The organism is Streptomyces sp. NPDC001941 (genome assembly GCF_040296945.1).
Taxonomy (GTDB): domain Bacteria; phylum Actinomycetota; class Actinomycetes; order Streptomycetales; family Streptomycetaceae; genus Streptomyces.
In genome coordinates this window covers 1-56,488 of sequence record NZ_JBEOYE010000018.1, presented here as the reverse complement: position 1 = coordinate 56,488, position 56,488 = coordinate 1, and the positions used below count along the sequence as shown (strand labels likewise).

At 73.8% G+C, this 56,488-nt stretch carries 51 protein-coding genes (1 of these 51 cut by a window edge); 33 read left to right on the top strand and 18 right to left on the bottom strand.

Annotation, left to right across the window (positions count from 1 at the left end; genetic code table 11):
- The 4 genes from lipB to ABT160_RS15375 form a co-directional block, all read left to right on the top strand.
- A protein-coding gene (gene lipB / locus ABT160_RS15390; RefSeq protein ID WP_351647686.1) for a lipoyl(octanoyl) transferase LipB crosses the window boundary here: on the top strand, positions 1–287 show its end. Its footprint begins 511 nt before the window's first position; the window shows 287 of its 798 coding nt (coding positions 512–798); its start codon lies off the left edge, out of view; it ends in the stop codon at positions 285–287.
- A 139-nt stretch (positions 288–426) separates the two neighbouring features.
- A complete protein-coding gene (gene lipA / locus ABT160_RS15385) occupies positions 427–1,383 on the top strand; it encodes a lipoyl synthase (RefSeq protein WP_351647684.1) in 957 nt (318 codons plus the stop codon).
- 285 nt (positions 1,384–1,668) lie between these two features.
- Positions 1,669–1,872 (top strand): SCO2195 family GlnR-regulated protein, encoded by a 204-nt coding sequence (locus ABT160_RS15380; RefSeq protein WP_351647683.1) that lies wholly within the window; start codon positions 1,669–1,671, stop codon positions 1,870–1,872.
- Positions 1,873–1,891: 19 nt separating this feature from the next.
- Positions 1,892–2,608, top strand: coding sequence for a DUF4191 domain-containing protein (locus ABT160_RS15375; protein WP_351647681.1), 717 nt, complete (start codon positions 1,892–1,894; stop codon positions 2,606–2,608).
- 88 nt (positions 2,609–2,696) lie between these two features.
- Here ABT160_RS15375 and ABT160_RS15370 read toward each other — a convergent pair whose 3' ends face one another.
- Positions 2,697–3,164 (bottom strand): RDD family protein, encoded by a 468-nt coding sequence (locus ABT160_RS15370; RefSeq protein WP_351647680.1) that lies wholly within the window; start codon positions 3,162–3,164, stop codon positions 2,697–2,699.
- Positions 3,165–3,408: 244 nt separating this feature from the next.
- Between ABT160_RS15370 and glnA the strand changes: the two genes are divergently transcribed.
- The 4 genes from glnA (at position 3,409) to meaB (ending at position 10,042) form a co-directional block, all read left to right on the top strand.
- The gene (glnA, locus tag ABT160_RS15365) at positions 3,409–4,818 is read left to right on the top strand and encodes a type I glutamate--ammonia ligase (RefSeq protein WP_351647678.1); all 1,410 of its coding nucleotides are present in this window, start codon (positions 3,409–3,411) and stop codon (positions 4,816–4,818) included.
- Between the two features lie 177 nt (positions 4,819–4,995).
- Positions 4,996–6,831, top strand: a complete 1,836-nt coding sequence (locus tag ABT160_RS15360; RefSeq protein WP_351647676.1) for a methylmalonyl-CoA mutase family protein — start codon at positions 4,996–4,998, stop codon at positions 6,829–6,831.
- Entirely contained in the window at positions 6,831–9,026 is a 2,196-nt protein-coding gene (gene scpA, locus ABT160_RS15355; RefSeq protein ID WP_351647675.1) for a methylmalonyl-CoA mutase, read from the top strand. The genes ABT160_RS15360 and scpA overlap by 1 nt, the downstream gene beginning before the upstream one ends.
- A 5-nt stretch (positions 9,027–9,031) precedes the next feature.
- Entirely contained in the window at positions 9,032–10,042 is a 1,011-nt protein-coding gene (gene meaB / locus ABT160_RS15350) for a methylmalonyl Co-A mutase-associated GTPase MeaB (protein WP_351647674.1), read from the top strand.
- 35 nt (positions 10,043–10,077) lie between these two features.
- Here meaB and ABT160_RS15345 read toward each other — a convergent pair whose 3' ends face one another.
- The 5 genes from ABT160_RS15345 to ABT160_RS15325 all read right to left on the bottom strand — a co-directional run bounded on the left by ABT160_RS15345 (position 10,078) and on the right by ABT160_RS15325 (position 14,580).
- Positions 10,078–10,800: a GAF and ANTAR domain-containing protein gene (locus tag ABT160_RS15345; protein WP_351647672.1), complete on the bottom strand. Its 723-nt coding sequence runs from the start codon at positions 10,798–10,800 to the stop codon at positions 10,078–10,080.
- Between the two features lie 16 nt (positions 10,801–10,816).
- Positions 10,817–11,665 (bottom strand): ANTAR domain-containing protein, encoded by an 849-nt coding sequence (locus ABT160_RS15340; protein ID WP_351647671.1) that lies wholly within the window; start codon positions 11,663–11,665, stop codon positions 10,817–10,819.
- 37 nt (positions 11,666–11,702) lie between these two features.
- A complete protein-coding gene (locus ABT160_RS15335; RefSeq protein WP_351647670.1) occupies positions 11,703–13,577 on the bottom strand; it encodes a CheR family methyltransferase in 1,875 nt (624 codons plus the stop codon).
- Complete coding sequence (locus ABT160_RS15330; protein WP_351647668.1) at positions 13,570–14,205, bottom strand: chemotaxis protein CheB; 636 nt, start codon at positions 14,203–14,205, stop codon at positions 13,570–13,572. Before ABT160_RS15330 ends, ABT160_RS15335 begins: the two co-directional genes overlap by 8 nt.
- An 81-nt stretch (positions 14,206–14,286) precedes the next feature.
- Entirely contained in the window at positions 14,287–14,580 is a 294-nt protein-coding gene (locus ABT160_RS15325) for a hypothetical protein (RefSeq protein ID WP_351647667.1), read from the bottom strand.
- Positions 14,581–14,760: 180 nt separating this feature from the next.
- Here ABT160_RS15325 and ABT160_RS15320 point away from each other — a divergent pair, with 180 nt between their 5' ends.
- Both ABT160_RS15320 and ABT160_RS15315 read left to right on the top strand, forming a co-directional pair.
- Entirely contained in the window at positions 14,761–15,123 is a 363-nt protein-coding gene (locus ABT160_RS15320; RefSeq protein WP_351647665.1) for an arsenate reductase family protein, read from the top strand.
- Positions 15,124–15,269: 146 nt separating this feature from the next.
- The gene (locus tag ABT160_RS15315) at positions 15,270–15,743 is read left to right on the top strand and encodes a hypothetical protein (RefSeq protein ID WP_351647664.1); all 474 of its coding nucleotides are present in this window, start codon (positions 15,270–15,272) and stop codon (positions 15,741–15,743) included.
- A gap of 45 nt (positions 15,744–15,788) precedes the next feature.
- Here the strand turns inward: ABT160_RS15315 and ABT160_RS15310 are convergent, their stop codons facing one another.
- Positions 15,789–16,709: a Gfo/Idh/MocA family protein gene (locus ABT160_RS15310; protein ID WP_351647662.1), complete on the bottom strand. Its 921-nt coding sequence runs from the start codon at positions 16,707–16,709 to the stop codon at positions 15,789–15,791.
- A 235-nt stretch (positions 16,710–16,944) separates the two neighbouring features.
- Between ABT160_RS15310 and ABT160_RS15305 the strand changes: the two genes are divergently transcribed.
- The 7 genes from ABT160_RS15305 to ABT160_RS15275 all read left to right on the top strand — a co-directional run bounded on the left by ABT160_RS15305 (position 16,945) and on the right by ABT160_RS15275 (position 25,262).
- Positions 16,945–18,345: a hypothetical protein gene (locus ABT160_RS15305; RefSeq protein WP_351647660.1), complete on the top strand. Its 1,401-nt coding sequence runs from the start codon at positions 16,945–16,947 to the stop codon at positions 18,343–18,345.
- Entirely contained in the window at positions 18,342–19,517 is a 1,176-nt protein-coding gene (locus ABT160_RS15300) for an ARPP-2 domain-containing protein (protein WP_351647658.1), read from the top strand. Before ABT160_RS15305 ends, ABT160_RS15300 begins: the two co-directional genes overlap by 4 nt.
- A 121-nt stretch (positions 19,518–19,638) precedes the next feature.
- Complete coding sequence (gene glnII, locus ABT160_RS15295; protein WP_351647656.1) at positions 19,639–20,676, top strand: glutamine synthetase; 1,038 nt, start codon at positions 19,639–19,641, stop codon at positions 20,674–20,676.
- 380 nt (positions 20,677–21,056) lie between these two features.
- Positions 21,057–21,605, top strand: a complete 549-nt coding sequence (locus tag ABT160_RS15290; RefSeq protein ID WP_351647655.1) for a winged helix-turn-helix domain-containing protein — start codon at positions 21,057–21,059, stop codon at positions 21,603–21,605.
- 187 nt (positions 21,606–21,792) lie between these two features.
- Entirely contained in the window at positions 21,793–23,100 is a 1,308-nt protein-coding gene (locus tag ABT160_RS15285; protein WP_351647653.1) for a sensor histidine kinase, read from the top strand.
- Positions 23,085–23,744 (top strand): response regulator transcription factor, encoded by a 660-nt coding sequence (locus ABT160_RS15280; RefSeq protein ID WP_351647651.1) that lies wholly within the window; start codon positions 23,085–23,087, stop codon positions 23,742–23,744. The genes ABT160_RS15285 and ABT160_RS15280 overlap by 16 nt, the downstream gene beginning before the upstream one ends.
- A gap of 72 nt (positions 23,745–23,816) precedes the next feature.
- A complete protein-coding gene (locus tag ABT160_RS15275; protein ID WP_351647649.1) occupies positions 23,817–25,262 on the top strand; it encodes a DUF1996 domain-containing protein in 1,446 nt (481 codons plus the stop codon).
- A 34-nt stretch (positions 25,263–25,296) separates the two neighbouring features.
- Here ABT160_RS15275 and ABT160_RS15270 read toward each other — a convergent pair whose 3' ends face one another.
- Positions 25,297–25,731: a hypothetical protein gene (locus ABT160_RS15270; RefSeq protein WP_351647647.1), complete on the bottom strand. Its 435-nt coding sequence runs from the start codon at positions 25,729–25,731 to the stop codon at positions 25,297–25,299.
- Positions 25,732–25,992: 261 nt separating this feature from the next.
- Here ABT160_RS15270 and ABT160_RS15265 point away from each other — a divergent pair, with 261 nt between their 5' ends.
- The 4 genes from ABT160_RS15265 to ABT160_RS15250 all read left to right on the top strand — a co-directional run bounded on the left by ABT160_RS15265 (position 25,993) and on the right by ABT160_RS15250 (position 30,938).
- Entirely contained in the window at positions 25,993–26,793 is an 801-nt protein-coding gene (locus ABT160_RS15265; protein WP_351647645.1) for a tyrosine-protein phosphatase, read from the top strand.
- Between the two features lie 138 nt (positions 26,794–26,931).
- The gene (locus ABT160_RS15260; RefSeq protein WP_351647644.1) at positions 26,932–28,851 is read left to right on the top strand and encodes a hypothetical protein; all 1,920 of its coding nucleotides are present in this window, start codon (positions 26,932–26,934) and stop codon (positions 28,849–28,851) included.
- A 138-nt stretch (positions 28,852–28,989) separates the two neighbouring features.
- Positions 28,990–29,874: a metal-dependent hydrolase gene (locus ABT160_RS15255; RefSeq protein WP_351647643.1), complete on the top strand. Its 885-nt coding sequence runs from the start codon at positions 28,990–28,992 to the stop codon at positions 29,872–29,874.
- A gap of 2 nt (positions 29,875–29,876) precedes the next feature.
- Positions 29,877–30,938: a PDR/VanB family oxidoreductase gene (locus tag ABT160_RS15250; protein ID WP_351647641.1), complete on the top strand. Its 1,062-nt coding sequence runs from the start codon at positions 29,877–29,879 to the stop codon at positions 30,936–30,938.
- 25 nt (positions 30,939–30,963) lie between these two features.
- Here ABT160_RS15250 and ABT160_RS15245 read toward each other — a convergent pair whose 3' ends face one another.
- Positions 30,964–31,314: a hypothetical protein gene (locus ABT160_RS15245; protein ID WP_351647639.1), complete on the bottom strand. Its 351-nt coding sequence runs from the start codon at positions 31,312–31,314 to the stop codon at positions 30,964–30,966.
- Positions 31,315–31,367: 53 nt separating this feature from the next.
- On the opposite strand from ABT160_RS15245, the gene ABT160_RS15240 reads away from it, so the two are divergent.
- Entirely contained in the window at positions 31,368–32,087 is a 720-nt protein-coding gene (locus ABT160_RS15240) for a TetR/AcrR family transcriptional regulator (RefSeq protein ID WP_351647637.1), read from the top strand.
- On the opposite strand, the gene ABT160_RS15235 is transcribed toward ABT160_RS15240, so the two are convergent.
- Positions 32,072–33,703, bottom strand: coding sequence for a SpoIIE family protein phosphatase (locus ABT160_RS15235; RefSeq protein ID WP_351647635.1), 1,632 nt, complete (start codon positions 33,701–33,703; stop codon positions 32,072–32,074). The two genes, ABT160_RS15240 and ABT160_RS15235, sit on opposite strands and share 16 nt — an antisense overlap.
- Before the next feature lie 287 nt (positions 33,704–33,990).
- Here ABT160_RS15235 and ABT160_RS15230 point away from each other — a divergent pair, with 287 nt between their 5' ends.
- The 3 genes from ABT160_RS15230 to ABT160_RS15220 all read left to right on the top strand — a co-directional run bounded on the left by ABT160_RS15230 (position 33,991) and on the right by ABT160_RS15220 (position 37,669).
- The gene (locus tag ABT160_RS15230; RefSeq protein ID WP_351647633.1) at positions 33,991–35,583 is read left to right on the top strand and encodes a glycoside hydrolase family 13 protein; all 1,593 of its coding nucleotides are present in this window, start codon (positions 33,991–33,993) and stop codon (positions 35,581–35,583) included.
- Positions 35,584–35,608: 25 nt separating this feature from the next.
- A complete protein-coding gene (locus ABT160_RS15225; RefSeq protein ID WP_351647631.1) occupies positions 35,609–36,643 on the top strand; it encodes a LacI family DNA-binding transcriptional regulator in 1,035 nt (344 codons plus the stop codon).
- A 123-nt stretch (positions 36,644–36,766) separates the two neighbouring features.
- On the top strand, positions 36,767–37,669 hold the full coding sequence (locus tag ABT160_RS15220; RefSeq protein WP_351647629.1) for a phosphatase PAP2 family protein: 903 nt from the start codon (positions 36,767–36,769) through the stop codon (positions 37,667–37,669).
- 26 nt (positions 37,670–37,695) lie between these two features.
- Here ABT160_RS15220 and ABT160_RS15215 read toward each other — a convergent pair whose 3' ends face one another.
- Positions 37,696–40,680, bottom strand: a complete 2,985-nt coding sequence (locus tag ABT160_RS15215) for a bifunctional [glutamine synthetase] adenylyltransferase/[glutamine synthetase]-adenylyl-L-tyrosine phosphorylase (RefSeq protein ID WP_351647627.1) — start codon at positions 40,678–40,680, stop codon at positions 37,696–37,698.
- Positions 40,681–40,950: 270 nt separating this feature from the next.
- On the opposite strand from ABT160_RS15215, the gene ABT160_RS15210 reads away from it, so the two are divergent.
- Both ABT160_RS15210 and ABT160_RS15205 read left to right on the top strand, forming a co-directional pair.
- Complete coding sequence (locus ABT160_RS15210) at positions 40,951–43,053, top strand: PIG-L family deacetylase (RefSeq protein ID WP_351647626.1); 2,103 nt, start codon at positions 40,951–40,953, stop codon at positions 43,051–43,053.
- 86 nt (positions 43,054–43,139) lie between these two features.
- Entirely contained in the window at positions 43,140–43,571 is a 432-nt protein-coding gene (locus ABT160_RS15205; protein ID WP_351647624.1) for a VOC family protein, read from the top strand.
- 22 nt (positions 43,572–43,593) lie between these two features.
- Here ABT160_RS15205 and glnA2 read toward each other — a convergent pair whose 3' ends face one another.
- On the bottom strand, positions 43,594–44,955 hold the full coding sequence (gene glnA2, locus ABT160_RS15200; protein ID WP_351647622.1) for a gamma-glutamylpolyamine synthetase GlnA2: 1,362 nt from the start codon (positions 44,953–44,955) through the stop codon (positions 43,594–43,596).
- A 252-nt stretch (positions 44,956–45,207) separates the two neighbouring features.
- On the opposite strand from glnA2, the gene ABT160_RS15195 reads away from it, so the two are divergent.
- From ABT160_RS15195 to ABT160_RS15185, 3 genes are all read left to right on the top strand, one after another.
- Positions 45,208–45,573, top strand: a complete 366-nt coding sequence (locus ABT160_RS15195) for a hypothetical protein (protein ID WP_351647620.1) — start codon at positions 45,208–45,210, stop codon at positions 45,571–45,573.
- A 67-nt stretch (positions 45,574–45,640) separates the two neighbouring features.
- The gene (locus ABT160_RS15190; protein ID WP_351647618.1) at positions 45,641–46,294 is read left to right on the top strand and encodes a thioredoxin-like domain-containing protein; all 654 of its coding nucleotides are present in this window, start codon (positions 45,641–45,643) and stop codon (positions 46,292–46,294) included.
- A gap of 2 nt (positions 46,295–46,296) precedes the next feature.
- On the top strand, positions 46,297–46,923 hold the full coding sequence (locus tag ABT160_RS15185; protein ID WP_351647616.1) for a DUF305 domain-containing protein: 627 nt from the start codon (positions 46,297–46,299) through the stop codon (positions 46,921–46,923).
- Here ABT160_RS15185 and ABT160_RS15180 read toward each other — a convergent pair.
- The gene (locus ABT160_RS15180; protein WP_351647615.1) at positions 46,892–47,368 is read right to left on the bottom strand and encodes a DUF5990 family protein; all 477 of its coding nucleotides are present in this window, start codon (positions 47,366–47,368) and stop codon (positions 46,892–46,894) included. The genes ABT160_RS15185 and ABT160_RS15180 overlap by 32 nt on opposite strands.
- 80 nt (positions 47,369–47,448) lie before the next feature.
- Between ABT160_RS15180 and ABT160_RS15175 the strand changes: the two genes are divergently transcribed.
- Positions 47,449–47,865: a CBS domain-containing protein gene (locus tag ABT160_RS15175; protein WP_351647613.1), complete on the top strand. Its 417-nt coding sequence runs from the start codon at positions 47,449–47,451 to the stop codon at positions 47,863–47,865.
- Positions 47,866–48,053: 188 nt separating this feature from the next.
- Here the strand turns inward: ABT160_RS15175 and ABT160_RS15170 are convergent, their stop codons facing one another.
- From ABT160_RS15170 to gadC, 3 genes are read right to left on the bottom strand one after another with little or no spacing between them, the layout of a single operon-like run.
- Positions 48,054–48,917: an alpha/beta fold hydrolase gene (locus ABT160_RS15170; RefSeq protein ID WP_351647611.1), complete on the bottom strand. Its 864-nt coding sequence runs from the start codon at positions 48,915–48,917 to the stop codon at positions 48,054–48,056.
- A 53-nt stretch (positions 48,918–48,970) separates the two neighbouring features.
- Positions 48,971–49,648, bottom strand: coding sequence for a DUF998 domain-containing protein (locus tag ABT160_RS15165; RefSeq protein ID WP_351647609.1), 678 nt, complete (start codon positions 49,646–49,648; stop codon positions 48,971–48,973).
- Positions 49,649–49,695: 47 nt separating this feature from the next.
- The gene (gene gadC / locus ABT160_RS15160) at positions 49,696–51,138 is read right to left on the bottom strand and encodes a glutamate/gamma-aminobutyrate antiporter GadC (protein ID WP_351647607.1); all 1,443 of its coding nucleotides are present in this window, start codon (positions 51,136–51,138) and stop codon (positions 49,696–49,698) included.
- 281 nt (positions 51,139–51,419) lie between these two features.
- On the opposite strand from gadC, the gene ABT160_RS15155 reads away from it, so the two are divergent.
- Positions 51,420–52,283: a DUF4190 domain-containing protein gene (locus ABT160_RS15155; protein WP_351647605.1), complete on the top strand. Its 864-nt coding sequence runs from the start codon at positions 51,420–51,422 to the stop codon at positions 52,281–52,283.
- A 162-nt stretch (positions 52,284–52,445) separates the two neighbouring features.
- The gene (locus tag ABT160_RS15150; protein WP_351647603.1) at positions 52,446–54,203 is read left to right on the top strand and encodes an NAD+ synthase; all 1,758 of its coding nucleotides are present in this window, start codon (positions 52,446–52,448) and stop codon (positions 54,201–54,203) included.
- Positions 54,204–54,251: 48 nt separating this feature from the next.
- Here the strand turns inward: ABT160_RS15150 and ABT160_RS15145 are convergent, their stop codons facing one another.
- Together ABT160_RS15145 and ABT160_RS15140 are read right to left on the bottom strand one after the other, a co-directional pair.
- Positions 54,252–55,280, bottom strand: a complete 1,029-nt coding sequence (locus ABT160_RS15145) for an endonuclease/exonuclease/phosphatase family protein (RefSeq protein ID WP_351647601.1) — start codon at positions 55,278–55,280, stop codon at positions 54,252–54,254.
- 349 nt (positions 55,281–55,629) lie between these two features.
- Complete coding sequence (locus ABT160_RS15140; RefSeq protein WP_502984232.1) at positions 55,630–56,400, bottom strand: TetR/AcrR family transcriptional regulator; 771 nt, start codon at positions 56,398–56,400, stop codon at positions 55,630–55,632.
- Positions 56,401–56,488: the final 88 nt, after the last annotated feature.

Genomic DNA, 56,488 nt, shown 5'->3' with positions numbered 1-56,488 from the left:
CCAACGCGGGCCAGCGCCGCGAGGACCGCAAGCTGGCCGCGATCGGCATCCGGATCGCCAAGGGCGTGTCCATGCACGGCTTCGCGCTGAACGTGAACCCGGACAACACCTGGTTCGACCGGATCGTGCCGTGCGGCATCCGGGACGCGGGGGTCGCCTCGCTCGCCGGGGAGCTGGGCCGGGACGTGACGATCGCCGAGGTGCTGCCGGTCCTGGAGCGGCATCTGGGCGCCGTCCTGCGGGACGCGGACCCCCGGCCGCGCGAGATCGAGAAGGCGTCCGCCTAGGGAATGCGCGGCGGTGGCCGCCGGTTGGCCACTGGAGCCGGGCGGCCCCGTGGTCGTACGTCACAGAGCTTTGTCAGGCCATACGAATAACGGGCGTACCCTGGTGTGCGCCGAAGAATCGAAGCTACAGGGAGCCGATGTGTCCGCAGTCGCACCCGACGGACGCAAGATGCTGCGCCTGGAGGTCCGCAACAGCCAGACCCCCATCGAGCGCAAGCCCGAGTGGATCAAGACGCGGGCGAAGATGGGCCCCGAGTACAACCAGCTGCAGAGCCTCGTGAAGAGCGAGGGGCTGCACACGGTCTGCCAGGAGGCGGGCTGCCCCAACATCTTCGAGTGCTGGGAGGACCGCGAGGCGACCTTCCTCATCGGCGGTGACCAGTGCACCCGCCGCTGCGACTTCTGCCAGATCGACACCGGCAAGCCGCAGGCGCTCGACCGCGACGAGCCGCGCCGCGTGGGCGAGTCCGTGGTCACCATGGACCTGAACTACGCCACCATCACCGGCGTCGCCCGCGACGACCTGGAGGACGGCGGCGCCTGGCTGTACGCGGAGACGGTCCGCCAGATCCACCAGCAGACCGCCGGGCGCGAGGCCGGGCAGACCAAGGTCGAGCTGCTCGCCCCGGACTTCAACGCGGTGCCGGAGCTGCTCGAGGAGGTCTTCGCCTCCCGTCCCGAGGTCTTCGCGCACAACGTGGAGACGGTGCCGCGCATCTTCAAGCGCATCCGCCCCGGCTTCCGCTACGAGCGCTCGCTGGAGGTCATCACCAAGGCGCGCGACTACGGTCTGGTCACGAAGTCGAACCTGATCCTCGGCATGGGCGAGACCCGCGAGGAGGTCAGCGAGGCGCTGCGGCACCTGCACGACGCGGGCTGCGAGCTCATCACGATCACGCAGTACCTGCGCCCGTCCGTGCGCCACCACCCGGTGGAGCGCTGGGTGAAGCCGCAGGAGTTCGTGGAGCTGAAGGACGAGGCCGACGAGATCGGCTTCTCCGGCGTGATGTCGGGCCCGCTGGTCCGCTCCTCGTACCGCGCGGGGCGGCTCTTCCAGCAGGCGATGGAGAAGCGCGCCGCCGCCGCGGCCGTGTGAATCCGCGCACAAGAGATTACCGGCCGGTAATGGCCGGAAGGACGCGGCCCGTACGAGCCCCGCAGGTGGGGGCCCCGTACGGGCCGCGTCAGGATTCAGGCGCCCCTCGACCGGTTGGCGTCAAGGTTTCATCGGTGTTTGACCGGTCGGTCACGCCCTGGTAACACCAAACAGTGACCCTGGGGTTCCGAACGGTCACCCCGCCACCCGGGACCCCCGACCGCCGCACCACGGCACCACTTCCCCCACCTCATCTCACCCCCGCTCTGAGGGAGGACCCCCGACATGCAGGCCGCGACGCACGTCCGCGCCACCGCGATCCCGTCCGTCACCGACGCCCTGAGGGCCGTCGAGTCGCTGCTCCTGTCCGGCGGCCAGCGCACGGCGCGCCGCAACGCCTGGACGGCGGTCCTGGAGGACCGCCGCAGGGCCAAGGACCGGGTCGAGACCCAGCACGTCCTGGAGGCGGTGGCGGGCCGCACTTCCTAGGCCACGTAAACTTCGGTTCATGGCGAGGAAGGCAAACACCGACAGCGCGACTGATGCCGCTGCTAACCCCGGGCGACTGAAGCAGATCGCCCTGACCTACAAGATGACCCGACGGGTCGACTCGAAGGTCGGTCTTGTCGTCGCGGGCGTGGGCATCGTCGTTTTCGGTGTTCTCCTCGGGATCGGCTTCCTGATCGGCCACCCGGTCTACCTGGGCGTCCTCGGCTTCCTGCTCGCGTTCCTGGCGATGGCGATCATCTTCGGGCGACGCGCGGAGCGGGCGGCCTTCGGACAGATGGAGGGCCAGCCCGGAGCGGCGGCCGCCGTCCTGCAGAACGTGGGACGCGGCTGGACGACCACCCCGGCGGTGGCGATGAACCGCAACCAGGACGTGGTGCACCGCGCGGTCGGCAAGGCCGGCATCGTGCTGGTCGCCGAGGGCAACCCGAACCGGCTCAGGACGCTGCTCGCGGCCGAGAAGAAGAAGATGGCCCGCATCGTCGTGGACGTCCCGGTGCACGACATCATCGTCGGCGACGGCGAGGGCCAGGTGCCGCTGAAGAAGGTCCGCACGACCATGCTGAAGCTGCCCCGCGTACTGGCGGGTCCCCAGGTCACCGCGGCCAACGACCGGCTGCGCGCGATGGGCGACCTGATGAGCAACATGCCGCTCCCCAAGGGACCGATGCCCAAGGGCATGCGGATGCCGAAGGGCGGCGGAGGCGGCCGGCGCTGACCCGCGCCGCGCCCGTAGGACGCACGAAGAAGGAGGGGCGCCCCGGACCACGACGGTCCGGGGCGCCCCTCCTTCGTACGTCCTACGGTCAGATCCGGACCTGCACCGCGCGGGCCAGCCGGTCGTGCAGGCCGCGGCCGTCGCGGTCCCAGACCAGCGCCGGGATCGCCAGGCACAGCAGCAGCGTGCGCACCACGACGCGTACGACACCGAGGCGCCCGCCGCCCTCGGCGACCACGCGCAGGCCCAGCAGGCGCTTGCCGGGGGTGGAGCCGACCGTGCCGACGGTCAGCACGCCCAGGACGAAGAAGACCACCAGCGCCCAGTTGCCGGTCGCCTGGCCGTAGCCATGGGTGATGAGTCCGTATGCGATCACCATGCACAGGGCCCAGTCGATGAAGAGGGCCCCGAAGCGGCGGCCGAGGGGGGCGACGGAGCCCGGGCCGTCCGCGGGCAGACCGAGCCGTCGGCCCCGGTGCCCGAAGTCGGCGCCCATGTCCTCGGCGGCCGCGCGCGGCCCGGAGAGCCACGATCCGATTGCTTGCCTGTTGTCCACCCGTCCACGGTACTGCGCCCGGATTCGATCACTTCGGCCCGGGTACTCGACCAGTACTTGGCACGGGTTTGGAACGGGGTGCCCGCTACGTCCGCACTCCCGGGCCGGTTAACTTCGACGAAACAAATGGGTCATGCTTGAGAAATCCCGTCTACCTATGGTCGGGCCGAGCGTGGGCCACCGCACTGGCCGCACGACCGAGCTACAACCCCGCCCCGCCCCGGGTGGGAGTAGGAGGAGTTGGATGTTCCAGAACGCCGACGACGCGAAGAAGTTCATCGCGGACGAGGACGTGAAGTTCGTCGACGTCCGTTTCTGCGACCTGCCGGGCGTGATGCAGCACTTCACGATCCCCGCGAAGGCGTTCGACCCGGACGAGGAGCTGGCGTTCGACGGTTCGTCGATCCGCGGCTTCCAGGCGATCCACGAGTCCGACATGGCGCTGCGCGCGGACCTGTCGACGGCGCGTCTGGACCCGTTCCGCCGGGACAAGACGCTGAACATCAACTTCTTCATCCACGACCCGATCACGGGCGAGCAGTACAGCCGTGACCCGCGCAACATCGCCAAGAAGGCCGAGGCCTACCTCGCCTCCACCGGCATCGCGGACACCGCCTACTTCGGCCCCGAGGCCGAGTTCTACGTGTTCGACTCGGTCCGCTTCGAGACCTCCGCGAACCAGAGCTTCTACCACATCGACTCCGAGGCCGGCGCCTGGAACACCGGTGCGGTGGAGAACAACCGCGGCTACAAGGTCCGTTACAAGGGCGGCTACTTCCCGGCCCCGCCGGTCGACCACTTCGCCGACCTGCGCGCCGAGATCTCCCTGGAGCTCGACAAGCAGGGCCTCCAGGTCGAGCGCCAGCACCACGAGGTGGGCACCGCCGGCCAGGCCGAGATCAACTACAAGTTCAACACGCTGCTCGCCGCGGCCGACGACCTGATGCTCTTCAAGTACATCGTGAAGAACGTCGCCTGGCGCAACGGCAAGACCGCGACCTTCATGCCGAAGCCGATCTTCGGCGACAACGGCTCGGGCATGCACGTGCACCAGTCGCTGTGGCAGGGCGGCCAGCCGCTCTTCTACGACGAGCAGGGCTACGCCGGCCTGTCGGACACCGCCCGCTACTACATCGGCGGCATCCTCAAGCACGCCCCGTCGCTGCTGGCCTTCACCAACCCGACGGTGAACTCCTACCACCGCCTGGTCCCCGGCTTCGAGGCCCCGGTCAACCTGGTCTACTCGCAGCGCAACCGCTCCGCCGCGATGCGCATCCCGATCACGGGCTCCAACCCGAAGGCCAAGCGCGTCGAGTTCCGCGCCCCGGACCCGTCCTCCAACCCGTACCTGGCCTTCTCGGCCCTCCTCCTCGCGGGCCTGGACGGCGTCAAGAACAAGATCGAGCCGGCCGAGCCGATCGACAAGGACCTCTACGAGCTGGCCCCCGAGGAGCACGCGGGCGTCCCGCAGGTCCCGACCTCACTCCCGGCCGTGCTGAGCGCCCTGGAGGAGGACAACGAGTACCTCCAGGCGGGCGGCGTCTTCACGTCCGACCTGATCGAGACCTGGATCGACTACAAGCGCACCAACGAGATCGCCCCGATCCAGCTGCGCCCGCACCCGCACGAGTTCGAGCTGTACTTCGACCTCTAAGCCGGACCGCTGAGCCGTACCGACCCCTGAGCCGGTACGCACGCGCACACGCGACCCCCGTCACGCCCCCGGGTGTGACGGGGGTCGCGTTCGTGCGTGTACGCGCTCAAAGGAGAGGGCAAGGTCACAGCTGTCGCCTCTGCTGTTCCTCAAGGTCACTGCGCTAGCGTCTGCGCCATGACGGTCCTGCCTGATGACGGGCTCCCCCTGGCCGCCGAGTTCCCTGACGCGACCCATGAGCAGTGGCAGCGCCTCGTCGAGGGCGTACTACGCAAGTCGGGCAAGGACGTCTCGGGCGACGCGGCCGAGGAGGCGTTGTCCACCGCACTGGAGGACGGGCTTCGTACCCGCCCGCTGTACACCGCGCGCGACGGCGCGCCCGACCCGGGGCTCCCCGGCTTCGCCCCCTTCGTACGCGCCTCGCGCGCCGAGGGGAACGTCGCCGGTGGATGGGGGGTGCGGCAGCGGTACGCCGGGGACGACCCCGTGCGCGTCAACGAGGCCGTGCTCGCGGACCTGGAGAACGGCGTCACCGAGCTGTGGCTCGCCGTGCGGCCCGGGACGCTCGGGCGCGTGCTGGAGGGCGTCTACCTCGACCTGGCGCCCGTGGTGCTCGACGGCGGCGCCGAAGCGGGCGCGCTCGCACGGGAGTTGCTCGGGACCTACCGGGAGCGCGGGGTGTCGGCCGCGGAGGCGCGCGGCAACCTCGGGTGCGATCCGCTGGGGCACGAGGCCCGCACCGGAGAGGCCGTCGGCTTCGAGGACGCGGTGGCGCTCGCGGCCGAGTGCGTGCGCGACTGGCCCCAGCTGCGGGCCCTCACCGTCGACGCCCTGCCCTACCACGAGGCCGGCGGCTCGCCCGCGCAGGAGCTCGGGCTCGCCCTGGCCGCCGGGGTGGCCTCCCTGCGCGCCCTCACCGAGGGCGGCCTGGACGTCGAACAGGCCCTGGGGCAGCTGGAGTTCCGCTACGCGGCCACCGCCGACCAGTTCCTGACCATCGCCAAGCTGCGCGCCGCGCGGCGGCTGTGGGCGCGGGTCGCCGAGGTGTCCGGGGCGCCGGGCGCGGGCGCGCAGCGCCAGCACGCGGTGACCTCGCCGGTGATGATGACCCGGCGCGACCCGTGGGTGAACATGCTGCGCACCACCGTCGCCTCGCTGGCCGCCGGGGTCGGCGGCGCCGAGTCGGTGACCGTACTGCCCTTCGACCACGCGGTGGGCCTGCCCGACGCGTTCTCGCGGCGCATCGCCCGCAACACCTCCACCATCCTCCTGGAGGAGTCCCACCTGGCCCGGGTCGTCGACCCGGCGGGCGGCTCCTGGTACGTGGAGTCGCTCACCGACGAACTCGCGCGCTCCGCCTGGGAGTTCTTCCAGGAGGTCGAGCAGCGGGGCGGCCTGGCACAGGCGTTGCGCTCCGGGTTCGTCGAGGAGCGGCTGACGTCCACCTGGCAGCAGCGCCGGCGCCGGCTGGCGACCCGGCGCGAACCGGTCACCGGCGTCAGCGAGTTCCCCTTCCTCGGCGAGAAGCCGGTGGAGCGCGAGCCCTCCCCCGCCGTCCCCGCGGGCGGGCTGCCCCGGGTGCGGCGCGACCAGGACTACGAGGAGCTGCGGGCCCGCTCCGACGCGCACCTGGCCGCCACCGGCGCCCGGCCGCGCGTCTTCCTGGCCGCCCTCGGCCCGGCCGCCGCGCACACCGCGCGGGCCACCTTCGCCGCCAACCTGTTCCAGGCGGGCGGCGTCGAGCCGGTGCACCAGCCGGTCTCCGTCGACGCGGACACCGCCGCGGCGGCCTTCGCCGCCAGCGGTGCCACGGTCGCCTGCCTGTGCTCCAGCGACGCGCTGTACGAGGAGCGGGGCGAGGCCGTCGCCGCGGCGCTGAAGGCGGCGGGCGCGCGGTGGGTGTTCCTGGCCGGGAAACCGGGCACGCACTCCGGTGTCGACTCCTACGTCTTCGCGGGCTGCGACGCCGTCGACGTCCTCTCCTCCACCCTCGACCGCATGGGAGTGGCCTGATGCCCGAGTCAGCAATCCCCGACTTCTCCGGGGTCCCGCTCGGCGACGGCGCCGCCCAGGGCACCGAGGACCAGTGGCACACCGCGGTCAAGGAGGCCACCGGCACCTCCGACCGCGACCTGACCTGGGAGACCCCGGAGGGCATCGACGTCCGCCCGCTGTACACGGCGCGGGACCTGGAGGGCCTGGACTTCCTGTCGACGTACCCGGGCACGGCCCCGTACCTGCGCGGCCCCTACCCGACGATGTACGTCAACCAGCCCTGGACCATCCGGCAGTACGCCGGCTTCTCCACGGCCGAGGAGTCCAACGCCTTCTACCGCCGCAACCTGGCGGCCGGGCAGAAGGGCCTCTCGGTCGCCTTCGACCTGCCCACCCACCGCGGCTACGACTCCGACCACCCGCGGGTGACCGGTGACGTCGGCATGGCGGGCGTGGCGATCGACTCGATCTACGACATGCGCCAGCTGTTCGACGGCATCCCGCTGGACCGGATGACGGTGTCGATGACGATGAACGGCGCGGTGCTCCCGGTGCTCGCGCTGTACATCGTGGCGGCCGAGGAGCAGGGGGTGCCGCCGGAGAAGCTGGCGGGGACCATCCAGAACGACATCCTCAAGGAGTTCATGGTCCGCAACACCTACATCTATCCGCCGAAGCCGTCGATGCGGATCATCTCCGACATCTTCGCGTACACCTCGCAGCGGATGCCCCGCTACAACTCGATCTCCATCTCCGGCTACCACATCCAGGAGGCCGGGGCGACGGCCGACCTGGAGCTGGCGTACACCCTCGCCGACGGCGTGGAGTACCTGCGGGCCGGGCAGGCGGCGGGCCTGGACGTGGACGCGTTCGCGCCGCGCCTGTCGTTCTTCTGGGCGATCGGCATGAACTTCTTCATGGAGATCGCCAAGATGCGGGCGGCGCGCCTGCTGTGGGCGAAGCTGGTCAAGCAGTTCGACCCGAAGAACACCAAGTCCCTCTCGCTGCGCACCCATTCGCAGACCTCGGGCTGGTCGCTGACCGCGCAGGACGTGTTCAACAACGTCACCCGCACCTGTGTGGAGGCGATGGCCGCGACCCAGGGCCACACCCAGTCGCTGCACACCAACGCGCTGGACGAGGCGCTGGCGCTGCCCACCGACTTCTCCGCGCGGATCGCCCGCAACACCCAGCTGCTGATCCAGCAGGAGTCGGGCACCACCCGGGTCATCGACCCGTGGGGCGGCAGCGCGTACGTCGAGCGGCTCACCTACGACCTGGCGCGCCGGGCCTGGCAGCACATCCAGGAGGTCGAGGCGGCGGGCGGCATGGCGCAGGCCATCGACGCCGGCATCCCCAAGCTGCGCGTGGAGGAGGCGGCGGCCCGCACCCAGGCGCGCATCGACTCCGGGCGGCAGCCGGTCATCGGGGTCAACAAGTACCGGGTGGAGAACGACGAGCAGATCGAGGTGCTCAAGGTCGACAACTCCTCGGTGCGGACCCAGCAGATCGAGAAGCTGCGGCGGCTGCGCGCGGAGCGGGACGAGCAGGTGACGCAGGACGCGCTGCGGGCCCTGACGAACGCGGCCGACCGGGGCGACGGCAACCTCCTGGAGCTGGCGGTGGACGCGGCGCGCGCGAAGGCGACGGTCGGCGAGATCTCCGACGCGCTGGAGAAGGTGTACGGCAGGCACGCGGCCCAGACCCGTACGATCTCCGGCGTGTACCGCACCGAGGCAGGACCCTCCCCGTCCGTGGAGCGCACCAGGGAGCTGGTGGAGCGCTTCGAGGAGGCCGAGGGCCGCCGTCCGCGCATCCTGGTCGCCAAGATGGGCCAGGACGGCCACGACCGCGGCCAGAAGGTGATCGCCACGGCCTTCGCCGACCTGGGCTTCGACGTGGACGTCGGCCCGCTCTTCCAGACCCCGGGCGAGGTCGCGCGGCAGGCGGTGGAGGCGGACGTGCACGTGGTGGGCGTCTCCTCGCTGGCGGCCGGGCACCTCACCCTGGTGCCGGCGCTGCGCGAGGCGCTGGCGGAGGAGGGGCGCGAGGACATCATGGTCGTGGTGGGCGGCGTGATCCCGCCGCAGGACGTCCCGACGCTCCTGGAGATGGGCGCCACGGCGGTCTTCCCGCCCGGCACGGTCATCCCGGACGCGGCCTACGACCTGGTGGAGCGGCTCGCCTCGGCCCTCGGCCACGACGAGCTGTAGGCCCGATGGCGCCGGCGATCGACATCGACGGGTACGTCAAGGGCGTGCTCGACGGGAAGCGGGCGCCGATCGCGCGCGCCATCACACTCGTCGAGTCCACCCGGCCGCAGCACCGGGTGCTGGCCCAGGAGCTGCTGACCCGGCTGCTGCCGCACGCGGGCAACGCGCGGCGGATCGGGATCAGCGGGGTGCCGGGCGTGGGCAAGTCCACGTTCATCGACGCGTTCGGCACGATGCTCACCGGGCTGGGGCACCGGGTCGCGGTGCTCGCCGTGGACCCGTCCTCGACGCGCACGGGCGGCTCCATCCTGGGCGACAAGACCCGGATGGAGCGGCTCTCGGTGGACCCGGCGGCCTTCGTGCGGCCCTCGCCGTCGGCGGGGACGCTGGGCGGGGTGGCCAAGGCGACGCGCGAGTCGATGGTGGTGATGGAGGCCGCCGGGTACGACGTGGTCCTGGTGGAGACCGTGGGCGTCGGCCAGTCGGAGACGGCCGTGGCGGGGATGGTGGACTCGTTCCTGCTGCTGTCCCTGGCGCGTACGGGCGATCAGCTGCAGGGCATCAAGAAGGGCGTCCTGGAGCTGGCGGACGTCCTGGCGATCAACAAGGCGGACGGCCCGCACGAGCGGGACGCGAAGGCGGCGGCGCGCGAACTGGCGGGCGCCCTGCGCCTGATGCACCCCGCGGACGCCGCCTGGACGCCCCCGGTGCTCAGTTGCAGCGCCCGCGAGTCCAGCGGGCTCGACGTGGTCTGGGAGCGCCTGGAGCAGCACCGGGCCCTGCTGGACTCCACGGGCCGGCTGGCCGCCAAGCGGCGCGACCAGCAGGTGGAGTGGACCTGGGGCATGGTGCGGGACGTGCTGCTCGAGCGCCTGCGCTCGGACCCGGCGGTGCGGGAGATCGCGCCGGGTCTCGAACGGGCGGTACGGGACGGGGAGTTGACGGCGACACTGGCGGCGGAACGGATCCTGGGCGCGTTCGGCACCGGCTCCGGATCCGGATCCGCGAGCTCCTAGGCCCGGGCCCGGTCACCTCCCGGGCCCGGAACCGCCTATCCCCTGGGCCGCACCAGCTCCCCGCGGCCCTCCACCACGTCCCTGGCCACGTCCACCAGCCGGCACCGGTGCGCCCTGGCGTAGCCGCGCAGCTGGTCGAAGGCCTTCTCCATGGACACCGCGCCGCGGGTGGCGAGCACGCCCTTGGCCTGCTCGATCAGCACCCGGCTGGACAGCGCGTGCTCCAGCTGCCCGGCCAGTGCCCGACCGTCCTGGACCTCCCGCTCGCGCATCAGCGCGATCGCGGAGACGTCCGCCATGGCCTGGGCGAGGTCCCGCTGCTCCGTGCCGGCGTCCCCCTGGCCCAGCAGGACCAGCGCGCCGACGACCTTCGTCCGGCCCCGCAGCGGCAGGGCCGTGACCCAGTCGCCCTTGAGCTCCAGCGCACGCGGTACGAAGCGGGGCCAGCGGACCCGGGCCGCGGGGCTGTCGAGCAGGTAGCCGGTCAGGGCCTCCCCGGTGAGCCGGCAGTCCCGGCCCGGCCCCTCCCCCTGCCCGTACGACTCCAGTTCCAGCTGCGCCATCTCCGGTGAGGAGCCCGCGACTTCCGGTCCCGTACGCACCCCGGTGTCGAACACGGCCGCCGTCTGGCAGTCGAAGAGTTCGGCCACCTTCCCCGTCAGGGTGGACAGCAGGGCCGGTACGTCGAACGGCTCCTCGTCCCTTCCGCCCGCCAGCTCCACGAACATGTCGGCCAGGCGGCGCAGCTCGGCGGCCATGGCACTTCCTCTCGGTTCAGTCGTCGGTGCGGGCGTCACCCGCGATCTCACGGGCGAGTTGCTCGATCGGCTCTCCCGACGCGAAGGCGCGCGCCTTGAGCAGGGCCAGACCGTCGGCGGCCGGGATCCCCAGCCGTTCCATGAGCACCCCCGTCGCCTGGTGGACGACGTCCCGGTGCTCGGCACCGCCGTACAGGTCGGGCTCGGCGTCGGGTCCCAGCAGAACCGTACGGGTCAGTGCGTCGGCGATCTCACCGAAGACCCCGGATTCGGCCAGTCCGGGACGGGGGTCGAAGACGGCGAGGGCGCCCAGACAGGCACCTTCGGTCGACAGGGGGACCGAGACGACCCGGCTGAAGCCGAGTGCCCCCAGCGCCGGGCCGTACACCGGCCAGCGCTCGGCCAGTTCGGGGCCCGCCGCGGTGACGGTGAGGAGCCCGGCGGCGGCGTCCCTGACCGGGCCCTCGCCCAGCGTGTACTCCAGGTCCTGGGCGGCGCGGGCCGCCGCGTCCGAGGCGGCCACGCACAGCTCGTCGCGGTCGCTGCCGAGCAGGGCGAGGGAGGCGCTGCGGGTGCCGCAGGCCTCCGCGACCCCCGTCATGAAACGTGGGGGGCCGCCCTCTCCAGGCGTCCACAGGCCCGTACGGCGCGCGTACGACTCCTGCAGGCCCGCGGAGGAGAGGTGGCACTCGGCCATCTTCTGGTAGGACGCGGCCATCTGCTCGTAGAACGCCTTGCCGGTGTCCGCCGCCCTGCGGACGTACTGGTCGGCGGTCTCCTGGGCGCGGGCCGCACGCTCCCGCGCGCGGGCCGCCCTTCGCCAGGCGATCGCCGCGGACGCGGAGTGCCCCTCTGCGGGCTTCATGCCGCAAGGGTAGGCCCCGCAGGCCCGGCCTCCCTGCTCAGCGCCGCTTCTCGTCAGAACCTGGCCGGGACTCTTCCATGAGCAGGACGACTCCGCCGTTGTGCCCGTCGAACGGCGAGCAGGTGACCTCGCACAGCAGCTTGCGCCCGATCCGGCTGACGGCCTCGACGGCCAGCGGGCCGGTGCGCTTGCCGGACTCGACGCACTTCGTCACCAGGGGGCGCAGCTCGCTGGTGGGCAGCCCGAAGTCGAGGCTGAAGAAGTTCTCGTTGGTGACCTCGTCGGCGCGCAGGCCCCACTGGTCCGACGCGAAGCGGTTCCAGGTCCGCACCCGCATCTCGGCGTCCAGGACGACGACGCCGGCGGCGATGCTGGAGACGACGCCCTCCAGGAAGGCGCGCGCCTCGTCCAGCTCCTCGGAGCGGGTGCGCATCTCCTCGTTCATCGTCTCCAGTTCCTCGTTGCCCGACTGGAGTTCCTCGTTGGTGGTCTCCAGTTCCTCGTTGGTGGACTGGAGTTCCTCGTTGGTCGTCTCCAGTTCCTCGATGCTGGACTGGAGTTCCTCGTTGGTGGTCTCCAGCTCCTCGTTGGTGGACTGGAGTTCCTCGTACGCCGTCTCCAGCTCCTCGCGGACCCGCTTGACCTCGGCCTTGAGCTGGGTGATCGCGGTGACGTCGGTGAAGGTGATGGTGGTGGCGGCGACCGATCCCGCCGAGCTGATCAGCGGCTGCACCACGATGTCCAGGAAGTGCACGTCGTCGCCGACCCGCCGCTCGGCCCCGTTGACCCGCATGGTGCGGCGCTCGTGGGTGGCCTCGGCGATCAGCGAGCGCAGTTCGACGGGGCGGTAGGAGATCTCCAGGTCCTGGAAGGGCCGTCCGATGTCGTTGGGGGTGAGCCCGAACTGCATGCGGGCGTGGTTGTTGATCTGCACCACGGTCCCGTCGCTGTCGACGGCGACCGAGGGCGCGTTCCCCGCGTCGAGGATCAGGTCGCGCAGCTGTCTGCTGCGGGCCAGCGAGGTCTGGACCGCCCCGGTCAGGGTGCGGACCTTCAGGGGCGCGGGGTGCAGGTGCAGCCCGGACTCGCCGGGGCGGCGCCGGAAGACGCGCTGGCGCATGCTGACCACCTCGAAGCGCTCGGCGTCGTTGAGGAGCATCTCCGCCTTGCCCAGCAGGAGGTAGCCGCCCTCCTTCACCGCGAAGTGGAAGCGGTCCATGATCTGCGTCTGGGCCTCGACGTTGAAGTACATCAGCGTGTTGCGGCACACCAGCAGGTCGAGCCGGGAGATCGGGGCGTCGCGGGTGATGTCGTGGCGGCCGAAGATGACCCGGCGCCGCAGGTCGGGGCGGAAGCTGAACTGGGCGCCGTTCTGCTCGAAGTACTTCTCCCGCAGCTCGGCCGGCAGGGATTCCAGGGAGCGCGCGGTGTAGAGGCCGGAGCGCGCGTCGCGCAGGGCCTCCTCGTCGACGTCGGTGCCGTAGATCTTGACGCGGCGCAGGCAGTCGTCGAGCCCCAGGGCCTCGGCGAACATCATGGCCAGCGAGTACGTCTCCTCGCCGCTGGAGCAGCCCGCGCTCCAGACCCGTACCTCCTCCTCGTCCTCCAGGGCCGCGAGCACCTCGGGGACGACCTCGCGCTGCATGAAGCTCCAGGCGTCGGGGTCGCGGAAGAACGAGGTGACGTTGATCAGGATCGTGTTGAAGAGCACGCCGAACTCGTCGGCGTCGGCCTCCAGGCGGTCCCGGTACTCGTCGTAGGTGTCCACTCCGGCGTCGGCCATCCGCTTGCGGATGCGCCGGACCAGGGTCGAGCGCTTGTAACCGGTGAAGTCGAAGCCCCGCGCGTCCCTGAGGAAGTCGAGCAGCTGCTCCAGTTCCTCGTCGGTCTCCTCGTGCAGCGCGTCAACCATCTCGCCCCTCGGTCTTTTCTCGGTCCGCCCGCAGCGCCGCTCGGATCGCCGCGGAAATCTCCCCCAGAGGTAGCACGAAGTCGGCGTCGCCCGCGCCCAGCGCGGCAGTCGGCATGCCGTTGAACTCGGCGGTGCGCGGGTCCTCGACGATCACGGTGCCGCCCCGTGCCCTCACCTGGTCGGCCCCCGCGGCACCGTCGCGGCCGGTGCCGGTGAGGACGCAGACCAGGGCGCGGGGACCATAGGACTCGGCCACCGAGCCGAACAGGACGTCGGCCGAAGGTCGTACGAAGTGCACGCGCGCGCTGCCGGACAGCCTGAGCCGGCCGTCGGCGCCGACCAGCAGGTGGCGGCCGGGCGGGGCGATGTGGACCGTGCCGGGCCGCGCCGGCTCCCCCTGCTCGGCCAGTTTCACCGGCAGCGCGCACTGGCGTCCCAGGATCTCGGCGATGAGGGTGGGGCGCCGGGGGTCCAGGTGCAGGACGACGAGTACGGGCACGGCGAAGTCCGCTTCGAGGGAGCCGAGGAGGACTCCCAGGGCCCGGACGCCGCCCGCCGAGCAGGCGACGGCGACGATGTCGGTGGGCGCGGGGCGCAGACGCTCGCGCCGGAACGGGGCGGCCGTCATGTTCCGAGCGTAACGCGGCCGGTCCGCCCGTGCCCACGGCCGGGGGCCCTCCGCTCGGGAGGGCCCCCGGCGTCGCGCGGGTCAGCGGCCGTAGCGGATCAGGGCCCGGACCATCCGGCACGTGGTGGCGGAGGGCGGGTGGACGCCGATGCGCTCGGCGGTGTCCCTGATCGTGTCGTCGTCGGCGTGGGAGGGGTAGTAGACGCCCGAGTCGAGCAGGGCGATGGACAGCCGCATCGCCTTGAGGCGGCGGTTGTGCGATATGTACCAGTCTCGCGGCCGCCCGGCGGGCAGCGGGTGCTTCAGCAGGGGCTTGTAGAGCTGGAGTTGTACGGGCTTCCTCGACGGCTTCGTCCGGACTGCGGCAACGGCCATGGGCAACCTCCTGGCGTGGCGCGGGAACGCTTTCGAACTACTGACCATTTTACGCCGGGGCACTGACAATCGCCCCTGGCCAGACGGGCTTTGGGGATCAGCATCCAGGGGCTTCGTGGATCAGCCTCCAGGCCCCCGCGAAGGCCCTTCGAGGGGGCTCCCGGCGGTACCGTGGCGGGCATGGAGATCTGGATCAACCCCGCCTGTTCCAAGTGCCGCACCGCCCTCACGGTCCTCGACGCGGAGGGCGCCGGGTACACCGTTCGCCGCTACCTGGAGGACGTGCCGAGCGAGGCCGAGATCGCCGCGCTGCTCGACCGGCTCGGCCTGGAGCCGTGGGACGTCACGCGCACCCAGGAGGCCGCCGCCAAGGAGCTCGGGGTGAAGGACTGGCCGCGCGACGCGGCCTCGCGCGGGCGCTGGATCGAGGCGCTGGCGGCGCACCCGAAGCTGATCCAGCGCCCGATCATCACGGCGGACGACGGGACCGCGGTGGTGGCGCGCTCGGAGGAGGCGGTACGGGACGCTCTCTCCCGCCGGTGACCCGGGCCGGGGCGTAAGCGCGAGGTCAGGGCCCCTTTGCGGATGGGTCCCGGATGTCCCACCGGAACGTAACAGTGCCCGTTTCGGGACGTTTGCGGCACTACGGTGGGGCCTTCCGTCTCCGCGACCTCCCGGAAGGGGCTCCCGTGCGTACCAACTGGATGTTCGGCGGGGTGTACGGAACCGTCCTCGCCAGCGCCCTCCTCGCGGCCCTGCAGCAGGACGGGGCCCGCTACACCCCCTACTACGACGCCGCCTGGATCCTGGTCACCGCCGTGTGCGCCGCCGCGATCCACGGCTACGCCCACCACATGTCCACGCACGTGTACGACACCGCCGCGCACCGCTGGCGCCAGCTCGCCCTCACCCTGCGCGACGAGTGGCCCGTCGTGGTCGCCGTGCTCCCCACGGTCGGCCTGCTGGCCCTGTCCGGGGCGGCCGGCTGGCACGGGGAGCCCGCCACCACGGCCGGGCTGATGCTCAACGCGGCCCTGCTCGCCGGGTGGGGCACGTTCGCCGCGCTGCGGGTGGGCTACCAGCGGCGCGGGGCGATCCTGGTCGGCGCGGCGGACGCGGCCGTCGGGCTGCTGATCGCGGTGGCCAACGCGGTCATCAAGTAGCGCCCCGGGGCCGGGAGTCCGGACCCCCGGCCCGGGGCCCGCCGGTCAGAGCCGGGACTCCGCCGCCACCAGGATCTCGGTGATCCGCAGCCCGAACCGCGCGTCGCACGGGTGCGCCCGCCCGTCCCGCACGGCGCCGAGCAGCCCGTCCACCGCCCGCGCGAAGGCGTCCGCCGCCCCGCCCCAGCCGGGCAGCTCGACCCGCCCCCGCTCCCCGTACAGCTCGATCCCGACGTGCGCGGCGGCCGCCGGGGCGCTCAGCGTCAGGGTGGCCGTGCTGCCCGCGCCCGAGGCGTGCCGCAGGGCCAGGTGCACGGTGTCGGCGGGCCCCCGCGACGCGGACACCTCCGTCACCTCGCCGAGCACCGGCAGCAGCACCGACAGCACGTGCGGGCCCACGTCCCACAGGCCGCCCTTCTCGCGCCGCCACGGCGAGGCGGCGTACGGCCCGCCCCCGCCGGGACCGTAGAGCGCCCCCAGCCAGTGCGCGTGCGCCAGGTACCAGCCGCCCGCACCGGCCTGCTCCCTGATCCAGCCCTCCGTCTCCCCGGCGAACCGCAGCGTGCAGAAGACGACCGAGCGCACCCCGGCGGCGTCCGCCGCGTCGGCCACCTCGCGGGCGCCCTCGACGGTGGTGGCGACCGGCTTGTCGAGCAGCAGGTGGCGGCCGACCCGGGCGGCCCGGACGGCGAGCGGCGCCTGGACGTCCGGCGGCAGCGCGATCGCCACCGCGTCGCTGGCCTCGATCAGGGCGTCCACGTCCTCGTACGCCTTGGTGCCGTGCGCGGCGGCGAGCGCGGCGGCGGCCTCGGGCCTGCGGCCCCAGACGCCGGTGAACTCCACGCCGGGGTGGGCGGCCAGGGCGGGCGCCTGGGTGCGGCCGGCCCAGGGGCCGGTGCCGAGCAGCCCGACGCGCAGCGGGGCGGGTCCGGGCGTGGTCTGGTGGTGGTGCGAGGGGATCGACATGCCCGCAAGTCTGCCCGCGCCGCCGTACGACGGGCCCTCCCCCGGGTGTGCGGGAAGCGAAAACCCTTCGGCCCGCCGTCGGGCCCGGTGTTACGTTTCAGGGGCCGGCCGCGGGACTTCGGAGCGACTTCCGGGACCTGCCTGTACAGCAATGTTTTCGCTGCTCGCTCCCCCACACCCCGGCCGGCACCCCAGCATCCCGCGCGCCCGCGCACGGCACCCACCGGAGAGGACCATGGCGGAGCGCTTCGCCGACCTGATCGCGGCCGAGGACGTCCTGATGTTCGTCAACGCCGCCGTCACCGCCACCGGCCAGCGGGAGTTCCGCTCCGGCGCCGGGGAGCAACGGCTCTCCCTGGACTTCCTGCACGAGTACGTCGCCGTCAACTACCGGCCCGTGTACGCCGCGGCGCTCGCGCTGGACGTCAACGACCACAACGCGGCGGCGATCGTGGAGCGGCTGCTGCGCACCGCCGGCGAGGCCGGGCCCGAGGAGCGGCGCGCCGAGGGGCGGCTGATCGCGGCCCGGCTCGCGAAGCTGCCGCCGCAGCGGGTCTACCGGCTGTTCGCGGCGCTGGCCGCGGCCCGGGTCAACAACCGCCGCACCCGCGTGATCGTCCGGGACTGGCTGGCGGCGCGCCCCGACCTGGCGCACGACGCGGTGAAGTACCGCTCCGGGCTGCGCGCCACGGCCCGGCACGTCCGGCCGCACCTGCTCACCGGCGAGCTGTCCGACTTCCTCTTCCGCCCCGGCCACCGCGCGCGCTACGAGGACCCGCGCCTGGACGCGTACCGCCGCGCCCGCTACGCCCAGGCGGCCCTGTACGAGCTGCCGTTCACCGTCGCCGAGGGGTTCGCGGCCCGCCACGGCGTCCCGCGCGAGGTGTTCCTGGAGCGGATCGCGCCGCGCATGACCCGCCTCGAACGGCTGCGCGCGGACCGGGCGGCGGACCTGTCGTCGATGCCGCTGACCCGGCTCGCCGGGTACGTGCTGGCGCTGGCCCCCGCCGACCGGGCGGCCCGCCGGGCGGAGCTGACCGGGGCGCTGCGGGCGGCGGCGCGGCGCGCGGCAGGGCCGCACGCGGGGACCTGGGGCACGGTCGCCGCGGTCCTGGACGACAGCTACTCCTCGTACGGCTCCGGGGTGAAGCGGCGGCGCCCGCTGGCGGTGGCCCTGGGCTGCCACTACCTGCTGGAGGCGCTGGCCGGGCGGTACGTGCCGCTGTGGACCTCGGGCGCGCGCGACCCGCTGCTGGTGCGGCCGTGGGGGCCGACGCCGCTGGGCGAGCGGGTCCTGGACGCGCTGGAGGCGGCGCCCGACCGGGTGGTGATCGTCTCGGACGGCTGGGACAACGCGCCGCCCGGGCTGGCCGGCGAGGTGCTGCGGGTGTGGCGCACCCGGCTGGACCCGGAGCGGGCCACCAGCGTGGTGCACCTGAACCCGGTGTACGACGCGGACGGCTTCGACGTGCGCCGGCTCGCGCCGAGCGTGCCGACGGCGGGGATCCGGGACGCGGAGGACCTGGCGGCGCTGGTGGAGGTGGCGCAGTTCGCCGAGGGCCGCACCGGCCTCGCGGAGCTGCGGGCGTACCTGGACCGGAGGGTGGAGCTGTTCCTCGAGGAGGCGGCGCGGTGACGCGGATCGACCTGGGCGACCTGAGGGCGGCGCCCGCGCAGGTGTGGGGCGGCGTGCGGCTGGTGCCGCTGGTGCGCGAGCGGCCGGTGGAGGGGCTGCGGCTGCGCCACGAGGCGTACGGGGCGTCCCACGGGGAGGTCGCGCTGGGCGACGGCGCGTCCTACACCTCGTACGTCCCGCACGGCTTCGTCGCGGACTGGTCCGGCGACGGCGGCGGCCAGGCGGTGTACGGCACCCGGCTCGGCACCGACCCGCCCGAGCGGGTGCCGGTGCGCTTCCACCACCGGATGGCCAAGCGGCTGCGCCCCGGGCACCGGCTGCGCTTCCTGCCGCTGCACCTGGCCCTGGAGGGCTATCTGGCGCTGCACTTCGGCGGCCCTTCGGTGGTGTGGGACGAGTGGTCGCGGCGGGCGGTGCGCGAGGGCCTGTCGCCGCGCGAGGAGGAGGCGTACGCGGGCGCGGAGGTGCGGGGGCTCGCCGAGGCGCTGCGGGTGTTCGAGATCCACCCGGGCCAGTGCGGCGTGCTGGTGTACGCCGCCGACGCGCTGGCCGCCGCCTTCGTGACGCCGCACCCCGACGACTACCGGGCGCTGCACCCGTCGCTGGTCGAGGACCTGTACGGCGAGGTGGTGCACCAGTACGCGCTGTACGGGGCGCCGGTGGCCGACTTCGGGGCGCGGCTGGACGACACGCGCATCCACGACCTGAAGGACCTGCGGCTCGCGGTGCGGGCGCAGGAGCGGGCCTGGCGCGAGGGGCACGACGGGGTGCTGGCGCGCGGCCTGCTGGACGAGACGTACGCGTTCGAGCGCGTGTACTGGATGGACGGCTTCGCGCTGGACCGGTTCCTGCCGCCGTTCGCCCGGGGCCGGGAGCAGCACATCGGGGAGCTGATCACGGACCGCAAGGGCCGCCTGGCGTACCTGAAGACGTTCCGGCTCTCGGAGAACCAGGTCCGCCGGGGCCACCTGCTGCGGCGCCTGGCGGACTGCGACTGGCACCTGGGGCGCACGGCGCGCGAGCTGGGGACGACGTACGAGGAACTGGTGCGCCGGATCCGGCGCGCGGGCTTCGGAGAACTCCTGGACGCGCACGGGGTGGCGGTCGGGGCGCGGGAGTGGGGCACCGCACGGGAGGCCGCACGGGGGCCAGGAAAAACAGAGGAAACCTAGGTAACACCGGGTTCACGGTCGGGCAATCGACGGGAAACGGCTCGTTGCGAAGCTGCGCGCACACCACAGCACACCACCCCGCAGCAGCGCAGCCCGCAGCACCCGCAGAGGATGAGGCACCGTGACGTTCATCAAGGCCGAGTACATATGGATCGACGGCACCGAGCCGACCGCGAAGCTCCGCTCGAAGACGAAGATACTGGCGGGCTCGGCCTCGACGGCCGTCGCGGACCTGCCGGTCTGGGGCTTCGACGGGTCCAGCACCAACCAGGCCGAGGGCCACGCATCGGACCGCGTGCTGAAGCCGGTGTTCTCCTGCCCGGACCCGATCCGGGGCGGCGCGCACGTGCTGGTGCTGTGCGAGGTGCTGGACACCGACATGACTCCGCACTCCTCCAACACCCGGGCCGCGCTGGCCGAGGTGTACGAGCGGTACGCGGCGCAGGAGCCGGTCTTCGGCATCGAGCAGGAGTACACGTTCTTCCAGGGCGACCGCCCCCTGGGCTTCCCGGCCGGCGGCTTCCCCGCCCCGCAGGGCGGCTACTACTGCGGCGTGGGCGTGGACGAGATCCACGGCCGCGACGTGGTCGAGGCGCACCTGGAGAACTGCCTCAAGGCGGGCCTGGGCATCTCCGGCATCAACGCCGAGGTCATGCCGGGCCAGTGGGAGTTCCAGGTAGGCCCGCTGGCGCCGCTGGAGGTGGCCGACCAGCTGTGGGTGGCCCGCTGGCTGCTGTACCGCACGGCGGAGGACTTCGGCGTCGCGGCGACGCTGGACCCGAAGCCGGTGAAGGGCGACTGGAACGGCGCGGGCGCGCACACCAACTTCTCGACGAGGGCGATGCGCGAGGGGTACGACGCGATCATCACGGCCTGCGAGTCGCTGGGCGAGGGCTCCAAGCCGCTGGACCACGTCAAGCACTACGGCGCGGGCATCGACGACCGCCTCACCGGCCTGCACGAGACGGCCCCGTGGAACGAGTACTCCTACGGCGTCTCCGACCGCGGCGCCTCGGTGCGCATCCCCTGGCAGGTGGAGAAGGACGGCAAGGGCTACATCGAGGACCGCCGCCCGAACGCGAACGTGGACCCGTACCTGGTGACGCGGCTGATGGTGGACACGTGCTGCGCGGCGCTGGAGAAGGCGGGACAGGTCTGACCCGTCCCCGGACGCACACGCAGGGGCACCCCCAACAGGGGTGCCCCTGCAAGCCGTTGGGTCCTCGGGCGACCGTGCGCCGGATCGAGAACGAGCCAAGGTCCGGTCCAGCCCGTGGGCGGACCCTCCTGCCCGGGGCCCGGGTCTGGTTCAATAGGGCCATGGCCAGCTTCCAGCACATCGCGACAGGTCGCAGCGACCTTGAGCCGTTCTGGCCTTCCCGTCAGCACCACGACTTCGACCGGGTGTGTTGCCGCGCGTTGAACGCGTCGGCCCTCTAAAGCCTCTCGAACCCCTTCGAAGCGGCCTTCGGCCCACGCGCAACGAGTACCGACGTACGTCTGCGTCCACTTCCTCCGCGCGAAATGAGCTGACCTCTCATGGCACACACCCGTTCCTTCTCCGCTGCCTCCGCTGCGACCGCCCTCTCCACCCCTCCCGGACGCCACCGACTGCGCGCCGTCGACCGCGACGAGGTCGCGGCGCCCCCCGGGGTGGCCGACTTCCTGCCGCCGGGGGCCACCTGGCTGCCCGCGCCCCAGCACACCCTGCCGTCCCTGCCGGGGCAGCCGCCGATGGTCGGCTACCTGGTGCTCGTGCCCGCCGACCAGCAGCCCGTACCGCCGGGGGGCGGGCAGGCGGCCGGGGAGGGGCCGGTGTCCATCGACGGCTCCCAGCGCACCGCCCTGGTGGACGGGCGGGCCCTGGACCTCACGTACCTGGAGTTCGAGCTGCTCGCGCACCTGGTGGCGCACCCGCACCGGGTGCACACCCGCGACCAGCTCGTCACCACGGTGTGGGGGTACGGGCACGTGGGCGACGGGCGCACCGTCGACGTCCACGTGGCCCGGCTGCGCCGCAAGCTGGGCGCCGAGCACCGCCACACGATCCAGACCGTGCGGCGGGTCGGCTACAAGTACGCGCCCTGACGGGCCCGTCGGCGCCCGGTGCGCCGGGGGCCGGTCCTGTCGCGCCGCGGGCGCACGGGGCCGGGTCCCGCCGGTGCGCAAGGGGGCTGGGTGCACCCCGGTCCGGGGGGCCGCCCCCGTGACCGCCGGACCCTCCCGCCGCGAGACTGGGGCGCGAGGGTCATGGACGGGGAGGGGTGCGGTCGGCATGGGGACGACGGACGGGACCGGCGGGTCCGGCACGATGACCGGGCGGGCCCGCGGCGCGCTGGTCGCCGCGGGGCGGGGCCTGGCGCTGGCACTGGTGTCGCTGGCCGGGTCGATCACGCTGTTCGTGCTCGCGGTGGTCTCGATCGCCCTCGTCCCGCTCGGTGCGGGCCTGCTCACCACCCCGTACGTACTGCGCCTGGTGCGGGCGCACGCCCGGCAGCGGCGGCTGCTCGCCGCGCGCTGGGCGGGCGTGCGCGTCCCCGCGGTCTACCGGCCGCTCCCCGAGGACCTCGGGCACGGGCCCGCCGGGCAGGCGCGGCGGACCCTGCGGCTGCTGCGGGACCCGGCGACCTGGCGCGACCTGCAGTGGCTGCTCGTGGACATGACGGGCGGCTTCGTGCTCGCGGTGCTGGCCCCCGGCCTGGTCGCGCAGGGCGTGTTCGGGCTGCTGCTGTCCGCCGGGCTGTGGCGGCCGGTGGTGCGCGCGGACGGGACGTACTGGTACGCGTTCGTGCCGGTCTCCGACGCCACCACCGCCGCCTTCGCCGCCGCGCTCGGCGTGGTCTGGCTGGCCGTCGCGCTGTTCGCCGGACGGCACCTGGTGCGCGCCCACTTCACGGTCACCCGGGCGCTGCTCGCCCCCGGGCTCGACACCGAGCTGGAGCGCCGCATCGACCGGCTGACCGCCACCCGGCACGACGCGGTGGACGCCTCGGCGGCCGAACTGCGGCGCATCGAGCGGGACCTGCACGACGGGGCGCAGGCCCGGCTGGTGGCCGTCGGCATGGACCTGTCCACCGTCGAGGCCCTGGTGGACCGGGACCCGGCGCAGGCCAAGGAGCTGCTCGCACGGGCCAGGCGGTCCTCGGCGGAGGCCCTGACCGAACTGCGCGACCTGGTCCGGGGCATCCATCCGCCGGTGCTCGCCGAGCGGGGCCTGGCCGACGCGGTGCGGGCGCTGGCGCTGCGGCTGCCGCTGGAGGTGGAGGTGCGCTGCGACCCGGCCGGGCGGGCCGGGGCGCCGGTGGAGTCGGCCGCCTACTTCGCGGTGAGCGAGGCGCTGGCGAACGCGGTCAAGCACGCGGGCGCGAGCCGGGTGGACGTGGACCTGCGGCACGAGGACGGGATGCTGAGGATCACGGTGGCCGACGACGGGCGGGGCGGCGCCGTGGTCGGGGGCGGCGGCGGGACCGGGCTGAGCGGGGTCGAGCGCCGACTGGGTACGTTCGACGGCGTCCTGGCCGTCAGCAGTCCCCCGGGCGGCCCCACCCTGGTCACCCTGGAGCTGCCGTGCGCGTGGTCCTAGCCGAAGACCTCTTCCTGCTCCGCGACGGCCTGGTGCGGCTGCTGCGGGCGTACGGCTTCGAGATCCTGGCCGCCGTCGAGAGCGGGCCCGAGCTGGCCCGCGCCCTGGCCGAGCTGGAGCCGGACGTGGCCGTGGTCGACGTACGGCTGCCGCCGTCGCACACCGACGAGGGCCTGCAGTGCGCCCTGGCCGCGCGCCGGGCCCGCCCCGGCCTGCCGGTCCTGGTGCTCTCGCAGCACGTGGAGCAGCTGTACGCGCGCGAGCTGCTCGCGGACGGGAACGGCGGGGTGGGGTACCTGCTGAAGGACCGGGTGTTCGACGCGGACCAGTTCGTGGACGCGGTGCGACGGGTCGCAGGGGGCGGGACGGCGATGGACCCGCAGGTCGTCCAGCAGCTGCTGACGCGCAAGGCCGGGCGCGGTCCGCTGGGCGGGCCCGGCGGGGCGCTGACGCCGCGCGAGCTGGAGGTGATGGAGCTGGTGGCGCAGGGCCGGTCGAACACGGCGATCGCGGAGCGGCTGGTGGTGACGGAACGGGCGGTGGCCAAGCACACCTCCAACATCTTCGCGAAGCTGGGCCTGGAGGTGTCGGACGACGACAACCGCAGGGTGCTCGCGGTGCTGGCGCACCTCGACCGGGGTTGACCGCCGAACAGTCAACTCTGTTCATTCGAGGGACCGTTGAACCGTCCGGGGCCGCCGTACGTATCGAGGCCCATGGGACGCACGACACGTACGCGAAAACGCTCGACGATCGCCAACCGCGCCATCGTCGCCACCACCGCCCTGCTGCTCGGCGGTGGCGGTCTGGTCGCCCTCGACTACAGCGCCTCCGCCGGCGAGGGCACCCCCCAGCGGCCGCGGAGCGCGGCCCAGGCCCTGTCCACCATCGACTGCCCCGACGTCGGCAACGCGCTCCCCGACGTCCCGGCCTCCGCCCGGCCCGCCGTGGACCGCGAACTCGCCGCCATGGACAGCCAGATCACCGACGCCTACCGCGTCTTCGCCGACCGCAGGGCCGACATCGAGAGCGACCCGGCGCGGGCCGGCGGCCTGGTGCTCGACCCGCTCAAGGACAAGCGCACCGAGAGCCTCGGGCGGATCGACACCGCCCTGGAACAGGGCGGCGGGCAGGACAGCGGACTGAAGGGCTTCGCCGCCTGCACCCTGCGCGCCGACGACGACGGCGCCGCGCTGCGCGACCCCGGTCGCAAGCCGGGCCAGAAGCCCGGACAGGGGACGGGATCCGGGCAGCAGCCCGGCCGGCCGCCCTCCGGCAACGGGCCCGAGCGCTCCGACTTCGCCGCCATCACCTCCGTACGGCCGAACGCGAAGGCCCCCCGGCCCGGCCGCAACGCCTCCCGCGGCACCTTCACCAGCGACTGCGGGCGCAACAAGAACGGCAAGTTCAACCCGGACAACGTGATCGTCGCGCCCGGGGTGAGCAACGGCGCCCACCACATGCACGACTACATCGGCAACCAGGCCACCGACGCCTTCGCCACCGACGAGGACCTGGCGAGCGGCGCCACCACCTGCCGCAACCAGGGCGACCGGTCCACCTACTACTGGCCGGTGCTGCGGCTGCAGAACGGCAGGGACGAGGACGACGCGGGGGCCGACGGCGGCGGCAAGGACCGCAACACCGGCGAGATCCAGACCCCCGCCCAGGTCACCCTGACGTTCGCCGGGAGCCCGGTCTCCAAGGTCACCGCCATGCCCCGGTTCCTGCGGATCATCACCGGCGACGCCAAGGCCTTCACCAACGGCGACGCCAACGCCAACGCCTCCTGGAGCTGTACCGGCTTCGAGAACCGCCAGCTGAAGGACAAGTACCCGATCTGCCCGCGGGGCAGCAAGGTCGTGCGCACCTTCCGCTTCCAGAGCTGCTGGGACGGGGCGAACACCGACAGCGCCAACCACCGCACGCACGTGGCCTTCGCCGGCCGCGACGGCCGCTGCGGACAGGGCTTCAAGGCGATCCCGCAGCTGGTGCAGCGCATCGTGTACGCGGTGCCGCCGGGGCCGGGCTTCGCCGTGGACTCCTTCCCCGAACAGCTGCACAAGCCCGTCACCGACCACGGGGACTTCATCAACGTCTTCGACGAGAAGCTGATGGCCCGGGTGGTGAGCTGCCTCAACACGGGCCGCTCCTGCCGCTGACCGCTCCCCGCCGGGGGCGGCTCAGCCGCTCCCCCTAGTGCCCCTCGTGCCCCGCGCCGCCGACACTCCCCCGGCCGTGCGGGGCCGAGGTCTCCACCGTGCCGCCGAGCCGCCCGCGCAGGCCCGCGACCACGTCCGCCGCGCCCGCGGCGACCCAGCGGCGCCCCACCAGGTAGGAACCGCCGTAGTCCTTGGCCTGGTTGAGCCACTCGCGCTGGCCGCGGTCGGTCTCGAAGGTCGCGATCACCCAACTCCCCTGCTCCGTCTTGCACTTCGCCTGACGGAGCTCTTTCGCGTCCGTCTGCACGTCCGGCGCGCAGCCGGCCGTGGCGGCGAGCTGCTCCAGGGTGCCGGTGGCGGTCACGGGCTCGGCGGGGGCCTTCTCGCAGGCGCCCAGCAGGCCGGCGGCCAGCAGGGCGGCGAGCAGCGGCGCGGCCGTGCGGGCGGCGGGGGTTCGCTCCGTGGGCATCCCGCCATGGTGCCCCTTCGGGCGGGCCGGGGAGCGGACTTCCCGGCGATCGGCGCACCAGGATCCGACCAAACCATGGCCAAGGCTTCCCCTGCGGACGCACCGCACCCCACCTGCGGACGTACCCTGACATCCCGGTACCTTTTTCCGGGGTTCCCAGGCTTCCGGGCTTCCCGGACCCCCTGGTCCGCCCCGGGAACCGCCCGGCCGTCCCCCGACCCCGCCTCCCCCGGACCCCCGTCGCACGCCAGGAGCCGTCGCATGCCCGCGATCCCCGCCACCACCGTCGCCAACCTCAGAGACCTCGGCGCCACCCCCCTGGCCGGCGGCGGCGCCGTGCGCTCCGGGGTGCTCTTCCGCTCCGGCCAGCTGGACCGGCTCGACCCGGCCGCCGACCCCGCGGTCGCCGCGCTGGGCATCCGTACGATCGTGGACTTCCGCACCGCCGCCGAGCGCACCGCCCGCCCCGACCGGGTCCCGCCGGGCGGGCGGCTGCTGGTCGCCGACGTGCTCGCCGACCAGCTGGCCGCCAGCGGGCTGCCGCCCGCCGCGCAGCTGCGGACCATCCTGGGCGACCCGGCGCTGGCGGAGCGGGAGCTGGGCGGGGGGCGGGTGTACCGGTTCTTCGAGGACACCTACCGCTCCCTGGTCAGCAGCGAGTCCGCCCGGCTGTCCTACCGCTCCTTCCTGGCCGAGCTGGCCGACCCGCAGGCCGTCCCGCTGCTCTTCCACTGCACGGCGGGCAAGGACCGCACCGGCTGGGCCGCCACCGTCGTGCTGTGCCTGCTGGGCGCCGACGACGCGACCGTGGAGGCCGAGTACCTCGCGGTCAACCCGGCCGTGCGGGAGGCCTTCGCGCCGCTCGTGGAGGGCTTCACCGCCCAGGGCGGCGACCCGGAGCTGGCGCTCGCGCTGATCGGGGTGGTGCCCGAGTACCTGGCGGCGGCGCTGGACGAGGTGGACGCCCGGCACGGCTCCATGGAGGCGTACGTGCGGGACGGCCTCGGCGTGCCCGACGAGGTCGTGGAGCTGCTGCGCAAGCGGTTCGTCGTCCCGGCGTAGCGCCCGCGCGGGCCGCTCGTGGCCCCGGCGCAGCGCCCCCGCGCGCGAAACGGGCGGGCGTGCCGGGCCGCGCGGGATGGACGGGATTTTGAAGACACGACCGAGTGACCATAGGACGAATCCCTCGTTCTGCTGAACGTGAGCACTCCCGTCGCCCAGCAGGCCCCTCCCGTCGACGTCGAACGGGCCGAGGCCGCCCTCGTCGAGCACTACCCCCGGCTCGTGCGGATCGCCTACCTGGTGCTGCCGCCGTCGCTGGGCCGCAACCGCCGGGTGCTGACCGCGCACGCGCTGACCCAGCGCTCGCTGCCCCGGCGCCGCACCGCCGCCGGGAGCGTCCCGGCGGCCCGGCGGTCCGAGGACCCGGTCGACCCGGGGTACGCGTACGTACGCGAACGGGTGCTGCGCCAGGCCCTGGAGGCCGAGGAGCCGCTGGGCCGGACGCTGCGGGCCCGGCGGCTGCCCCGGCGCTCCCAGCTGCCGCCGCTGCTGCCCCAGGTGTGGGGCCTGCGGCTCTTCCCGCGCTCCGGCGGGGCCGACGAACTCTCCCTGGACCAGCAGCTGTCCGCGCTCTCCGCCCCGGCCCGCGCCGGGTACGTGCTGCGCGGCCTGGAGGGGCTGGCCGACCCGGAGGCGTGCCGGGTGCTGGCCGCCGCGGGCGTCGAGGACCCGGCGGCCGCGCTCGCCGAGGCCGACGGGGTGGAGACGCTGTACGCGCTGCTCGATTCCGTCGAGTTCGACCCCTGCTCGCTCCAGGCCCGGCCCACCGACCTGATGCGCCGCCGCCAGCACGGCCGGGCGGCCCTGGTCGCGGCGGCCGCGGCCGTGGTGGTCGGGGCGCTGCTCGGGCTGCCGGGCGGCTGGGGCCCGGACGGCGCGGCGGCCCCGCCGTACGCGCTGAACGCGGCGGCCCAGGACGCCCTGGACCCGCAGCAGTTGCAGCGGACGGCGCCCGCGGTGTGGGAGCGCTCGGCCCGCACCGACTTCTCGGTGTGGCCGGCCCGCGGTGAACTCTCGGGCGACCAGGCCCTGTTGCGGCGGGCGCTCGCGGTGTGGGCCAGGCCGGGCTCCGACGTGCGGGTGTCGGCGACGCCCGGGACGCCCTCGGGCCCCGCGATGGGCCCGGCCCAGCTGCTGTTCGCGGGCGTGGTGGACGAGGCCCGGGTGGTGCTGGTGTACGACGGGCTGCGGGTGGTGCGGTACGCGGAGCCGGTGGACGGCGACGACGGCGCGGCCCTGGACTTCGCCCGGGCGGACGGCGCCGACGCGGCCGCTTCCGGCGCCCTGGTGGTGGGCCGCGCCCACGGCAACGTGCGCTACCTGACCGCCCCCTGGGTGAGCGACGTCCAGGTGCGCGACCTGCTGAAGCCCGCCGCCGGGCCGCGCCCGCTGCACCGCGACGGGCGGGGCGTCGCCGACCCGCTGCTCAGCCCCGCGCAGGCCCGCGACTGCACCTCCTGGGAGGCGCTGGTGCTGCGCGAGGGCACGGCGGACCGGGTGGTGACGGACCTGGGCGAGCTCACCGCGGTGCGGCTGACGTCCGGGCCGCCGAACGCGCCGGTGGACGTGGTGACGGACGCGGCGCGCGCCGAGTGGGCCCGCACCGCCTGCCTGCTGCCGACGGTCCGCTCGCACGGGGTGCGGTCGGTGAACTCGTGGAAGTACGCGGAGCAGCCGCTGCCCGAGGCGAACGGCACGGCCGGCTGGCTGTGCACCCGCGCCGAGACCTGGCGGGGCCCCGGCGCCCGGGTGATGGCCCAGTTCCAGGCTCCGGGCCAGGCCCCGGCGGCGACCGGCGCGGTGGCGGCGAAGGCGGAGGGCTCCCCGGCCTGCGGGGTGCGCGAGCCGCGCGTGCTGGCCGGCGTGCTGTGGAAGTCGCGGGGCGGGCAGTGGTACGTGCTGGCGGCGGGCAGCCCGCAGCTGGCCTCGGTGACCGCCACGGGCGGGGTGAGCGGCACGGCGAACGGCCGGTTCCTGGCCCTGAAGGCGCCCCAGGGCGCCCGGGCGGAGCTGGCGGGACGGCTGGTGGACGGCACGCGGGTGGGCGCACTGCGCTGACGGCCGGGGGCTGGAGCGCCTCCGGGGGCCGGGCGGGCGCCTTCAGCGGCCGGTCGGGCGCTTCCAGGGGTCGGGTGGGCGCAAGAAGGTGTGGCCCGACCCCTGTTGCCGGGCCGTACCCATCAGTACATTGACGCCATGTCTAATACGCAGCCGGCGGCAATAGACTCGGAGCGGATCGCGCTGAAGGCCCGCAAGGTCTCCTTCGACTGGGAGAAGACCCCGCTCCACTGGGTTCCCGGCGACCCCTTCACCACGCACACCATCAACGTGCTGCACCTGCTGCTGCCCGCGGGCGAGCGCTGGTTCGTGCACGTCTACAAGCAGGTGCTGCCGTTCATCCGCGACGACCGGCTGCGCGAGGACGTCATCGGGTTCATCGGCCAGGAGGCCGTGCACTCCCAGGCCCACGACGACGTCCTGCCGCACCTGCGGAAGCTGGGCCTCGACCCCACCCCGTACACCGCGCAGGTGGACTGGATGTTCGAGAAGATGCTCGGCGACCGCACCCTGCCGCCGGGCCGGGCCCGCCACTGGTGGCTGATGGAGCGGGTGGCGACCATCGCCGCCATCGAGCACTACACCGCCTTCCTGGGCGACTGGGTGCTCAACGCCGAGGAGCTGGACCGGCGCGGCGCCGACGCGGTGATGCTGGACCTGCTGCGCTGGCACGGCGCCGAGGAGGTCGAGCACCGCTCGGTCGCCTTCGAGCTGTTCATGCACGTCGACGGCGGCTACCGGCGCCGGGTGCGGACCTGGGCCCTGGCCTTCTCCGCCCTGGTGTTCCTCTGGCAGCGCGGCGCCCGGTTCTTCATGGAGAACGACCCGACGCTCCTGGACGGGCGTGCCTCGGTGGGCCAGTTCGTACGGGCCGGGCGGGCCGGCACGCTGCCCTCCACGCCCGCCCTGCTGCGCTCCATCCCGCGCTACCTGAGCCGCGCCTACCACCCCTCGCAGGAGGGCAGCACCGCGCAGGCCGTCGCCTACCTCGCCGACTCCCCCGCCGCCAACGGAGGTTCCTGACCGTGGCCCCGCGCACCCGCACGCTCGTCCTGGCCGCCGGAGCGGCCCTGCTCGCCCGACGCGCCCTGCGCCGCCGCATCCAGGGCTCCCCGCTGTGGCCGCTGCCCGCCCTGGAGGAGCCGGTGTCGGGGCGCGGGCGCGGCGCCACCGCGGGGCGCCGGGTGATGGTCACCGAGCGCACCTCGCCCGCCGAGGGCGTCGTCCAGCTGCGCCTGGAGGGTGCGGACCTGCCCGCCTGGGAGCCCGGCGCGCACCTGGACCTGGTGCTGCCCTCGGGCCTGGTGCGGCAGTACTCGCTGTGCGGCGACCCGGCCGAGAGCGGTACGTACACCGTCGCCACCCGGCTGATCGAGGACGGCAGGGGCGGCTCCCGCGAGGTCCACGAGCAGCTGCGCGAGGGCACCGAGCTGGAGGTCCGCGGGCCGCGCAACCGCTTCCCGCTGGTCGACTCGGTGTCGTACGTCTTCGTGGCGGGCGGCATCGGCATCACCCCGGTGCTCCCCATGCTGCGCGCCGCCGAGGCCGCCGGCGCGGACTGGAAGCTGCTGTACTGCGGGCGTTCCCGCGCCACCATGCCCTACCTGGACGAGGTCGAGAAGCTGGGCGCGGACGGCGGGCGCACCACCGTGGCCGCCGAGGACGAGGGCGGTCTGCCCGACCTCGGATTCCTGGCGTCGGCGGGGGCCGAGACGGCGGTCTACTGCTGCGGCCCCGACGGGCTGATGGAGGCGGTGGCGGCGGCGCTGCCCGAGGGGCGCGTGCCGCACCTGGAGCGGTTCGCCCCGACGGGCACGGCGGGCGGCGGGGCGTTCGCTCTCGAACTGCGGCGCTCCGGGCGGACGGTGACGGTCCCGGCGGACCGCACGGTGCTCTCGGTGCTGCGCGAGGAGGTCCCCCACGTCTCGTACTCCTGCGAGCAGGGCTTCTGCGGCACCTGCCAGCAGCGGGTGGTGGAGGGCGAGGTCGACCACCGGGACAAGCTGCTCACCGACTCCGAGCGCGCCGACTCGATGCTGGTGTGCGTCTCGCGCTGCCGGGGCGAGCGGCTGGTGCTCGACCTGTAGGGCCCGGGACCCCCGGGACCCCGGCCTACGGCAGCAGCAGCCAGTCCGCCGCGAGAGCCGCGAGCAGGCCCGCGGTCAGCAGCCAAGTGCCCAGCCGGGTGCGGCCGTTGCGGCTGAGCTCGATCACCACGCCGCACAGGATCATGGCGAGCCCGTAGACCCCGACCACCAGGACGGAGGTGCGCATCGCCAGGCGCACCACCAGGACGGCGGCCATCGCGACGAGCAGCACCAAGGCCGCCGCGATGCGCAGCCTGCGGGCCTGGCGCGGGGTGAGCCCGGTACGGGACGGGACTTCGCGGTCCTCGTCGTGCTCGCGGTCCTCGCGGTCCTCGGTGGCGGGGGTGTCAGGGGTGTCCTGGTCTGATGCGTCCATGTCGTCGGCAGAGTATCGGACGCCGTTCGAGCGCACGGGGTTAGGCTGTCCGCATGACGACCGGGGTGCGCCGCAGGATGGGCGTCGAGGAGCGCAGGCAGCAGTTGATCGGGGTGGCCCTTGAGCTGTTCAGCCACCGCTCCCCGGACGACGTCTCCATCGACGAGATCGCGGCGGCCGCGGGGATCTCGCGGCCGCTGGTGTACCACTACTTCCCCGGCAAGCAGAGCCTGTACGAGGCCGCGCTGCGGCGGGCCGCGGACGAGCTGGCGACCCGCTTCCAGGAGCCGCACGAGGGTCCGCTGGGGGCGCGGCTGCTGCGGGTGATGGGCCGGTTCTTCGACTTCGTGGAGGGCCACGGCCCGGGCTTCTCGGCGCTGATGCGCGGCGGCCCCGCGGTGGGCTCGTCCACGGCGAACGCGATGATCGACGAGGTGCGCCAGGCGGCGTACGACCAGATCATGTCCCACCTCGGGGTCCAGCGGCCGCCCGCGCGACTGGAGTTGGTGGTCCGGTCCTGGGTGTCGCTGGCCGAGACGACCGCGCTGATCTGGCTGGACGGGCGCCGGGTGCCGCGCGCCGAGCTGGAGTTGCAGCTGGTGCACGACTTCGCGGCGCTGGCCGCGGTGAGCGCCGCCTACGACGAGGAGATGGCGGCGGTCCTGCTGGGGGTGTTCGAGGACGAGCCCGCGGACGGGCCGTTCACGGAGCTGCTCGGCCGGCTGTTCGCCCTGGCGCCGCGGATGCGCGTGCCGGGTCAGCGCACCGCCTGAGCACCGCCGCCCGCCGCGCCGCCCGACCTCCCGGTCAGCCGCAGCGCGAGCAGCGCCACGTCGTCCTCCCGGGTGCCGAAGAGGTCCAGGAGCGAGTCGACCAGGGCGTCCACCCCGTCCGGGGCCTCGGCCGCCGCGTGCCGCAGCCGCTCCAGGGAGACGGCGAGGTCGGTGCCCCGGGTCTCGATCAGGCCGTCGGTCACCATGAGGAGCCGGTCGCCGGGGCCCAGGACGGTCTCGGTGGCGGCCGGGCGCTCCAGGCCGAGGCCGAGCAGCGGGCCCCTGGCGTCGCTGAACTCCGCGGTGCCGTCGGCGCCGACGACGAGCGGGCGGATGTGCCCGGCGTTGGCGATCCTGGCGGCGCCGGTGGTGGGGTTGATCAGGGCCAGGCACACGGTGGCGGTGGACTCGGGGTGGTAGCGCTGGAGCACCCGGTCGAGCCGGCGCACCAGGTCGACCGGCTCGGCGCGCTCGGTGGCGTACGCCCGCAGCGCGTGCCGGAGTTCGACCATGACGGTGGCCGCGTCCAGCGAGTGGCCGACCACGTCGCCGACACCGACCAGCAGCCCGTCCGGGGTGGACAGGCCCACGTAGAAGTCGCCGCCGATCTCGGCGTTGCGCGAGGCGGGCACGTACCGCAGGGCCACCTCGGCGCCCGGCAGCAGCGGCGGGGTCTGCGGCAGGAAGCTGCGCTGCAGGGTGAGCGCGAGGCGGCGCTCCTCGGCGAAGGTGCGCAGTGACTCGGCGGCCAGCGAGGTGGTGTGCGCCAGTTGCTCCAGGAGCAGCCGGGTCTGCGGGCTCTCGGCCGGCCGGGCCGGGCGGGCGAGGGCGACGGGCGGGTGGTCGTGCCGGGAGCGGGCCAGCACCAGGCGGGCGCCGCCGTGGCCTTCGGGGATGAAGCCGATGGGCCAGAGCGGGGCGGGCACGGTGTACGAGCGGACTCCGGTGCGCCCGGCCATGCCGCGCTCCAGGAGCAGGGCGGCGGCGGTGCGGGAGGTGGCGTCGGGCGGCGCCTCGTAGCGGGTGGGGCGGCCCAGGTGGAGGGAGCCTTCGGGGCCGTACACGAAGGCCGCGGCAGGCCCGCCGACGAGCTGGGCGGTGGCCGCGGCGGCGATGTCGGCGAGCTCCTGCGGGTTGTGCGCGGAGTGCAGTTCGGTGGTGGCGGCGGCGAGCCGGGCGAGCCGTCCGGCCTGGGCGACGGCGTCGTGCCGGGAGCGGGCGCCGCGCAGCGCGGCCCGTATGACCGCCTCGATCTCCTCCGGCTCGACGGGCACGGTCAGATAGGCGTCGGCGCCCGCGTCCAGGCCGCGGGTGCGGTCCTGGGCGGTGATGGCGGCGGCCGAGAAGTGCACGACGGGCATCGGGGAGATCAGCGGGTGGGCCTTGAGGCGGCGGCACAGGTCGAAGCCGTTCATGTCGGGCAGGCCGACGTCGACGAGCGCGGCGTCGGGCAGGGCGCCGGAGCGCAGCCGCACGTCGAGCTCGATCAGGGCGTCCCCGGCGGTGGCGGTGGGCACCACCTGGTGCCCGGCCCGGCGCAGGACGGCGCCCATGGCGTACCGGCTGGCGTCGACGTCGTCGACCACCAGCACCGTGGTGCCGCCCTCGGGTGTCATCGCCTCCCCCGTCCCCCGTTCCCCGCCCTCGCCGGAGCTGTGCGTAGTGGGTCAACTACCGTAGCGCGCCGTGGTCGTCGGCGTGCGGAGTCGGCCGCCGCCGACCCGGGACGGTGAAGTTTCCGGAATCCCCACCTCCGCTCGCGCCCCCCGAACGGCGCGTATCCGTGCCGCCCGCGCGGCGTTGACCTTGGTGAACGGCGGTGCCGGAGCGGCGATCCCGGCTCCCGGCGCCGCACGGAACCGGGCATGCGCCGCATGCACCACGACGTTGGGACCTCTCGGACATGACCCAGGAACTCGCTCCCACCGCCCCGCGCGAGGACGGCGCCGCACCCGCCGCCGGCTGGTGGCGCGACGCCGTCATCTACCAGGTCTACGTGCGCTCGTTCGCCGACGGCGACGGGGACGGCGTCGGCGACCTGCGGGGCGCCCGGGCCCGGCTGCCGTACCTGGCGGACCTGGGCGCGGACGCCGTCTGGCTCACTCCCTTCTACGCCTCGCCGCAGGCCGACGGGGGCTACGACGTGGCCGACTACCGGGCCGTGGACCCGCTGTTCGGGGACCTGGCGGACGCGGACGACCTGGTCCGCGAGGCGCACCGGCTGGGCCTGCGGGTGATCGTGGACGTGGTGCCCAACCACACCTCCGAGGCCCACGCCTGGTTCCGCACGGCGCTGGCGGGCGGCCCGGAGCGGGCGTACTACCACTTCCGCCCCGGCCGCGGCCCCGGCGGCGAACTGCCGCCCAACGACTGGGAGTCGGTCTTCGGCGGCCCGGCCTGGACCCGCACCCCGGACGGCGCGTGGTACCTGCACCTCTTCGCCCCGCAGCAGCCCGACCTGAACTGGGAGCACCCCGACGTGCGCGCCGAGTTCGCCTCGGTGCTGCGCTTCTGGCTGGACCTGGGCGTGGACGGCTTCCGGATCGACGTGGCGCACGGCATGGTCAAGGCCCCCGGCCTGCCCGACATCGGGCGGCGCGAGCAGGCGAAGCTGATCGGCACCCAGGTGCTGCCGTTCTTCGACCAGGACGGCGTGCACGAGATCCACCGCTCCTGGCGGCGCCTGCTGGAGGAGTACGGGGGCGAGCGCGTCGCGGTCGCCGAGGCGTGGGCCCCCTCGCCGGAGCGGCTGGCGCTGTACGTGCGCCCCGACGAGCTGCACCAGGCGTTCAACTTCCAGTTCCTGACCTGCCCGTGGGACGCGGAGGCGCTGCGCGGGGTGATCGACTCCTCGCTGGCCGCGACCCGGGCGGTGGGCGCGCCGACGACCTGGGTGCTGTCCAACCACGACGTGGTGCGGCACGCGACCCGCCTCGGCTCGCCGGAGCGGGCCCGGGCGGCGGCGCTGCTGATGCTGGCGCTGCCCGGCTCCGCGTACCTCTACCAGGGCGAGGAGCTGGGGCTGCCGGAGGTGGCGGACCTGCCCGACGAGGTGCGCAGGGACCCGGCGTTCTTCCGGGGCGACGGGCAGGACGGGCTGCGCGACGGCTGCCGGGTGCCGCTGCCCTGGTCGGGGACCGAGCCGCCGTACGGCTTCGGGCCCGGCGGCTCCTGGCTGCCGCAGCCGCCGGCCTGGGCGGGGCTGAGCGTGGCCGCGCAGAGCGGGGCCGAGGGCTCCACCCTGGAGCTCTACCGCTCCGCGCTGGCACTGCGGCGGCGGCTGCGCGGGCGCGGGGACGAGGAGCTGCGCTGGCTCCCGGCGCCCGAGGGGGTGCTGGCGTTCGCCGGGAGGGGCCTGGGCTGCGCCCTGAACACCGGGGACGAGGAGGTCCGACTGCCGCTCCCCGGGCGCCTCGTGCTCGCCTCGGGACCGGTCGCCGAGGCGTCCGGGACGGTCCGGGTGCCGGGGGCCACCTGCGTCTGGTGGGCCATCTGACGAACGCCCGGTACAGTCCCCTGCCGTGACCGCACCCGCACGCCTGGCCGACATAGCGGCCCAGGCGGGGGTCAGCGAAGCGACGGTGAGCCGTGTCCTCAACGGAAAGCCCGGCGTCGCCGCGACCACCCGCCAGTCCGTCCTCGCGGCGCTCGACGTCCTCGGGTACGAGCGCCCCGTACGACTGCGCCGGTCCAGCGCGGGCCTGGTCGGCCTGATCACCCCGGAGCTGGAGAACCCGATCTTCCCGGCGCTGGCCCAGGTGATCGGCCAGGCGCTGACCCGGCAGGGCTACACGCCGGTGCTCGCCACCCAGACCCCGGGCGGCTCCACCGAGGACGAGCTGACCGGGATGCTGGTGGACCGGGGGGTGGCCGGGATCATCTTCGTCTCCGGGCTGCACGCGGACACCTCCGCCGACACCGGCCGGTACGAGCGGCTGACGGCGCGGGGGGTCCCGTACGTCCTGGTGGACGGGTACGCGCCGGGGGTCAGGGCGCCCTTCATCTCGCCGGACGACCGGGCGGCAATGCGGCTGGCCGTCACCCACCTGGCCGCCCTGGGACACACCCGGATCGGGCTCGCGGTGGGGCCGAAGCGGTTCGTGCCGGTGCTGCGCAAGATCGAGGGCTTCGCCCGGGCCCTGAAGGACCAGCTGGGTCTCGACCCCCGGGTGGTGGAGGAGGAGCTGGTCCAGCACTCCCTCTTCACCCTGGAGGGCGGCCAGGCCGCCGCCTCGGCGCTCCTGGAGCGGGGCTGCACCGCCCTGGTCTGCGCCAGCGACATGATGGCACTGGGCGCGGTCAGGGCGGTCCGGCAGCGGGGCCTGGAGGTCCCGGACGACGTGTCGGTGGTGGGCTTCGACGACTCCCCGCTCATCGCGTTCACGGATCCGCCGCTGACCACGGTGCGCAAACCGGTGCCGGCCATGGGGCAGGCGGCGGTGCGCACGCTCCTGGAGGAGATCGGGGGCACCCCGGCGCCGCACAGCGAGTTCGTCTTCATGCCGGAGCTGGTGGTACGCGGCTCCACGGCGTCGGGCCCGTCGTCACGCGCCTGAGGGCCCCGGGACCGACCCCGAGAAGGGGCCCGCGGCGGGTCGTCCTCAGGGTGGAGCGCGTGCGGCGCGAACCCGACCGGGGGATGATCGGTCGGAAGCCGGTATCTGGCAGACTCTCTCCCTATGGGTGAAACGACCGTGAAGAGCATGGAAGGCCGGACGGCCACCACCCCGTCACCCATCGCGGACGACGCGCACCTCGCCGCCCACGGGACGGGCAGGCGTCTGGGCAGACTGCGCGCCCCGCGCCGGCCGCGCCTGTGGTTCGAGGTCCTGCTGATCGCCGTCAGCTACTGGACGTACTCGATGATCCGCAACGCCGTGCCGGAGCAGAAGGCCCAGGCGCTGCGCAACGCGGACTGGATCTGGGACGCCGAGAAGACCCTGGGGATCGCGGTCGAGCAGACCGTGAACCACGCGGTGAACTCGGTGACCTGGCTGATCGTGTCGATGAACTACTACTACGCGACACTGCACTTCATCGTGACGATCGGCGTCCTGGTCTGGCTCTACCGGCGCCACCCCGGCCGGTACGCGGCGGCCCGCCTGGTGCTCTTCGCGACCACCGGCGTCGCCCTGGTCGGCTACTACTTCTACCCGCTGGCCCCGCCCCGGCTGATGAACGGGCAGGACTTCATCGACACGGTCCTGGTGCACCACACCTGGGGCTCGATGGCCTCCGGCGACCTGAAGCACATGTCGAACCAGTACGCCGCGATGCCGTCGATGCACATCGGCTGGTCGCTCTGGTGCGGCCTGATGATCTTCGCGATCGCCTCGGTGCCGTGGGTGCGGGTGCTCGGGCTGCTCTACCCGGCGGCGACCCTGGTCGTGATCGTGTCGACCGCGAACCACTTCTGGCTGGACGCCGTGGGCGGCATGCTCTGCCTGGCCTTCGGCTTCACCGTCTCGGCCCTCTGGTACGGCAAGCTCCCGCACCGGCTCCCGAAGCTCCCGGCGGACGGCCCCGGCCGGCCGGGGAAGCGGACCGCGCCCACCGGGAAGCCCAGCCCGTCCGGGGCCTGAGCTCCCGGGCCCCGCGCGGCCCCGGCTCACGCCCCGTAGAAGTGCGTCTCCACCACCGCGCGGGCCCGGCGCGTCACCCGCCGGTAGTCGTCCAGCATGTCCCCCACGTGCCCCGGCTCGTACCCCAGGTAGCGCCCGACCGCGCCCAGCTCCCGGCCGTCCGAGGGGAACGTGTCGCCCGCCCGGCCGCGCACCAGCATCACCGCGTTGCGCACCCGGGTCGCCAGCAGCCACGCCTCGTCCAGGATCCGCGCGTCCTCCGTCGGCAGCAGCCCGGCCGCGTGCGCGGCGGCCAGCGCCGTGCGCGTCCGGGTGGTGCGCAGCCCCGGCTCGGCCCAGCCGTGCCGCATCTGGAGCAGCTGCACCGTCCACTCCACGTCGCTCAGCCCGCCGCGCCCCAGCTTGGTGTGGAGCGTCGGGTCGGCGCCGCGCGGCAGCCGCTCGGTCTCCATCCGGGCCTTCAGCCGCCGGATCTCGCGCACCGCGTCCTCGCCCAGGCCCTCCACCGGGTAGCGCAGCGGGTCGATCAGCTCGATGAAGCGCCCGCCCAGGTCTGCGTCGCCCGCCATCGGCTCGGCGCGCAGCAGCGCCTGGCTCTCCCACACCAGTGACCAGCGGCGGTAGTACGCCTCGTAGGAGGCCAGCGAGCGCACCAGCGGGCCGCTCTTGCCCTCCGGGCGCAGGTCGGCGTCGATCGCCAGCGGCGGGTCGGCGGTCGGGATCTGCAGCAGCCGCCGCATCTCGGTGACCACCTTGTTCGCGGCCTGGGACGCCTCCTGGTCGCTGACGCCCTCGCGCGGCTCGTGCACGAAGACCACGTCGGCGTCGGAGCCGTACGCCAGCTCGTGCCCGCCGAAGCGGCCCATGCCGATCACCGCGAAGCGGGTCGGCAGGGTGTCGCCCCAGCCGGCCCGGACGGCGGCGCGCAGCGCCCCGGCGAGGGTGGCGGCGTTGAGGTCGGTGACCGCGTTGCCGACCCGGTCGACCAGGGCGGCCGGGTCCTCGGCGGGCTCGTCCTCGGTGCCGTACGAGCCGATCAGGTCGGCGGCGGTGGTGCGGAACAGCTCCCGGCGGCGCACCCCGCGCGCCGCCGCCGCCCCGGCCTCGGCGTCCTCGGCCCGCCCGACCGCCGCCAGCACCTCCTGCTCCAGGTGCTCGCGGGTGCGCGGGCGCAGTCCGTCGGGGTCGCCGAGGATGGCGACCGCCTCGGGGGCGCGCATCAGCAGGTCGGGGGCGAGCCGCCCGCCGGAGAGCACCCGGGCCAGGTTCTCGGCGGCGGCGCCCTCGTCGCGCAGCAGCCGCAGGTACCAGGGGGTCTTGCCGAGCGCGTCGGAGACCTTGCGGAAGCCCAGCAGACCGGCGTCCGGGTCGGCGGAGTCGGCGAACCAGCCGAGCAGCACCGGCAGCAGGGTGCGCTGGATGGCGGCCTTGCGGGTCACCCCGGAGGACAGGGCCTCCAGGTGGCGCAGGGCGGCGCCGGGGTCCGCGTACCCGAGCGCCTCCAGGCGCTGGCGGGCGGCGCGGGCGCTGAGCCGGGTCTCCCCCGGGGCCAGCTGGGCGACGGCGTCGAGCAGCGGCCGGTAGAAGATCTTCTCGTGCAGCCGGCGGACCGCGCCCGCGTGCCGCTTCCACTCCCGGGTCAGCTCGGCGACCGGCTCGGCGCGCAGCCCCAGGGAGCGGCCGAGGCGGCGCAGGTCGGCCTCCTCGTCGGGCACCAGGTGGGTGCGGCGCAGCCGGTACAGCTGGATGCGGTGCTCCATGGCGCGCAGGAAGCGGTACGCCTCGTCGAGCTGGCCGGCGTCGGCGCGGCCCACGTAGCCGCCCTCGGCCAGCGCCTTGAGCGCGTCCAGGGTGGTGCCGCTGTGCAGGCTCGCGTCGCTGCGGCCGTGCACCAGCTGGAGCAGCTGGACGGCGAACTCGACGTCCCGCAGGCCGCCCGGGCCCAGCTTGAGCTCGCGCTCGACCTGGGCGGCCGGGATGTTGTCGACGACCCGGCGGCGCATCTTCTGCACGTCGGCGACGAAGTTCTCGCGCTCGGCCGCCTGCCAGACCAGCGGGGAGACGGCCGCGATGTAGTCGTCGCCGAGACCGGGGTCGCCGGCCACCGCGCGGGCCTTGAGCAGCGCCTGGAACTCCCAGGTCTTGGCCCAGCGCTGGTAGTAGGCGAGGTGCGAGGAGAGGGTGCGCACCAGCGGGCCGTTGCGGCCCTCGGGGCGCAGGTTGGCGTCGACCGGCCAGATGGTGCCCTCGACGGTGGTGTCGGAGCAGATCCGCATCAGGTGCGAGGCGAGCCGGGTGGCGGCCTGCAGGGCCTTGGCCTCCTCGACGCCCTCGGCGGGCTCCCCGACGAAGATCACGTCCACGTCGGAGACGTAGTTGAGCTCGTGGCCGCCGCACTTGCCCATCGCGATGACCGCGAGCCGGCAGCGCGCCGCGTCCTCGGGGGCGGCGGCGCGGGCGATGGCGAGGGCGGCGCGCAGGGTCGCGGTGGCCAGGTCGGCGAGCTCGGCGGCGGTCTCGGCGACGTCGGTGGTGCCGCACACGTCGCGGGCCGCTATGGCCAGCAGGCAGCGGCGGTACGCGACGCGCAGCGCGACCGGGTCGGCGGCCTCGGCCAGCTCCCGCTCGAACTCGGGCACGCCCGGGTGCAGATCGGCCGACTCGTACGTGACCAGGGCGTGCCAGTCGCCGGGGTGGCGGGCCAGGTGGTCGCCGAGAGCCTCGGAGGCGCCCAGCACGCCGAGCAGCCGGTCGCGCAGCGGCTTGGCGGTGACCAGGGTGGCCAGGAGCGTCTGCCGGTCGGCGTCCTCCTGCCCCTCGGCGAGCCGCACCAGGCCGCGCAGGGCGAGGTCGGGGTCGGCGGTGGCGCCGAGCGCGTCGAGCAGCACGGGGTCGCCGCGCACGGCGGACAGGGCGGGCACGTCCAGGAAGCGCTCGGCCGCGGAGGGGTCGGTGAAGCCGTGCCGCAACAGTCGGGTGAACGTACTGCTCCTGCGCCCCGGCACCGACATCCGCCACTCCCTCCACCGAACCCGGATCCGAGCCTATCCGCCGGGCGGGCGCCCCACTCCCGCGACGTCACCGGACTGCCTCGGGGCCCCGGACTCCTGCGGCATCACCGGCGGCGCGGGGCGCGGGGTGCGGGGTGCGGGGCGGAACCCGGACACCCCGTGACATGCCCCACGTTCCTCGTGGTTCTCCGCCGATGAACCGTATTCCTTGAATTCCCGTCTTACCTGCCGCCCTGCTCCACCCGCCCCACCGGAAGCCCGCGCCCGCCCATGCCTTCCCGCACGCCCCGCGCCGACCGCACGCCCCGCACCTTCCGCCCCCGCCGCGCCGTCGCCGCGCTGGCCGGGGCCGCCACCCTCGCCGCCGGATTCCTGGGCGGTGCCCTGTGGCTGACGTCCGACACCTCGGACGCCTCCGACGTGCCCAGCAAGGGCGTCCCGGTGGAGCGGGCGGCGCAGCCGGTGCGCACCGGCGGCACCTCGGTGCTCCAGATCGTCGCCCACCCCGACGACGACCTGTACTTCATGAACCCGGACACCCTGCAGTCGGTGCGCTCGGGCAACAGCCTGACCGGCGTCTACCTGACGGCGGGCGAGTCGGACGGCGTCAACGCCCGCAAGCAGGACCCCCGGCCCCGCCCGAACAAGGCGAACTACGCGGAGGCCCGGCAGAACGGCATCCGCGCCGCGTACGCCGAGATGGCCACCGGCAACCGCACCAGCCCCTGGGACCGCGTCTCCATACCCACCGCCGGCGGCGGCACGGCCGAGCTGGACACCCTGCGCGCACAGCCCCGGATCAGCCTGGTGTGGATCCAGCTGAAGGAGGCGGGCAGCATCAGCGGCGACCGGCCGAACAGCCTGCACGGGCTGTGGGACGGCCGGGTGGGCTCGCTCCGCTCCCAGCTGGCCGCCGGGTCGCCGGTGCGCCGCGACTTCTCGTACACCAAGCAGCAGCTGGTGGACACGGTCGAGGGGCTGCTCCAGCGGTTCCGGCCGACGTTCGTGCGGATGCAGGACCCGACGCCGGGCTTCGTGGAGAAGCCGGGCAGGGCCCCGAAGCTGTCGGACCACCAGGACCACATGTACGGGGCGCGCTTCGCCCAGGCCGCCCTCGCCCGGTACGCGGCGGCCAAGGGCCACGCGCCGTTCGGCGTGCAGAACTACCTGGGCTACTTCACCAGCGGGCTGCCGCGCACCCTGGACCCGGCCTCCTCGGCGGAGAAGCTGGGGTTCCTGAAGACGTACGCGTGGATGGACCACGGCGACTACTGCCGGGACCAGGCGGGCTGCGGCGACCGTAAGGTGGCGGCGAACCCGGCCGGGCACAACTGGGCGCACTCGGTGCGCTACACCCGCTCCAACTCCACCAGCTGGGTGCAGCCGGGCGGCGACGGCGGCCTGTGGGCCTTCTCGGTGCTCGACGGGCGGCTCGCGGTGTGGCACAAGGCCCGGGCGGCGAAGGAGTGGGGCGCGCCCCGGCTGCTCGCGGGCGACGGGATCGACAGCGGGGTGACCTCGCTGCGGCTGCCCGACGGGCGGATCGCGGTCTTCGGCACCCGTACGGACCTGGACGGCGGCTACCACCGCGAGGTCGTCGCCACCGTGCAGCGCGCGCCCGGCGGCGGCTTCGGCCCGTGGCGCTCGCTGGGCACGCCGGAGCGCGACGACGCCTCCGGTACGTCGGACATCAGCGCCCCGGCCGTGCTCGCCGACAAGGCCGGCCGGGTCACGGTCTACCTGCGCGACTCCGCGCACCGGCTGAGCGCGTCCACGGGCGAGCCGGACGGGAACTGGGCGCCCTGGCGGCGCCTCGACGGCCCGGACGTGCACGGCGACCCGGTCGCCGCGACGGACGCCAAGGGCCGCGGGTACGTCTTCGCGGCCACCGCGCGATCGGTGGTGGCCTGGGCGCAGCAGGCGCCGGACGCCCCGCTGTCGGGCCCGGTGCGCACCGGGCTCCCGGCGACCACGCTGGCGCTGAGCGCGGCGGCGGACGGCGACGGGGTGCGGCTGTGGTTCCGCCGCCCGGTGTCGGGCGACGCGCAGTCGGCGCGGTTCTCCGGCTCGGCGACCCCGGCCGTGGTGGTGCCCGCGGGGCGGGCGCCGGGCGGCAGGTCCGGGGCGGCCCCGTCCCTGGTGTCGACGGTGCCCGGGGCGGGCGGCTACGGCCCGGTGAGCGCCGCCCCCCAGGGCGTGCTGGCGCTGCGCTCACGCACCGGCGGCCTGGCCACGGCCCCGCTGGACGGCGCGGCGGCCCCGCGCTGGACGACCGGGAACCGGCTCTTCTCGGGCGCCCCGGCGGGCGTGCCGCAGGGGGTGGCGGCGGTGGGCCTGGACGGCCGGCTGCTCTGGCTGCCCCGGCACGGCTGACGGAACCACGACGTCCGGGGGCGCGGACGGCCGGGAACCGCGACAATCGACGGGTCGCGTTTCCGCCAGGCCCCAGGAGGCAGCCCGTGGAATGGACCGTCGAAGTGGTCGTGGTCCCCGTCAGTGACGTGGACCGGGCCAAGGAGTTCTACGCCGACAAGCTCGGCTTCAAGGTCGACCTCGACCAGGAGGTGGCGCCGGGCGTACGGATCGTCCAGATCACGCCGCCCGGCTCCCGCTGCTCGCTGGTCCTCCAGACGGGCCTGGTCCCGGCGCAGGGCGCCGGGACGATGGCTCCGGGCACCCTGCACGGCGTACAGCTCTGCGTCACGGACATCGAGGCGGCCCACGCCGAACTGACCACCCGCGGCGTCGCGGTGGGCCCGGTCCAGCACGTGGGCCCGCAGGGCTGGCAGGAGGGCAAGGGGGAGACCTGGAACTCCTTCATGTCCCTGACCGACCCGGACGGCAACACCCTCACCGTCCAGGAAGCCCCGGCCCCCCTCTCGGAACGCTGACCCCTGCTGACCGCTACAGCAGCTACAGCACCGGCAGGTTCTTCCGCAGTTCGAAGGCGGTGACCTCGGAGCGGTACTCCTCCCATTCCTGCTTCTTGTTGCGCAGGAAGAAGTCGAAGACGTGCTCGCCCAGGGTCTCGGCGACCAGTTCGCTCTTCTCCATCAGGGCGATGGCCTCGCCGAGGTTCTGGGGGAGCGGTTCGATGCCCATCGCGCGGCGTTCGGCGTCGGAGAGGGCCCAGACGTCGTCGTCGGCGCCGGCCGGGAGTTCGTAGCCCTCCTCGATGCCCTTCAGGCCGGCCGCCAGGAGGACCGCGTACGTCAGGTACGGGTTGGCGCCGGAGTCGATGGAGCGGACCTCGATGCGCGAGGAGCCCATCTTGCCGGGCTTGTACATCGGGACGCGGATCAGGGCCGAGCGGTTGTTGTGGCCCCAGCAGATGTACGAGGGGGCCTCGCCGCCCGCGCCGGCCGCGCGGGTCGAGCCGCCCCAGATGCGCTTGTAGGAGTTGACCCACTGGTTGGTGACGGCCGCGGTCTCCGCCGCGTGCCGCAGCAGGCCCGCGATGAAGGAGCGGCCGACCTTGGAGAGCTGGTACTCGGCACCGGACTCGTAGAAGGCGTTGCGGTCGCCCTCGAAGAGGGAGAGGTGGGTGTGCATGCCCGAACCCGGGTACTCCGAGAACGGCTTGGGCATGAAGGTCGCCTGCACGCCCTGCTCCAGCGCGACCTGCTTCATGACCAGGCGGAAGGTCATGATGTTGTCCGCCGTGGAGAGCGCGTCGGCGTAGCGCAGGTCGATCTCCTGCTGGCCCGGGGCGCCCTCGTGGTGGCTGAACTCCACGGAGATGCCCATGGATTCGAGCATGGTGATGGCCTGGCGGCGGAAGTCCATGCCGACGTTCTGCGGAGTGTGGTCGAAGTAGCCGGAGTTGTCGGCCGGGACGGGCTTGGAGCCGTCCAGCGGCTTGTCCTTCAGCAGGAAGAACTCGATCTCCGGGTGGGTGTAGAAGGTGAAGCCCAGGTCGGAGGTCTTGGCCAGGATGCGCTTGAGGACGAAGCGCGGGTCGGCGAAGGACGGCGAGCCGTCGGGCATCAGGATGTCGCAGAACATCCGGGCGGTGCCGGGGGCCTCGGCGCGCCAGGGCAGGATCTGGAAGGTGCCGGGGTCCGGCTTGGCGATCATGTCGGACTCGTAGACCCGGGCGAAGCCCTCGATGGCCGAGCCGTCGAAGCCGATGCCCTCGTCGAAGGCCTGCTCCAGCTCGGCGGGGGCGACGGCGACCGACTTCAGGAAGCCGAGCACGTCGGTGAACCACAGGCGCACGAAGCGGATGTCGCGCTCCTCGAGCGTGCGGAGCACGAATTCCTGCTGCTTGTCCATGTCTACGTTCCCTACCCATCCTTGCTGGTCAGGCCACCTGCTCCCACCCCCGGGCGCACCGGGGGGCACAGAAGCATCCCACCACACGGTTTCGTGCACGTTGCGAACCCCCTCATTGTGGCCCGGGGGCCCGGAAGCGTCCCCTGTGGGACGCGGCTCCTTGCTCCGGCCCGGGGAGCCGGACACCCCGCCGGACACCCCACCCGAGACCCCCTAGGAGACCGCCCCTCCCGCGCACTACGATCGGGCGCCATGGGGGGCCTGCGGCTCAAGCGCACCAGCAGCACCGTGCGTCCCACGGCCGGGGTGACCGCCGTGGCGACGCTGCTCGCCGCGCTCGTCATCTGCCTGGCCCCCGGCTCCGCGCACCACCCCGGGCGGGCCGTCGCCGCCCCGGCGAGCGGCACCCAGTTCAGCTGTCCCGACGACCGGGGCGACTGCGGGCTCTTCCCGTGCCTGACCCCGGCCGTGCTCTCCGCCCCGCCGCTGGACGCCCCGCTCCAGGCGGACGGGCCCTCCCGGCTCACGACGGCGCCGCCGCCCTGCGTGCTCCGCGCCCGCGGCGACGCCCGGCCCCGCGCCCCCGACCTCCACGTCCTCCAGGTCCTGCGGACCTAGCCGCGATCACGGGATCACCTCAAGCGACACGGCAGACCTCGAAGACAACAGGACAGGGACCATCGACATGGCCGCCAGCAGGAACGCCTCCTCCACCGACCGCCGGGCCCGAATAGAGCAGATGCGCCGCGCCGAACAGGCCCGTGAGCGGCGCAACCGGATCCTCACCCTCTCGATCAGCGCGGTGGTCGTCGCCGGGCTCGTGGGGTTCGGCGTGGTGGTGCTGAACAAGGAGTCGGACAAGAAGGAGCAGAAGGAGAACGCGGCCGCCGCGCCCGTCAAGGACGAGAAGTCCTGGGACGCCAAGAAGCTGGGCCGCAACCACGTCACCAAGACCGTCAGCTACCCGATGAAGCCCCCGGTCGGCGGTGACCACAACCAGGTGTGGATGAACTGCGACGGCGTCGTCTACAAGAAGGCGGTGCCGGACATGAACGCCGTGCACTCCCTGGAGCACGGCGCCGTCTGGGTGACGTACAACGACAAGGCCCCGCAGGCGGACGTGGCGAAGCTGGGCGAGAAGGTCGCCAAGACGCCGTACTCGCTGATGAGCCCGGTCAAGGACCAGGCCGGCGCGATCATGCTGTCCGCCTGGGGCAAGCAGGTGACCGTCGACGGCGCGGACGACCCGCGGGTGGACCAGTTCTTCACCAAGTACGTGAAGGGCCCGCAGACCCCCGAGCCGGGCGCCGCCTGCACCGGTGGGCTGGGCGAGCAGTGAGGGTGGACCGCGCGCAGTGGGCCGCGATCACCGCGGTCGTGCTCGCGCTGCTGTTCGCCGCGGCGGCCGCCGTGGCCACCGCGGGTGACGGCGGGCGGGACACCGGCCCGCACGCCCCGGCGACGGACTCGGCGGACGCCGGGTTCGCCCGGGACATGTCCGACCACCACCAGCAGGCCGTGGAGATGTCGTTCGTCGTGCGCGAGCGCACCACCGACGAGGAGGTGCGCCGGCTGGCGTACGACATCGCCAACACCCAGGCCAACCAGCGCGGCATGATGCAGGGCTGGCTGGAGATGTGGGGGCTGCCCAAGGTCTCCATGGACCAGAAGCCCATGGAGTGGATGGGGATGCCCGTCGACGACCCCGAGGGCCGGATGCCGGGCATGGCGAGCCGGGCCGAGATGGAGCGGCTGCGCGGGGCGAGCGGCAGGCAGGCCGAGGTGCTCTACCTGCAGCTGATGACCGAGCACCACAAGGGCGGGGTGCACATGGCCGAGGGCTGTGTGCGCCAGTGCGAGCCGGGCGTCGAGCGCGACCTGGCGCAGGGCATGGTCACCGCCCAGCAGTCGGAGATCGGGCTGATGGCCGACCTGCTCAAGGCGCGGGGCGCGGCTCCGCGCCGCTGACGCCGTTAACGCCGTTAACGCCGTTGACGGGGAACGCCGTCCACTCGGGCCTGACCGTCGCGCACAGGGGCATGCCCCGCGCGTCGGTCAGGCCCAGGCTGGTCCGGGCCGCGCCCGCGAGGACGAGTGCGCGCGGCACGTCGGCGAGGAACAGCTTGGCCCTGCGGAACATCGCGAAGCCGCCGCCGGCCGGGCGTTCGCCCCAGGTCAGGTAGACGAAGCGGGCGCCGCGCCGGCCCTGGACGTACGGGCCGCGGAAGTCCAGGGACCCGTCGGGCAGCTCCACCACCTCCACCGGGACGTCGAACACGGCGCGCGCCGCGTCCCCCGGCACCAGTTGCTCCGGCTCCCGGCCGCGCTGGGTGCCCACGTGGACGTCGCGGTGCTCCCCGCACACCAGGCCGGGCAGGTCGTGCCCGAGGATCCGCAGGTCAAGACGGTCCACGCCGCTCCTCCTCGCACCAGGTTCACCCGGACGGCCCACACCCGGTCGCCTGGGCCATTCGGCTCATCGACGCTGGGTCCATGACCACAGCCAAAGACATCATGCACCCGGGGGCGACCTGGATCCCCGCGCACGAGACCCTGGACCGGGCCGCGCAGCTGATGCGCGAGCTGAACGTCGGCGCGCTGCCCATCGCGGACGCCGACGAACGCCTGTGCGGCATCCTCACCGACCGCGACATCGTGGTGGGCTGCGTGGCGATGGGCCACGACCCGGCGAAGGTGACCGCGGGCGACATGGCCAAGGGCACCCCGCGCTGGATCGACGCGGAGGCGGGGGTGGACGCGGTGCTGGCCGAGATGCAGGGCCACCAGATCCGCCGGCTCCCGGTGATCGAGGACAAGCGACTGGTCGGCATGATCTCGGAGGCGGACCTGGGCCGCCATCTCAGCGACGAGCAGATCAAGGCGTGGGTGGAGCAGGTGTACGCGGACTGACGCGTCCCGGCAGCGCACGGCGGACCCGTACGGGGACAAGGACCCGCAGCACTGTGGCCCGGCACCACGATGGACCCGCAGCACTGTGGCCCGGCACCATGACAGGCCCGCAGCACTGTGGCCCCGCACAACGACAGGCCCGCAGCACTGTGGCCCGGCACCACGACGGGCCCGCGCCACAGCGGACCTCACCCCTGCTCAAGCACCGCCGCCGCCACCGCCTCCGGGCGGTCCAGCATCACCATGTGGCCCGACGGTTCGGCCGCCTCGTAGCGGGCGCCGAGCCGCCGGGCCAGTTCCTGCTGGCGCTCCGCCCAGCGGCGGGAGCCGCAGGGCGCGGCGAGCACGGTGACCGGGAGCCCCTCGGGCAGCGGGAAGCGCTCGCGCAGGGCGAGCAGTTCGGCGGCGACGGCCCGGTAGTGGGTGTTCTCCAGGACCGCCCCGGCGAACACCCGCGAGGTGGCGTAGCAGCGGCGCACGAGGGCGGCCGGGGCCGGGTCGCCGCCGGCCGCCCGGGTCAGCCGGACGGCGCCGCGCCGGGCCGCCGGGCCGAGCGCGGCCGGGGCGCCGAGCGCGCTGAGCGAGACCGCGAAGGCCCGGGCGAGGGCGGTGCGCACGGCGGGGGCGACGGGCACCCGCGCGTGCTCCTCGACCGAGGAGTCGACGAGGACGACGCCCCGGGTACGGGCCGGGTGGAGCCGGGCGAAGGCCTCGGCGTGGAACCCGGCGATGGAGTGGCCGACCACGGTGGCCTTGTCGTACAGGCCCAGCGCGTCCAGGACCCCGGCGATGCGGTGCGCCTCCCCGCTGGCGCTGGGGGCGACCGCGGCGGGCGCGGAGAGTCCGTGTCCCGGGCGGTCGAAGCGGACGACCGTGCGGTGCGGGGCGAGCAGCGGCACGACGGGGTCCCAGTCGAACCAGCTCATGGCCAGGCCCGCGCTGAGCACCACGACGGGGCCGCGGCCCTCGGCCAGCACGTGGTGGGCGGTGCCCCCGACCCGTACGAACGCCTCGGTCCCGCCGCCCGCCCCTGCTCCTGCAGTCGTCGTCATCGCGTCTCCCCCGCCGTCCGTGTCCGTCGTCCGTGTCCCCCGCGTACGTACGCTCAACGACGCTCCCTCGCCGCGCGTGCCACGGACACCGCGAGGACCGCGAGCCACCCCGCGACCAGCAGGACCTGCAGGCGCTGCCCGGCGCCGAGCGACCAGGTGCCGCGGCCCGCCTGGAAGGCGGCGACGGCGGCCAGGGTCCAGGCGGTGGCGAGGAGTTCGAGGACGACGAGGGCGGGGCCGGTACGGGCCAGCGGGGGCCACCAGCCGTAGCGGCGGGCGGCGACGGTGAGGGCGACGATGCCGACGAGGGCGCCGGTGATGGCGAGGCTGGAGCTGACCGCGTGGGCGGTGTGGGTGGCGGGGACGAGGCCCGCCGTCTCGCGGGCCGCGCACTCGGGGTCGACGGTGGGCTTGCAGCTCAGCGGCAGCCGGGAGTCGGCGGCGGTGGCGGCGCCGAACAGGGCCAGGCCCGCCCAGCCCGCCACCGACCAGGGCCGGCGGTCCAGGACGGCCAGGGCCCAGACGGCCCCGGCGAGCACCAGGAGCCCGGCGGCCAGGTCGGTGGCGCGGAACAGGCCGCCCAGGGGCTGGTCGGCGGCGGCCAGCTCGGAGACGTACGTCTGGACGGGGTCGAGTCCGGTGCCGGCCACGACTTCGAGCACCCAGGCGGTGTAGGCGAGGGCGCCGAGGGCGGTCAGGAGGGCGACGGGACGGGCACCGGTTCTGGACATAGTGGGATCAATCCTAGAAGAGGCGCACCCGGGGGGGGCGGCGGTCGTCACTGGTGGTCGGGGTGGACCCAGCCGGGCTTGCGGAACCTCAGGAACGCCACCGGGATGGCGACGCCGAGGACCAGCAGCCCGCCGCCGACCACCAGCAGGTAGCGCCAGAGCGGCTGGCCGTCGAACTGGTCCGGCGGGACGAAGCCGATGAAGAGGGCGAGCACCGAGGCGACGAAGCCGACCCCGGCCACCAGGGTGACGGCGGGGACGGTGAAGCCGCGCTCGACGTGCGGCTGGGACTTCCGCAGGCGGACGACGGCGACGAACATCAGCAGGTAGGCGATCAGGTAGATCTGGATCGTGATCACCGAGAACATCCAGTACGAGCTGGAGACGTCGGAGCTGAAGGCGTACAGGACGCCGATCAGGGTGGTCAGGACGCCCTGGACGACCATGATGTTCTGCGGGACGCCGTGCTTGTTGAACCGCTGGAGGAACGGCGGCAGGTAGCCCTCCTGGCGGGCGAGCAGGACCAGGCCCTTGGCGGGACCCGCCAGCCAGGTGAGCATGCCGCCGAGCGCGGCCATGACGAGCATGATGCCGACGACCTTGGTCATCCAGCCGATGTGGAAGTGGTCGAAGAAGGCCTGGAAGGCCTGCATCAGTCCGGCGGTCAGGCTGAGTTCGGACGACGGCATGACCCAGCTGATGGCCAGGGCCGGGAGGACGAAGATCAGCAGCACCAGGCCGGTGGCCAGGAAGACCGAGCGGGGGTACTCGCCGCGCGGGTCGCGCAGGGACGAGACGTGGACGCCGTTCATCTCCATGCCCGCGTACGACAGGAAGTTGTTGACGATCAGCACCAGGCTGGCCAGGCCGGTCCACGGCGGCAGCCAGTGGCCCGCGCCCATGGGGGCGGCCGAGGGGTTGCCCTCGCCGAGGAAGACCAGGCCGAGGACGACCAGCAGCACGCCGGGGACCAGGGTGCCGATGACCAGGCCGAGGGAGGAGAGCCCGGCGACGGTCCTGGTGCCGCGCGAGGAGATCCAGACACCGGTCCAGTAGATGACGACGATGACGATCGCGACGTAGGGGCCGCTCTCGGCCAGCCGGGGGTTGATGACGTACGCGAAGGTCGAGGCGACGTACGCCAGGAGGCTGGGGTAGTACGCGATCGTCATGGCGAACTGGCACCAGACGGCGAGGAAGCCCAGCGGCTTGCCGAGCGCCTCGCTGACCCACCGGTAGATGCCGCCGGACCAGCCGGAGGCCAGCTCCGCGCCGACCAGGGCGGTGGGCAGCAGGAAGACGACGGCGGGCAGCAGGTAGAGGAAGACCGCCGCGAGGCCGTAGATGGCCATGGTGGGCGAGGGCCGCAGGCTGGCCACGGACGCGGTGGTCATCAGGGCGAGCGTCACCCAGGAGATGAACTGCCGCTTGGTCCCGCCGTCGGCGCCCTGCCCGCGCGGCGCGCCCGCGGGCTCGTCGGTGGTCGTCATGCGCCCATGATCGGCGCGGTCCCCCGGACCCGCACGTCGGCGCAGCGACCGCCCCCCGGCCCCGGCCGGGCCCCCACCATGATCACGATCTGCGCACAAAATCCCTGGTGTCCCCACAACCCCCTGACCTACCTTCTTGATCACCGGGGGCGCTCTGACATGGGAATACGGGTCCGCGCACTACCCCATACGACCCGCGGTGCCCGTCAGTCAAAGGTAAAAGCCGCTTAAAGATCCTGTTATCTTCCTCGGACTTCCGCTCTTCCCGATAAGGACCACGCATGACCACGCCGCCGAACCCGCCCCAGGACCAGTCCCCCTGGAGCCCGCCCCCGGCCGGGGCCCCCGCCGCGACCGGCGCCCCGATGGCCCCGCCGCTGCCGCCCTTCCCGGGCGGGCAGCCGGCGCCCAGCAACGGCCTGGGCACCACGGCCCTCGTCCTGGGCATCGTCGGCCTGGTCTTCGCCATCATCCCGGTGACCTTCTGGCTCGGCGGCTTCCTCGGCCTGCTGTCGCTGATATTCGGCATCGTCGGCCTGGGCCGTACGAAGAAGGGCCTGGCCACCAACAAGGGCGCGGCCGTCACCGGTGTGGTGCTCGGCGTCCTGTCGATGGTGGTCGCCCTGGTGTGGACCGCGCTGATCGCCTTCGCGGTCAAGGAGGCGGGCGGCGAGATCAACAAGGCCATCGAGGAGTCCCGCAAGGAGGCGGCCGAGGCCGCGGCCGGTGACACCGCCGCCGACGCGGACCCGCTGGCGCTGGGCGAGACGCAGGCGTACGAGGACGGCGTCACGGTCACGGTGGCGAAGCCGCAGGCCTACCAGCCCGACCAGTTCGCCGTCGGCCACGCCAAGGGCAACAAGGCCTTCAAGGTGAAGGTCACCATCGTCAACGGCGGCAAGAAGGCCCTGGACATCGGCACCGCGCTGCCCGAGGCCGTCGACGCCAAGGGCACGAAGGCCGAGATGGTCTTCGACGGCAAGAACAGCACCGGCCCGTTCACCGGCAAGGTGCTGCCGGGCAAGCAGGCCACCGGCGACTTCGTGTTCTCGCTCCCGGCCGCCGCGGCGGGCAGCATGCAGATCACGCTGGGCCCGAACGTCCTGGAGTACGACGACGCGATCTGGACCGGCCCGACCAAGTAGGACCGGCCACCGGACTCCACCGGCCGGCACCGAGGGCGCGTACGGAACTCCCGTACGCGCCTTCGGCGTTCACGGGCACCGCGAGGCGCCCGCGGGGCGTCCACGGGGGACGCGCGAGGGGCACCCAGGACATAGCGTCCATCTGACGATTACACTGCCGCCGTGCCTCAACTACGCCTCGCTCTGAATCAGATCGACTCGACCGTCGGCGACCTCGCCGGGAACGCCGAGGCGATCGTCCACTGGACCCGGCACTCCGCCGAACAGGGCGCGCACCTCGTCGCGTTCCCCGAGATGGCGCTGACCGGCTACCCCGTCGAGGACCTGGCCCTGCGCGGCTCCTTCGTCGAGGCGTCCCGGGACGCCCTGCGCGCGCTGGCCGTCCGGCTCGCCGACGAGGGCCTGGGCGAACTGCCCGTCGTCGTCGGCTACCTGGACCGCAGCGCCACCGCCCGGCCCGCGTACGGCCGGCCCGCCGGGGCCCCGCAGAACGCCGCCGCGGTGCTGCACCGCGGCGGTGTCGCCCTCAGCTTCGCCAAGCACCACCTGCCCAACTACGGCGTCTTCGACGAGTTCCGCTACTTCGTGCCCGGCGACACCCTGCCCGTGGTGCGGGTGCACGGCGTGGACGTGGCGCTCGCCATCTGCGAGGACCTCTGGCAGGACGGCGGACGGGTGCCGGCCGCCCGCACCGCAGGCGCCGGGCTGCTGGTCTCCGTCAACGCCTCGCCGTACGAGCGGGACAAGGACGACACCCGGCTCGACCTGGTGCGCCGCAGGGCCCGGGAGGCCGGGTGCACCCTGGCGTACCTGGCGATGATCGGCGGGCAGGACGAGCTGGTCTTCGACGGCGACTCCATCGTCGTCTCCGGCGAGGGCGACGTCATCGCGCGGGCCCCGCAGTTCGCGGAGGGCAGCATGCTGCTCGACCTGGAGCTGCCCGCCGCGGCGGACGACGCGCCCGAGGGCGTGGTGGACGACGGGCTGCGGATCGACCGGGTGGTGCTCTCCGCCGAGCCGCTCGCGCCCTACGAGCCGGAGCTGACGGGCGGCCACGCGGACCGCCTCGACGACGACGAGGAGGTGTACTCCGCCCTGGTCGTGGGGCTGCGCGCGTACGCCGCCAAGAACGGCTTCCGCTCGGTGCTGGTCGGCCTGTCCGGCGGCATCGACTCGGCCCTGGTCGCCGCGATCGCCTGCGACGCGCTGGGCGCGGCCCATGTGCACGGCGTCTCCATGCCGTCCCGCTACAGCTCGGAGCACTCCCGCGCCGACGCGGCCGAACTGGCGCGGCGCACCGGGCTGGACTTCCGTACCGTACCGATCGGGCCGATGTTCGACGCGTACACCGGCGCCCTGGAGCTGGCGGGCCTGGCGGAGGAGAACCTCCAGGCGCGGCTGCGCGGCACCCTGCTGATGGCGCTGTCCAACCAGGAGGGCCACATCGTCCTCGCGCCGGGCAACAAGTCCGAGCTGGCGGTGGGCTATTCGACGCTCTACGGCGACGCGGTCGGCGCGTACGGGGTGATCAAGGACGTCTACAAGTCGACGGTCTTCCGGCTGGCCCGCTGGCGCAACCGGGCCGCCGAGGAGCGCGGCCAGACCCCGCCGATCCCGGAGAACTCGATCAGCAAGCCGCCCAGCGCCGAGCTGCGCCCGGGCCAGGTCGACACCGACTCGCTGCCCGACTACGAGGTGCTGGACCGGATCCTGGAGCTGTACGTGGACCGGGACCGCGGCAAGGACGAGATCGTGGCGGCGGGCTTCGACGAGGAACTGGTGGTGCGCACGCTGCGGATGGTGGACGCCGCCGAGTTCAAGCGCCGCCAGTACCCGCCGGGCACCAAGATCTCCGCGAAGGGCTTCGGCAAGGACCGCCGCCTGCCGGTCACCAACCGCTGGCGCGAGCAGGGCAGTTGACGCCGCATCCGACCTGACGGCCGACCGGGCGGACGGCCCGGGGCGCGGTCAGACCTGGAGGCGGGCGGCGAGCGGCAGGTGGTCGCTGCCCGTCTTCTCCATGGTCCAGGACGACTTGGGCTCGATGCCCCGGACCATGATCTGGTCGATCCTGGCCATCGGGAAGGCGGCCGGCCAGCTGAAGCCGAAGCCGTTGCCCGCCGCGCCCTGGGTGGAGCGCATCTGCGAGGTGACGTTGTTCAGCGCCCGGTCGTTCATGGTGCCGTTGAGGTCGCCGAGCAGGACGACCTTGCCCACCGGGTCCGCGGCGATCGCGTCGCCGAGCGCGTCCGCGCTCTCGTCGCGCTGGCTGGCGGTGAACCCGGCGTTGAGCTTCACCCGCACCGAGGGCATGTGCGCCACGTAGACGGAGACGTCACCGGCCGGGGTGGCCACGGTGGAGCGCATCGCCCGGGTCCAGCCGAGGCGGATGTCGACCGGCGTGGTGCCCCGCAGCGGGTACTTGCTCCACAGGCCCACCGTGCCCTGCACGCTGTGGTACTTGAACGAGCCGGCCAGCGCCTTCTCGTACACCGGCACCATGTCGGCCTTCAGCTCCTCCAGCGCGAGCACGTCCACGCCGGAGGCGGCGAGCTTGCCCGCGGTGCCCGCCGGGTCGGGGTTGTCGGCGTTGACGTTGTGCGTGGCGACCGTCAGGTTGCCGCCCGCGGAGGACTTGTCGGTGACCAGGCCGCCGAACTGGTTGACCCACACCACCGCCGGGAGCAGCACCGCGATCAGCGCCGTGGCCGACCTGCGCACCAGCGCGAGCGCGAGGATCACCGGGACCAGCAGGCCGAACCAGGGCAGGAACGTCTCGATCAGACTGCCCAGGTTCCCCACCTTGTTGGGGATCTGCGCGTGGAAGAGCATCACCAGCGCGAGGACCAGCGCGCACCCGGCGAGGACCAGGCCGCGGCGCCAGATGCCGCGGTCGCCGCGCCAGCGGCCGAACACCTCCCGGATGCGGGATCCGGAACCCTGCGCCGTCGCGGCGTCGTTCCCGTGTCCCGTGTCCGTCATGTCCATCCGCGCCATCACGCCGTCCTCAACTCTGCCTTGCCGTGCTCGCCACCGCCCCGACGTCGACATTAGGCGATCAGAGGACGGCCGTACTGCCACGAGGACGACACAGCGGCGCGGCGGGTTCCTGAACGGGGCGTGGACGGCGTCGCTGTGACAAAACGCGCACATCATCGCCGACCGGCGGGAGGGCGTGTGCGGCGGGATGCCGAGGGGGCGTACGGGCACGGCGCTTCGGGTCGCGGGTGCGTACGGACCGCGGGTCGGTACGGACCGCGGGTGCGTACGGGTCGCGGGTGCGTACGGGTCGCGGGTGCGTAAGGCCGCCGCTTCCGGTCCGCTCGGTCGCGCGGGCCGCACCCCGTCAGTCGCGCGGGCGGACCCCCGCGAGCACCGAGTCGACGATCCGCTCCGGCAGGTCCTCCTCGATCGGGCCGACCGGCCGGATCACCGTGCGCACCAGCATGGGGCCGGTGAAGAGGTCGTTGACCAGCTCGATGTCGACGTCGCCGCGGATCTCCCCGGTCTCGACGCCGCGCCGCAGGACGTCCAGGGAGAGCTTGCGGCGCGGCTCGATGACGGTGCGGTGGTACGCGTCCCAGAGCGTCGGGTAGCTCTGCATCTGCGCGAACACGTTGTGCAGCAGCGCCGAGGAGCGCTTGGCCAGGCCGCGCCGGCGCAGCGCCTGGAGGAGCACGATCAGGTCCTCGCGCACCGAGGTGCCCGGCAGCGGCGGCTCGGTGGGCTCGATCGAGCGCAGCAGGTCCACGAACAGGGCCTCCTTGCCGGGCCAGCGCCGGTAGATGGTGGCCTTGCCGACCCCGGCGGTGCGGGCGATGCGCTCGATGGAGACGTCGGCGAGCGGGACGCCCTCCTCCAGGAGCTTGATCGCGCCCTCCAGGATCGCCTGCTCGACCGCCTCGCTGCGGGGGCGGCCGCGCCGCGGCGGGCCGGTGTCGGCGGCCTGGGCGGGGACGGCCGCGCCGTCAGCGGGGACGGCCGGGCCCCCGGCGGGCCGGGCCGGGCCGGAGCGGGTGGCCGCGTGGCCCCGGCCGCCCTCGCCGCGCCGTCCGCGTCCGGGCGGTCCGCCCGCGCGTCCGGACGGCCGGCTGTCGTGTCGCTCCTCGCGGGACACTGTCGTACCCACCTCTCACCGTCGGTTCGGCCCGGCGCCGCCGTGCCCCGTGTGGTCGGCCCGCCGCCCTCCCGCCGCCGGGAGGGCG

Coding starts and splice junctions, on each gene's coding strand:
- ABT160_RS15380 (WP_351647683.1), top strand. CDS start 1,669: ATGCAGGCCGCGACGCACGTCCGCGCCACCGCGATCCCGTCCGTCACC.
- ABT160_RS15375 (WP_351647681.1), top strand. CDS start 1,892: ATGGCGAGGAAGGCAAACACCGACAGCGCGACTGATGCCGCTGCTAAC.
- glnA (WP_351647678.1), top strand. CDS start 3,409: ATGTTCCAGAACGCCGACGACGCGAAGAAGTTCATCGCGGACGAGGAC.
- ABT160_RS15360 (WP_351647676.1), top strand. CDS start 4,996: ATGACGGTCCTGCCTGATGACGGGCTCCCCCTGGCCGCCGAGTTCCCT.
- scpA (WP_351647675.1), top strand. CDS start 6,831: ATGCCCGAGTCAGCAATCCCCGACTTCTCCGGGGTCCCGCTCGGCGAC.
- meaB (WP_351647674.1), top strand. CDS start 9,032: ATGGCGCCGGCGATCGACATCGACGGGTACGTCAAGGGCGTGCTCGAC.
- ABT160_RS15345 (WP_351647672.1), bottom strand. CDS start 10,800: ATGGCCGCCGAGCTGCGCCGCCTGGCCGACATGTTCGTGGAGCTGGCG.
- ABT160_RS15340 (WP_351647671.1), bottom strand. CDS start 11,665: ATGAAGCCCGCAGAGGGGCACTCCGCGTCCGCGGCGATCGCCTGGCGA.
- ABT160_RS15335 (WP_351647670.1), bottom strand. CDS start 13,577: ATGGTTGACGCGCTGCACGAGGAGACCGACGAGGAACTGGAGCAGCTG.
- ABT160_RS15330 (WP_351647668.1), bottom strand. CDS start 14,205: ATGACGGCCGCCCCGTTCCGGCGCGAGCGTCTGCGCCCCGCGCCCACC.
- ABT160_RS15325 (WP_351647667.1), bottom strand. CDS start 14,580: ATGGCCGTTGCCGCAGTCCGGACGAAGCCGTCGAGGAAGCCCGTACAA.
- ABT160_RS15320 (WP_351647665.1), top strand. CDS start 14,761: ATGGAGATCTGGATCAACCCCGCCTGTTCCAAGTGCCGCACCGCCCTC.
- ABT160_RS15310 (WP_351647662.1), bottom strand. CDS start 16,709: ATGTCGATCCCCTCGCACCACCACCAGACCACGCCCGGACCCGCCCCG.
- ABT160_RS15305 (WP_351647660.1), top strand. CDS start 16,945: ATGGCGGAGCGCTTCGCCGACCTGATCGCGGCCGAGGACGTCCTGATG.
- ABT160_RS15290 (WP_351647655.1), top strand. CDS start 21,057: ATGGCACACACCCGTTCCTTCTCCGCTGCCTCCGCTGCGACCGCCCTC.
- ABT160_RS15285 (WP_351647653.1), top strand. CDS start 21,793: ATGGGGACGACGGACGGGACCGGCGGGTCCGGCACGATGACCGGGCGG.
- ABT160_RS15275 (WP_351647649.1), top strand. CDS start 23,817: ATGGGACGCACGACACGTACGCGAAAACGCTCGACGATCGCCAACCGC.
- ABT160_RS15270 (WP_351647647.1), bottom strand. CDS start 25,731: ATGCCCACGGAGCGAACCCCCGCCGCCCGCACGGCCGCGCCGCTGCTC.
- ABT160_RS15265 (WP_351647645.1), top strand. CDS start 25,993: ATGCCCGCGATCCCCGCCACCACCGTCGCCAACCTCAGAGACCTCGGC.
- ABT160_RS15255 (WP_351647643.1), top strand. CDS start 28,990: ATGTCTAATACGCAGCCGGCGGCAATAGACTCGGAGCGGATCGCGCTG.
- ABT160_RS15245 (WP_351647639.1), bottom strand. CDS start 31,314: ATGGACGCATCAGACCAGGACACCCCTGACACCCCCGCCACCGAGGAC.
- ABT160_RS15240 (WP_351647637.1), top strand. CDS start 31,368: ATGACGACCGGGGTGCGCCGCAGGATGGGCGTCGAGGAGCGCAGGCAG.
- ABT160_RS15235 (WP_351647635.1), bottom strand. CDS start 33,703: ATGACACCCGAGGGCGGCACCACGGTGCTGGTGGTCGACGACGTCGAC.
- ABT160_RS15230 (WP_351647633.1), top strand. CDS start 33,991: ATGACCCAGGAACTCGCTCCCACCGCCCCGCGCGAGGACGGCGCCGCA.
- ABT160_RS15220 (WP_351647629.1), top strand. CDS start 36,767: ATGGGTGAAACGACCGTGAAGAGCATGGAAGGCCGGACGGCCACCACC.
- ABT160_RS15215 (WP_351647627.1), bottom strand. CDS start 40,680: ATGTCGGTGCCGGGGCGCAGGAGCAGTACGTTCACCCGACTGTTGCGG.
- ABT160_RS15210 (WP_351647626.1), top strand. CDS start 40,951: ATGCCTTCCCGCACGCCCCGCGCCGACCGCACGCCCCGCACCTTCCGC.
- glnA2 (WP_351647622.1), bottom strand. CDS start 44,955: ATGGACAAGCAGCAGGAATTCGTGCTCCGCACGCTCGAGGAGCGCGAC.
- ABT160_RS15195 (WP_351647620.1), top strand. CDS start 45,208: ATGGGGGGCCTGCGGCTCAAGCGCACCAGCAGCACCGTGCGTCCCACG.
- ABT160_RS15190 (WP_351647618.1), top strand. CDS start 45,641: ATGGCCGCCAGCAGGAACGCCTCCTCCACCGACCGCCGGGCCCGAATA.
- ABT160_RS15175 (WP_351647613.1), top strand. CDS start 47,449: ATGACCACAGCCAAAGACATCATGCACCCGGGGGCGACCTGGATCCCC.
- ABT160_RS15170 (WP_351647611.1), bottom strand. CDS start 48,917: ATGACGACGACTGCAGGAGCAGGGGCGGGCGGCGGGACCGAGGCGTTC.
- ABT160_RS15165 (WP_351647609.1), bottom strand. CDS start 49,648: ATGTCCAGAACCGGTGCCCGTCCCGTCGCCCTCCTGACCGCCCTCGGC.
- gadC (WP_351647607.1), bottom strand. CDS start 51,138: ATGACGACCACCGACGAGCCCGCGGGCGCGCCGCGCGGGCAGGGCGCC.
- ABT160_RS15155 (WP_351647605.1), top strand. CDS start 51,420: ATGACCACGCCGCCGAACCCGCCCCAGGACCAGTCCCCCTGGAGCCCG.
- ABT160_RS15145 (WP_351647601.1), bottom strand. CDS start 55,280: ATGGCGCGGATGGACATGACGGACACGGGACACGGGAACGACGCCGCG.